This is a genomic window from Streptomyces sp. NPDC054813 (assembly GCF_053611365.1).
The window spans coordinates 1-47,297 of sequence record NZ_JBSHAF010000029.1; the positions used below are offsets into that span (position 1 = coordinate 1).

The window sequence follows — 47,297 nt, forward strand, 5'->3', positions numbered from 1 at the left end:
CGGCACCGCAGTAGACGTCGTGTACTACGGCACGTCGTGCGGCGCTATCGCGCTGAGCTGGACGCAGGGCAAAGTGACCGACACCGCGCGCGCCGAGAGCGTCCTGCCGTGCCAGCAGCAGGTCGTGCATCTCCCAGAAGCGCCCCTGGCGGGCGGCGGCCTCCGACGCCTCCGCCGCCAGTTGCGCGTTGGGGTGGACGTCGGTCAGTGGCAGGTGCCTCCACACGTAGCGGACGTCCGCGTCACAGCCCAGCAACTCCCTTACCACCGCCTCGGCCTGGCCGCAGTACGGGCACTCGAAGTCGCCGTACTCCACCAGGGTGACCGCTGCCCGGTCGGTTCCGCGGACACGGTCGTGGCGCGCGTCGACGGCGACCGCGAGATCGGTCAGCGGATCGGCGTTGCCCAGCAGCGCCCGGGCCCGGCGGGCGGCCGGCAGCAGGTTCATCGCCCCGGTGACCGCCCAGCTCACCGCGAAGGCGCCGACCAGCGTGGCGAGGATGCCGATACGCGCCTGGTCCAGTTCCTCGCCCTCGAAGGCCAGCGAGGCGATCAGCAGCGACACCGTGAAGGCCGCCCCGGCGATCGCCCCGCCGGCGGTGACCGAGCCCCAGCCGACACCGGGCCGTAGCCTTCCGCCCGACACCAGCCGGGCGGCTGCCATGGACCCGACGAGCCCGATCACCTTGCCCACCACACAGCCGCACACGATGCCCAGCGTGATCGGCGAGGTGAACGCCTCGGCGAGTTTCCCGCCGCTGAGTTCGATGCCGGCGTTGGCCAGCGCGAACAGCGGCACGATGCCGAAGCTCACCCACGGCAGAAACCTCTGTTCCAGCCGCTCGTTGGGGGAGATCGCCGCGGTCAGGCCCTGTACGGCCGAGCGTTGCAACTCGGGTGTCGGCTGTTCCCGGAACAGCCGGAAGAGACGACTGGCCTGCTCCAGATCCTCGCGCGGCGCCGGGTAGGCGACGATCAGGGCGCCGACGGCCAGTCCGGTCACGACCGGGTCCACCCCGGCCTGGTGCAGCGCCACCCAGACGACCACCGACAGGACGGCGCAGTACCGTCCCTTGCGGACGCGTGCCAGCCGCAACAGCATGATGACCAGCAGCGTGCCCACGGCCACCAGCAGCGCGGGCAGGTGGATGTCGTCGCTGTAGAAGACCGCGATCACCAGGAGCGCGACCAGGTCGTCGACGACCGACACGGACAGGATGAACGCCCGCAGGGAAGCCGGCAGCCGCGACCCCAGGACGGCCAGGATGCCCAGCGCGAAAGCGGTGTCCGTCGACATCGCCGTACCCCAGCCGTGCAGGGAGTCCCGGCCCGCGTTGAACGCGCAGTAGATCAGCGCCGGAACGACCATGCTGCCCAGTCCGGCCACCGCGCTCAGCAGCACCCAGCGCCGGTCACGCAGTTCCCCCATGTCGAACTCGTGCCGGGCCTCCAGGCCGACGACGAAGAAGAACAGGCTCATCAGCCCGGCGTTGATCCACTCGTGCAGGGTCAGCGACAGGTGCTTCGTGTCGAAGCCGATCGTGAAGTGCGCCTGCCACACGGCCTCGTACGAGTGCATGTCGATGTTGGCCCACAGCAGCGCGACGCACACCGCGCCGAGGAGCAGGACGGCACTGCCGGTTTCCGTCTGCACGAAGGAACGCCAACGCGTCTTGCTCTGCGTTGCCAGTCCCTGGGACGCCTCGGTGGACTCGTAGCCGCTCACATGCCGATTATCACCGTCGGCCAGGTGATGGGTGGCCGGGACTCGACACCGGCGACAGTGACCTGGGGTGTCCTTGCTGACGGCGCGTCATGTAAGGCGCCTGCGAGCCCTGGTCCGAGAGGTGTGTGCGTTGTCACGCCCATCGAGGGTGGCCTGAGTTGTTTGCATCACAGCGGAATTGTCCATTTAGCGTCCATGCTCGAAGCGGCGACCGGCTCCCGAACTGGAGCCTGCCGTCGATGTCTTGGGCGTGCGGTCCTGAAGTGACCCATGGCACAGTGCCCGCGGCAGACCTCCCTAATCCTCCCGGAAGGACACGTTATGTCCGCTTTCCTTTGCCCTCCTGCCGTGATCCACGGAGAGTACGCCGTGGAAACCAGCCAGATCGTGGCGGAGGTGCGCGACCGGCATCCGCATGCGGCGTGGACGCCGCGGATCGACGGGATCGCGGCCAGCACGGGCATAGAGACCCGCGGGTGGATGCTGCCGCTGGAGGCCGCCGTAGCGCCCGGCAAGGGCGGTGGCCTGCAGGCCGTCGGCAGCGCGTCGGCCCAAGAGGCACTGGCACGTGAAGGGTTCACCCAGCAGGACGTGGACCGCGCGATCGCCGCGCTCGAGGCGATTCCCGCGCCGCAGACCGTGCAGGAGCGCACCGCGCCGGCCTGGGAGGCGGTGCAGTCCTACGGGGAGCGTGCGGCGCGCGGGGCCCTGCAGATCGCCGGTCTGGACGCCGCGGACGTCGACTGCCTGATCACCAGTCACTCCACCACCCCGGCGCTGCCCGGGCTGGACGTCGCCCTGGCCAACAAGCTTTCGCTGCGCAACGACGTGATGCTGCTGCCGGCCACACAGTGGGCCTGCATAGCGGGAACCCGTTCCCTGGCGCTCGCGGCGGATCTCGTGGCCGCGGACCCCGACCGGGTGGTCCTGGTCGTGATCGCGGAGGCGCTGAGCACGACCTACCAGCCGGCGGACGACACTCTCGAGTCCCTGATCGTCCGGCTGCTGTTCGCGGACACCGCGGTCGCCACGGTGGTCACGGGCCGTCGGCGCAGCGAGTCGGCGCTGCGGCTGGACGCCGCCTGGCACCACACCCTGCCGGGCACCCAGGACCTGCACCGCCTCGACACGCGGGCGGACGGCACCCACTTCGTGATGGACCGGCGCGGACCGCGCGCCGTGCAGGAGACGGTCACCGCGATGTGGGAGTGGCTGCGCGTCCGCTACCAGGACGACCCCGACTCCTGGCACCCCGACGTGCTGCTCGCTCACCCCGGCGGGACCCGGGTGCTGGAGTACATGGAGCAGACGATGCCCGACGCATGGCCGTCGGGACTGCTGGAGTACAGCCGGGACAGCTACACCAGCGGCAACCGTGGAGGCGCCGCCGTGTTCGACATCATGCGGCGGGCGTACGACGCCGGGCAGAAGTCGGGCAGCCGCGCCGTCCTGTACGCGGCGGCACCGGGCCTCAGTGCGACCGCCCTGGAAGGGGAGTGGCTTTAGCCGGAAGAGAGGTGGCGGTCCGAGCCCGCGCCGTCCGCGCGGCGCACGGCCGTCCCCGCGTCACCTCGCGACTTCCGCCCAGACCACCTTGCCGGTGTCGGTCCACCGCACGCCCCACCGAGTGGTGAGCCTGTGCACGACGTACAGGCCGCGACCCCCGTCGTCGTAGAGGCCGGCCCGCCTCAGACGCGGCCTGCCGTTGCCGGTGTCGCCCACCTCGCACAGCAGGCTGTGGCCGGCCCTGATCAGCCGTACCGTGACGGGGCCGGTGGCGAAGCGCACCGCGTTGGTGACCAGTTCGCTGGCCAGGAGCAGCACGTTGTCCCGGGTGTCGTCCCGGGCGTGCCACTGCCGCAACAGCGCGGAGAGCAGCGCGCGGGCCCGGGCGGGCGCGTCATTGCGGGCGGGCAGCCGCCAGGTCGCGGTGTCCCCCTTGCGGTAGCCGATCATCCGCGCCAGCAACAGGGTCACGTCGTCGCGCTGGTGCGGGGGTGCCAACGCGGAGACCACATGCCGTGCGGCCTGCTGGAGGGCGTCCCAGGGGTGCACCGTGGACACGACGTCCGCCAGCCTGCCGATGCCGTCGTCTATCGCCACGGTCGGATCCTCCACCAGGCCGTCCGTGTAGAGGGCGAGCAGAGAACCGGAGGGAACGTCGAACGTGTGTACGTCGAACGGCTCTCGCAGTGCGAACTCGGCGCCCAGACCGGGATGCGGGCGGATCGCGAGTGGGCCCGCGCGCCCGTCCGGGGACACGAGGACCGGGGGGAGGTGGCCGGCGCTGGACAGCGCCATGCTGTGGCTGACCGGGTCGTAGAGGGCGATGCAGCAGGTCGAACCGAGGGCGCTGTAGCCGGCGGCCAGCCCGGACTCCGTGTCGTCGAGCAGCGTCACGGTCTCGTCCAGGTGCTCCAGCACCTCGTCGGGCGCGAGCCCCGCGGACAGCAGTGCGCGGGCCTCCATGCTCAGCTGGCCCATGGTCGCCGCGGCCCCCAGGCCATGTCCGACGACGTCACCCACCACCAGCGCGGTACGACCGTCCGGCAGCGGAAAGCTGTTCACCCAGTCACCGCCGACCCCCGCACTGTCGGGCGTGGCGGGCTGGTAGACGCTGGCGATCTCGATGGTGTTCCCGCCCATGCGGGGCAGCAGCCGGCGCTGCAACGCCAGCACCTGCTTGTGCTCGCGCTGGTGCTGACGGGCCAGGTCGACGTGATGGACGGTCCGGGCGACCAGTTCCTGCAGGTCGAACAGCTCGCTGTCGCGGAATGGGCTGTCGGCCCGCCGCCAGATCTCGGCCAGGCCCAGCACGACCGGCGGCGCGCCGTCCAGGACCAGTGGTATGCACGCCACACCCGCCGACCGGTCGCCGGGCACCAGGGCACGTATCAGTCGCGGACTGCCGAGGACCCGCTCGACCGCTTTCCGGTCGGGGATGACGATGGCCTGCGGGGCGTCGTCCCGCCGCACCGCCTGCGCCAGCAGGCGACTCGCGTCGCTGGGAAGATCGTCGCCGGGAGTGACATAGCCCTCGGGCCACGCGCGGTTCGGCACCAGGGCCGCCCGCCGCAGCCGGATGCGCCCCTGCGTCTGCCCGGTGACTCCCTCGCCCGTCCACACGGTGAAGTCGAGGTCGACGGCGGCCACGTCTCCCCAGGCCAGCAGGGACTCCGCCAGTGACTGCGCGGTCTCGCCGATGTCCAGCGAGGTGCCGATCGCGGTCTCGGCGGCGTACAGGTGCAGCCTCTTGGCCATGGCGATCACGGAGACGGTCAGGCCTTCCTGAGGCACCGCGGCGGGCAGGATGCTCAGCGACACCACCAGTTCCGACCCGTCGCGGCGCCGCAGGCGCTGGATCCGCGCGACATGCGCCTCACCGGTCTCCAGGACCTGCCGCAACCGACGAGTGACCGTCGGTACGTCGCCGGGGGGCAGGAGATCGACGAAAGGACTCCCGGCCACGGCGTCCAGACCGGCGAACACCGGGGCGTCCAGATTGGAGCGGATCACCGTCAGATCCTTGCCCAGGTTGATCACGCCGAGTATCTGATCCTGACGGCCGGCTGCCGGTCCGTCGGGTGCGTGCAGACGTGTTCCTCCACGGGGGACGTAACGCCCCAGAGCGCTGCTGACCATGTCGAACGGCGAAGACGACGAGGAGGAGGGTGTGGCGTCCATGTGGCTCTCTCAGACGGGGCCCCGAGATCCCTGACCGCACACCTCATTGAATATCACCGCGGCTCGCTTCGCCCACACCGTCAAGGGGAGTCGGTCAGCAACGGCAGGCCCAGGCGATCGGCGAGTTCGGGTACGTCGATGCCGAAGGTCTGCCGCACGCGGACCCCGCTCGGGGTGAGGTCGAAGACGGCCAGATCCGTGTAGACGCGGTCCACGCAGGCCAGGCCGGTGAGCGGATAGCCGCACTCGGGGACCAGCTTGGGTGCTCCGTCCCGGGTGAAGAGGTTCATCATCACGAAGACCTGCTTCGCCCCGATGGCCAGGTCCATGGCTCCGCCGACCGCGGGAATGGCATCGGGTGCGCCGGTGTGCCAGTTGGCCAGGTCGCCGCGTGCGGAGACCTGGAAGGCGCCGAGGACGCAGATGTCCAGATGACCGCCGCGCATCATCGCGAAGGAGTCCGCGTGGTGGAAGTAGGCGGCGCCCGGCAGTTCGGTGACGGGAACCTTGCCCGCGTTGGTCAGGTCCGGATCGATCTGGTCCTCCGAAGCGGCGGGCCCCATGTTGAGCATGCCGTTCTCGGTGTGCAGAACGACGCCGGAACCGGGGGAGAGGTGGTCGGCCACGAGGGTCGGCTGGCCGATCCCCAGGTTGACGAAGGATCCGTGCGGGATGTCACGGGCGATCAGGGCGGCGATGTCGTGCTTGCCCAGCGGGCCCTGACCGCCGGTGGTCGAGGATGTCCGGGTCATGAGTGATCAGCCACCTGTACTACACGGTCGACGAAAATACTGGGCGTCACGACGGTCTCGGGATCGATCTCGCCGGTCTCGACGACCTCGCGGACCTGGGCCACCACGGTGGTGGCCGCGGTGGCCATGACGGGACCGAAGTTCCGCGCGGTCTTGCGGTAGACGAGATTGCCCATCCGGTCCGCACGATGAGCGCCGATCAGCGCGACGTCTCCGCCGATGGGGTACTCCAGCACATGGAGGCGGCCGTCGATCTCGCGGACCTCCTTGCCTTCCGCGAGCAGCGTGCCGACACCGGTGGGGCAGAAGAAGGCACCGATACCGGCTCCCGCCGCCCGTAGCCGTTCCGCGAGGGTGCCCTGGGGGACCACTTCGAGTTCGATCCGGCCCGCCCGGTAGAGGCCGTCGAACACCCAGGAGTCCGCCTGGCGGGGGAAGGAACAGATCACCTTGCGGACCCGTCCCTTTGCCAGCAGCGCGGCAAGGCCGGTGTCGCCGTTGCCGGCGTTGTTGGAGACGACCGTGAGGTCGGTGGCCCCCTGCCGGATCAGCGCGTCGATCAGCGCCACCGGCATGCCCGCCATGCCGAAGCCTCCGACGAGCACCGTGGAGCCGTCCTGGACGCCGGCGACCGCCTCGTCCGCATGAGCACACAGCCGCGTGGTCACTTGCTGCCCCCGGCGACGTTCTCCAGGACCACGGCGAGGGCCTGGCCGACACCGATACAGATCGCCGCGACGCCCCACCGCTTGCCGGACTCCTGCAGACGGCGGCAGAGGGTGCCCAGCAGGCGGCCGCCGGACGCACCGAGGGGATGGCCGAGCGCGATGGCCCCACCTTTGGTGTTGACGATCGCCGGATCGACGTCCCACGCGTCCACGCACGCCAGCGCCTGTACGGCGAACGCCTCGTTGAGTTCGACGGCGTCGACGTCGGCCCAGGAGATGCCCGCGCGCTTGAGCGCCCTGTTCACGGCCTCGACGGGGGCGTACCCGAACATCTGCGGATCCACCGCGGCGCGGCCGCGGCCCGCGACCCGGGCGAGGGGATCCACGCCGATGCGGTCGGCGGCCGCGGCCGAACCGAGCAGCACCGCGGAGGCGCCGTCGTTCAGCGGCGAGGCGTTTCCGGCTGTGATGAGGCCGTCGGCGCGGTAGGCGGGCTTGAGCGTGGCGAGCTTCTCCATGGTGGACCCGGGGCGGATGCCCTCGTCGCGTTCCAGAACGGTGCGCTCGCCGTCCGAGACGGGGACGACCAGGTCGTCGTAGAAGCCCGCGTTCCAGGCGTCGTCGGCGAGACGGTGGGAGCGGAGGGCGAACGCGTCCTGGCGCTCGCGGGAGATGGCGAAGCGGTCCACGAGCTGTTCGTTCGCCTCGCCCAGGGAGACCGTCCACTCCTTGGGCATGCGCTCGTTGACCAGGCGCCAGCCGAGCGTGGTGGACACGGCGGTGACGTCCCCGGCGGGGAAGCCGCGCCCGGGCTTGGGCAGAACCCACGGGGCGCGGGTCATCGACTCGACTCCGCCGGTCAGGACGATGTCCGCGTCGCCGCTCTCGATGTCGCGCGAGGCGATCAGGGCGGCGTCGAGGGACGACCCGCACAGGCGGTTCACGGTGGTCGCGGGGACCGAGGTGGGCAGCCCCGCCAGCAGGACGGCCATCCTGCCGACGTTGCGGTTGTCCTCGCCGGCACCGTTGGCGTTGCCCCAGACGACGTCGTCGATGCGCCCGGGATCCAGTGCGGGGGTCTTGGCGAGGACCCCGCCGATGGCCTGTGCCGCGAGGTCGTCGGGCCGGACCTCGGAGAGGGCGCCCCTGAAGCGGCCGAAAGGGGTTCGCACTGCCGAGTAGAGATAACTGTCGGTCATACCGTCACGGTAGGAGCGCGGACTGCAGTGCGTCCAAGACCCAATCTGCATAGATTAATAAGCTGATCTTATAGAATCGGGGTATGGAACTGCGACAGATCCGGTACTTTCTGGCGCTGGCCGAGGAGTGCCACTTCGGGCGGGCGGCCACTCGCCTGCACGTGGCTCAACCGGCCCTCTCCCAGCAGATCAAACAGCTGGAGAAGGAGCTCAGGACCACCCTGTTCACCCGCTCCACCCGACACGTCGCCCTGACCGAGGCCGGACACCACCTGCTGGAACACGCCCGCACCCTGGTCGCGGAGGAGGAACGCGCCCGCCGGCACATGACAGAGCTGGCCGGCGGCCACGCCGGACGGGTCTCGACCGGCTTCATCGGCACCGCCACCTACGACCTGCTGCCACAGGTCGCACGCACCGTACGAGCCAGGCTGCCCAGGATCACCATGGACCTGCGCGGCGAACTCCTCACCCCCGACCTGGTCGACGGACTGCTCGCCGGCACCTACGACCTGGCGGTCCTGCGCGGCCCCGCCGACCACGAGGACATCCGCACCACACCCCTGCGCTCCGAGTCCCTGGTGGCCGTCCTCCCCTCGCACCATCCCCTCGCGGCCCGGCCACGCATCTCGCTCAAGGCACTGGCCGACGAGCCCTTCGTCGTCCACTCCTCGCGCTCCTCCATGTACGGCCGGGTCCTGGCCGCGTGCCGGCGCGCCGGATTCCAGCCCACCTCACTGATGGAGGTCGGAGAGACGGCCACACTGGTCGTCTTCGTGGCCGCCGGGCACGGCGTCGCCCTCGTTCCCGCACCGGTACAGAGCCTCCGCCTGGCCAGCGTCGCCTACGTGCCCCTCACCCAGACGGAATCCGTCGATCTGGTCCTCGCGAGCCATGCCCGGCGCACCACCCCCGCCACCGAACAGGTCGCCTCGGTGATCAGAGAATGTGTGGACGGTCCCGAACACCGGCAGTCCCCGCCCTCTACGCTGGAGGGATGACGAGCGGCACAACAAGTGCGCCGGTGCGCTTCAGTACGACCGGTCTTCCCGAGGCGGAACGCATCGCCCTGTGGGAAGAGCACAACGCCGAGGCCCTGATCGGGCTGCGCTGCCGTTCCCTGCACGACACCGCCCTCGACGCGACGGAGATCAACCTCCAGCTGCCCAGGGCACACCTCGCCCGGGTCCTGGGCAGCCCCCATGTCGTCGAACGACCCGACGCGGAGATCCGCCGCGTGCCCTCGGACGCCGTGGCCTGCTATCTGACCCTGGCCGGTGACGCCTTCTTCTACTACGACGACGGCGTACGGCTGCTGCGTCCGGGACAGCTGCTGGTCTGCGACGCCGACCAGCCCTTCATCCGGGGCTTCTCGCACGGCCTGGAGGAGCTCGCGGTCAAGATCCCCCACCGGGTGTGGCGTGACCTCGGCGGGCCGTCCTCCCTGTCCCAGCCGCTGGTCATCGACGCCGGCGCCGTCCACACCCGGACTCTCGCCACCCTCGTCGCCCGAGCACTGCCACCGGAGTCCTCCGTCGCCGCGAACGTGGACGAGGACGCCGTGCTGGACCTGCTCGTATCCGCCGCGAGCGGCCGCGCCCCCTCCCTCTCCACCGTCCACCTGACCGTCGCGAAGACCTACATCGACGACCACCTGGCCGACCCGGGGCTCTCCGCGGCGCGCATCGCCCGCGGCATCGGGATCAGCGAGCGCCATCTGTCCCGGGTGTTCGCCGCGGGCGACACGAGCGTGCCGCGGTATCTGCTGCACCGCCGCCTCGAGCGAGCCCGCACGCTGCTGAGCACCGGGGGAGAGGCGACCGTGGCCGAGGTGGCCGCGCGCTGCGGGTTCGTGTCGGCCGCCCACTTCTCCCACCGGTTCAAGGAACGCTACGGCCTGCGCGCCACCGACGTCCTGCGTGAGGCGCGCGCCCGGTCGTAGCGGGCTGCGGATCACGTGCCGTCGGGTGCCAGCACGATGTCGAAGCGGACCCGGGACCAGGACCGCTCGCCGAGGTCCCGCCCGTCCGGCGTGGGCGTACCCGCCGGCTGCGGCACGAAGTCCTTGACCAGCGACTGCTTCACCCCGAACACGGAGTCCCGGTCCAGCAGTTCGTCACCGCGGACGAAGATGTGCGTGACCAGCGTGCGCAGCGCGGGAGCGCTCACCATGAAGTGCAGGTGGGAGGCGCGCATCGGCGAACGGCCGGTCGCCGCCAGCAGTGCTCCCACCGGCCCGTCGTGCGGAATGGGATACGGCGTCGGCGTGAGCCCCCAGAACCGGTAGCGGCCGTCGGCGTCGCTGAACAAATGCGCCCGCGCCGCCATCCGGTCGTCCCCGTACTGCGTGTCGTAGAAGCCGTCCTCGTCGGCCTCCCACACCTCGATCCGCGCCCCGGCCACGGGTTTTCCGGCGGAGTCGGTGACGGTGCCCTCCACCCAGCAGGGTTCTCCGGCGGCCCCGAAGGAGAGATCGCCGCCCTGGGCGATCTCGGGGCTGTTGTCGACGAAGAACGGGCCGAAGACGGTGGCCTCGGTGGCGTCGCCGTACGCCTCGTTGTTCACGGCGACCGTCTGCATGGAGGCTCCGAGCACGTCCGACAGCAGGATGAACTCCTGGCGGCGCTCGTCGGTGAGGTGACCGGTGCGGGTGAGGAACTCGATGCCCTTGGTCCACTCGCCCTCGGTGAGCCGGACCTCTCGGACGAACGCGTGCAGGTGACGGACCAGCGACTGCATGATCTCGCGCAGCCGAGGGTCGGTGCAGTCGCCGAAGGACGCCAGCACCTGGCGGGTGATCTGCTCCTCACGCTCCTGCTGCTCGGCCGGGACGGGCTTACCGGGGGTGCGGGTGTCGTTCATCGGTCCTCCCAGGCGTTCCGGACGAGATCGGTGATCGCGTCGAGGGTGACGGGCCGCGGATTGCCCGCGGGCGCGGCGGCCACGACGGCCTCGGCCACGGCCGCCACACCGTCCCGGGGCATACCGAGGTCGCGCAGCGAGCGCGGCGCGCCGAGCCGGTCACGGAGGCCGACGAGCCCCTCGACAGCGGTTGGGGAACCGAAGGCCGCGGCCAGGCGTCGCTCGGCGTCCGGGGCGAAGGGCACGTTGAAGGCGAGGACATGGGGGAGGACCACGGCGTGGGTCTGGGCGTGCGGAAGGTTGAACATGCCGCCCAGCACATGGCACACCTTGTGGTGCAGTCCGGACCCGGCGGAGGCGAACGCCACGGCGGCCAGGTAGGCGCCGTACAAGGTCTGTTCCCGGCCGTCCAGCGCCTGCGGGTCCTTCACGACCAGCGGCAGCCCCGTCCGCAGCGCCCGCACGCCTTCGGCGGCGAGGGCCTGGTTGATCGGATCGGTCCGCGGTGCCCACATGGAGTCCACACAGTGGGCGAGCGCGTTGAGACCCGAGGCGACACTCAGCCCGACCGGGAGGGAGAGCGTGAGCGAGGCGTCGTAGACGATGGCACGCGGCAGGACCTTCACGTCCGTACCGGTGGTCTTCACGGAGTCCTCGGTCAGCCCCCATACGGCGGTGGCCTCCGAGCCGGCGTACGTGGTCGGGACGGCGACGATCGGCAGCCCGGTGGTCAGCGCGACCGCCTTGGCCAGACCCGTGGTGGAGCCGCCGCCGACACTGACCAGGGCGTCGACGTCCCGTTCGGCGGCCGCCGCGCGGGCCCGCGCGGCGACCTCGACGGGAACGTGCATGACGACGTCGTCGTGCCGGTGGACCACGGGCAGGCCGGCGGTGACGCGATCGGCGAACTCCCGCTCGGCCGCTCCCGCGATGACCATCACCCGCCGGGCGCCGAGCGCGGCGACCTCCGCGGCCAGGCCCTCCTCGGCCGCGCCGGAGGCGAACCGTACCCGCTGGGGCAGCGTGTCGTGGACGAACCGCACGGTCTAGTCCCTTCCCAGGACGGAGAGCAGAGCAGCACGCAGCTGGTCCTCGGGGTTCTCGGGCAGGTCCATGGCCCGCCACGCGATGTGCTTGTCGGGCCGCACCAGCAGCACACCGCTCTCGTCGATCTCGCGCAGCTTGGCCCAGTCGTAGTAGAGGTCGGTCACTTCGCGGCCCGGGCCGATGACGACGGTCTTGAGCGGGACGCCCAACTCCTCGCCGACCTTCACGGCCGCCTGCTCCCACGCCTCGCCCGCGATGCCGGTCAGCAGCGTCCAACGGTCGTACGGCGCCAGGTCCATCAGCGCGTGACGCTGTGCGCTGTCCCCGACCCAGGCGTGCGGAAGATGCGCGCCGGGGACGGTCGACATCTCGTAGTACAGATCGGCATCGCGTGCGGGCACGGGCAGTTCGCTGCCGTCGGAGACGACGGCCGTCGAGGTGTAGTGCTGGCCCAGCTCCACACCGTGCGCGTTGAACTCGTAGTTCTTCAGCTCCATCGCGCGCACCAGTGCGGCCCGCTTGGCGGCCCCGGCAGGGGTGTTGGCCTTGCGTTCCTCGATGGCGGCCGACATCGCGTCCTCGTCCGGCGCGCCGAGAACGCCCAGTGCCTCGAAGATGTCGACGAACTCGCGGCTGGACTTGTTCGCGCGCTTGACGATGCGCTCGGCGACGGGAGCCCGCTCTGCCGTGTACGTCTCCAACAGGCCCGCTCCCGCATGCCCCTTGAGTACGGCCGCGATCTTCCAGGCGAGGTTGTACGCGTCCTGGACGGAGGTGTTGGAGCCCAGGCCGTTGCTCGGCGGGTGCCGGTGCACGGCGTCGCCCGCACAGAACACGCGGCCCTGCTGGAGCCGGGTCGCGTACATCTCGTTGTTGCCCCACAGACTGGTGCCGGTGATCTCCACCTCCAGGTCGGGTGCGCCGAGGAGGTTGCGGACGATCTGCACGGCAGCGGCCTCGTCGACGACCGGGGGTGCCCCGGCGATGTCGTAGCCCCACACGATCAGCCACTCGTTCCACGGCCGCACCATGCGCACGAGCCCGGCGCCGATGCCGCCGACGTTCGAGCCGGGCTGGAGGACCCAGTACAGGACGGACGGCCGGTGGGCCACGTAGCGGCTGATGTCGGCCTTGAACGTGATGTTCATCGAGCCCGCGATGTCCATCGCGCCCTCGAAGGGCAGACCGATGTCCGCCGCGACCTTGGAGCGGGCACCGTCCGCGCCGATCAGGTACTTCGCGCGGATGCTGTACTCGTGCCCGGTGAGCCGGTCCAGCACCCGCACGGTGACTCCGTCGGCGTCCTGGGTGTGGGACAGGTACTCGCTGGAGAACCGCGTCTGCGCGCCACGCTGCGCCGCGTTGCGGACCAGGATCGGCTCGAGATACGTCTGCGGGATGTCCACGGTGAGGCAGGGGGACGCCAGCCGGTAGTCCGCCTCACGGTCCGGCCGGGTCCCCCAGGTGTGGATACGGCCGATCTCCTCACCGGTGATGCTGGTACAGAACACCGTGTCGCCGACGAGGGAGTGGTCCGTGGCGTCGGCCAGCACCTGCCCTTCGATGCCGAGATCGCGGAAGACCTCCATCGAGCGCTGGTTGGTGATGTGCGCGCGGGGGGTGTTCGCCGTCCACCGGTACTTCGTGATCATGATGGTGTCGACGCCCAGCGTCGCCAGCAGCAGCGCCGCGGAGGCGCCCGCGGGACCGGAACCGACGACCACGACGTCGGTCGTGACGGCCGAGTCGGCCGGCAGCTCGGTCTCGGACATCCCGTCGTTGAACATCGGCATCGTGCTGACCTTTCATCGATCCGGCGGCGTTGCCGGCTCCGTCAGTCTGAGACGGACTCGGACGGCGCGGAACAGCACGGCGGCGAGGTCGGCGGATCCACCAAGACATGGCGGATCCACGAAAGATCCGGTCACACCGCGAGGTCTGGACGCGCGGCTGTCGCTGAGCATCGGGCGGTACGGCGGGACTCGCCGTAGGAGGTAGTCCGGCACGAGGCTGCAGAGCCGGATTCGCCGGGCATGCCGTGCGAGGGAGGCGTCCACCGCCTTGGTACCCCCGGCCGCAGCACCGCTGCGCAGATCGAGCGGGTGGCGACATCGACCGCGATCCTGGGGGATCGGTGAGCAGCAGGCGGCCGGCATGACGCGGGGTGGTCACGGGGCGGTCGCCTTCGGCGCGGCCCCAACGAGGCGACGCACGGGTGCCACGCCGACACGACGCCGACGGACCGGCTCCAGAGGAGGGCCCGGGCCCCCACCGCTCGTCCGCGCCCCGGTCCTCTACGCGCGTACCCCTGCACAACTCCTCTGTGCCATCAGGTGATTGACGTGGCGGTCGGGCGGCTGCTTCACTGAAGCAGTGGCTGAGCCACTAGACCAAGAAGTCGCTGAACCAGTGGGCCACTAGACCAGTGAGCCGCTGAACCATGGACCGAAGCCTGGGAGATCCTCCGTGGCCGTCGAAAGCATTCCGCGCCGAACCGTGGTCGACCTGCTGGAAGCACGGCTGCGTGACGACATCCTGAGCGGCACGCACGAACCCGGATCCCTGCTGCCCCCCGAGAGGGAGCTGGCCGCCGGGTACGGGGTCACCCGTACGACCCTGAAGCACGCGCTGACCCGGTTGGAGCAGGCGGGGCTGCTGAGCACCCGGCACGGCATCGGCACGCGCATCCTGGACTACCTGCGGGTCGGCGGCGCCGACCTGCTTCCGATGCTGGCCGCACAGGACCCCACTTGGCTGCGGGAGGTCTTCGAGGTACGGCGGCAGATCGGCACCCTGATCGCCGGCCGCGCGGCCGACCGGCGCACGGAACGACAGGCCCGGCGGCTCGAACAGCTGCTGCGTCAGGTCGCGGACGGCCCGGACGCCGACGCCGTCCAGCTCGCCGACGCGGAAGTGCATCGCGAACTGGCGCGGGCCACGGGGAACCGGGTCTATCTGCTCCTCACGAACACACTGTTCAACGCCTACCTTCCGGTACGGGCCGCGCTGCGGGCGCCGTTCGAGGACGCGGCGCGGGCGACGGGCCGGCTCGCGCCGGTGGTGAGGGCCGTGGTCGACCGGGACGGCGAAGGCGCGCGGCGCGCCGCGGAGACGTATCTGGCCGGCACCGAGAAGATCATGCTCGGTTCGCTCGGCAGTCCTCGCGGCCGGCCGGCCGCCGACAGCCCCCGGTAGCCGCGCTCCCCGGCCGCGACCGCGGGCCCGCCGGCTGCCGTCGAGGCGAGGTGTGCGGCGAAGCGGTCCGGCCTCGGCGTGCCCCGATCACGCGCGGATGTCCGTTCGTCCCGCGTTTCTCTATCTGTCATGTACGGGTCATGTCGACGCGTCCCGGTGAACGCCCGGCGGGGCGGGACCGGGCGCGCGGCTGCGACCCCTCAGGAGCCCGAGGCAATCCGGGCCCATCACCCCCAGGACGGCCGCCCGTTCACCGTGGGCGCGGCGGCGACCAACAACACAAGGAGCATGGTGAGCAGATCAAGCAAGAGACGCAGGGTCCTCATCGGCGTGATGCTGTCCGCGGTCATCGGCGGCACCGTCCAGCCCGCGATCGCCGCGCCGGGGCGGGACACCGGGGACCAGGCCACACCGTTGCGGCAGTCTCCGGTGCGGTCGACCGAGCAGGAGATCGCGCGGGCGCTGTCCGCCTCGCTGCGCGACCCGCAGTGGCGCGAGCAGGTCCGTGCGGCCGCGCTCGGCACCGAGGACGTGGACCTCCAGGCGCTGGCGGGCAGGACCGCCGCTGCGGACGGCAGGAACCTGTTCGCTTCCGTCTCTGCAGCGGACCGTCGCATCGCGAGCCTGAAGGGCCTGCCCGCGTCGACCGGGTCGCTGCTGCGCGTACGGCTGGGCGCGCCGTCCATGCGGTCGCACCTGAACGCCGATGTCACTCCCTGGATCGCCGTCGCCGCGGCCGACGACGACGCCAAGAGCATCACGGCGTACGACAGCCAGGGCCACGCCCACGCCGTCGACACCGCGCGGGTCCCCGACCGCCCGCTGTACGTCCTGGACATCGACGTCAGCAAGGCTCACCGGGCCGGCCTGAAGGTGCTGCAGAAGGCCTTCGTCGACAAGGGGCTGACCTCCCTCCCGTCCAAGGCCGCGAACAGAGCCGACGCCGCCACGGCGGGCTGGTGGGCGACCAAGGTCACGGCCGTCGAGGTGAACGACGACCAGGAGCCGTGGTTCAAGGGCGCCGCCGAGATGTTCTCGCTGGTGACCGGCTTCGGTCAGGACGGCACGGCGCGCGTCGACTCGGTGGACATGCCGTACCTGGACTACGACGGCACCGTGTACTACCCGAACCAGATCCTGGTCAACTGGTCGAACTACAAGTACAACCTGGCCGACGTCGTCATGATGGAGGACGACGACGGCACCAACTACCGTGCCCTGGCACAGGCGATCACCACGGCGCTGCTCACCGTGACCGACCAGGGCACCTACATCCCGTTGGTGAACGCGGTCCTGAGTGCGATCCCCGACGGCTGGTTCACCGACGACCCCGACTATGTGGAGTCCTGGTACACCCTTGCCCAGAATTCCTCGGGCCGGCTGAACGGCGCCTCGGGCAACGGCTGGATGACCGTCGAGCCCTACTTCGTCGAGGAGTTCTAGACCTCGCAGGCAAGCGCGGACCGGCCGCCGCACGCCGATGAACGCGCCGGTCCGTGCAGTCGATGAACGAGCCGGTCCGCGCCGCGGACGCGGCCGTCGTGCCGGAGGCCGCATGCCCCCGACACCACGGCGCAGCCGTACTCGGCACTGACCAAGAGGGGCGCCTGCCGGACGTTTAACCTGCTCAGGCGCCCTTTCCCGGCGACTGGAAGAAGCCCAGCCGCGACGCCGTCATCGATCCACGGCTTTGTCGGCCGCGGCGTCCGCCGGTCCCGCAGGTCGCCACCGGCCGCGAGGTGGCCGCCGTCCGGCTTCAGAACCGGACGCGGAACGGGGCGGACGGCACGGGGCGGGCAGCGTGCAGGGCGACGTGGCGGGGCGCATCCTTCACGCGGTGTTCTGGTCGTGGGCCAGGGCGTGGGTGACCGCGGTGGTGTTCTCGTACAGGACCCGGTACTGGGTGAACCGGCGGTCGTAGACAGCCGCGGTGGCGGGATCGGGCCGAACCACCGATTCCGCCGGATTCCAGGCCGTGATGTCCGGTCGGCCGATCAGCCCGGCGGCGAGGAAGGCGGCACCGTAGCAGGCACCGATGGTCGTGCGGGCGACGATCTGTTCGAGACCGGTGACATCGCTGACGATCCGAGGCCACAGTCCGCCCCGGGTGCCGCCGCCGACCGCGACGATCCGCCGGATGTCGGCGCCGGCCGCGAGCATCGTCTCGACGTTGTGCCGGACACCGTAGGCAGTGGCCTCCAGCGCCGCCCGCATCAGGTCGCCCCGGGTGTGACCCAGCGACAGGCCCGCGATCACGCCCCGGGCGTCGGGGTCCATGAGGGGTGTGCGTTCCCCGGCGAAGTAGGGCAGCATCACCAGGCCGTTCGCCCCCGGGGGCGAGGCGGCCGCCTCGTCGAACAGCACGCCGAGGTCGACGTCGCCGAAGAGGTGCCCGAGCCAGTCGGTGACTGCTCCGGAGGTGGCCATACCGCCGGCCAGGCAACGGGTGCCGGGCAGGGCGCCGGCCGTGGACCACATCGACGGGCTGGTCACGAGCCGGTCGACGGTGTTCACCAGGAACATCGTGGTGCCGTACATCAGCATCAGGTCGCCGACGCCGTGGCCGCCGACGCTGATGGCCTCGCTCCACGCGTCGATCGTCCCCACGATGACCGGCGTCCCGGCCGGGACGCCCGCGACGGGCGTGCTCACCCGTCCGGCCTCCTCGCCCGGCCAGCGCAGCGGGGGGAGTTCGATGCCGGGTGCGATGTGCTCGGCCCATTCGGGGATCCAGCGCTGCTCGTGGATGTCGAACAGCGGGGTGCACTGGCTGGCGGAATGCAGGTCCAGTACGTAGGCGCCGGTCAGCCGGTGGGCGAGCCACGAGGCGGGCATGAGGAGGCGGCGGGCGCGTGCCCACACCTCGGGCTCCCGCTCGCGGATCCAGGCGAGTTTCGGCCCGACGGCCTGGGACGACAGCGCCGAACCGCACCTGCGAAAGACGGTGTCCGATCCCAACTCCCGGTTCAGCCGGGTGATCTGTTCCTCGGCGCGGGTGTCCACCCCGTACAGGACCGCCGGACGCACCGGCTCTCCCGCGTCGTCGACCAGGAGGGTGCATGGGCCCATGCCGCTGACTCCGACGGCTCGGACGGCGACGTCGTCGCGATCGAGCAACTCGGCCGCGAGCGAGACGAACTCGTCCCACCACACATGTGCGTCCATCTCGACGTGCCCCGGCCGGGGACGGTCGACCACGTGAGTGCGTACGGCCTCGCCCAGGATGCGGCCGGCGGTGTCGACCACCACGCCCTTGGTGCTGGAGGTGCCAACGTCCACTCCGAAGACGACGTCGATCATGTACTTCCTCCCTTGACGCCGGGTCTGCCACCGTAGATTGTCGCTCGGTCCGGTGGGCGGCAGCGGTTCAGCCGGACCGCTGCCGGAGACGTCGTCACAGCTGTACCCGGCGACCTTGCAGCAGTCGTTGACATGCCCCTGCCTTGTGGCTAGCTTCGCGAGAGTTCCCGCTGTGCTTCCTGGGCGCCCACAGCCCAGGGTCCCATCGAAGCGTTCACATCTCAGGCACCTCATCTCCACGGTTGGACAACGTTGTCAGTCTCTGACGATCAAGAAATCTCGGCGCGTCACCATCACCCGGGGTCGCGTTCTCGACGCGGGAGACAACGTTGTCGGACCTCCACTCCCGAGTAGAGGAGCAAACCCCGTGATCACACGACTGTCGAGACCTCCCGGAACCGCGGCGATCGGTCTCCTCGCCGCTGCGGCGCTTGCCGCGGCCGGGCTGTGCACGCCTGCGTGGGCGGCCGGGAAGGCTGCGCTCGTCACCTCGCCGGCGACTCTCGTCAATCCGTTCATCGGAACGTCGAACCAGGCCGACGACTTCCCGGGGGCCGACGTCCCGTTCGGCATGGTGCAGTGGAGCCCGGACACGCCGTCGCGCCCCGACGGCGGGGGCTACGAGTACAACGACTCGTCGATCACCGGTTTCAGCCTGACCCACATCGCCGGCCCCGGCTGCGGCGCGGCCGGTGACATACCGGTGCTGCCCACGGTGGGGGCCGTGAACACCGGTGCGACGGACGCGTTCTCGCACGCCAACGAGTCGGCGTCCGCCGGATCGTACAAGGTCGCGCTCAACAACCAGGTGACCACAGAGCTGACCACCACGACGCGCAGCGGTATGGCGCGCTTCACCTTCCCCTCGACCGGCCAGGCCAACCTGATCTTCAAGTTGACGGGCAGTCAGAACGGTGCCACCTCGACACAGTTCACCAAGGTGTCGAGCACCGAGGTGAGCGGACAGGTGACCAGCGGCCACTTCTGCGGTGCGGGAAACACGTACAACGTGTACTTCGACATGGTCTTCGACCAGCCGTTCGCATCACAGGGCAGCTCGCTCGCCAAGGCCACGACCGCCACTTCCGCTGCGCCGGCCAGGGCGTCGAAGAACGCCGCCGAGAAGCCCAACAGGCCTGTGCTGCACGGAAAAAACCCGGGCGCTTCGGAGTCGAAGTCCGCGAACTCCCCGCGGTCCGCCAAGGACGGTGCCGCCGCCCCCGCTGCCGCCGCCTCGAACGGCTACGTCACCTTCAACACCACGTCCAACCCGGTGGTGCAGGCCAAGGTCGGCATCTCCTACGTGTCGGTCGCCAACGCGGTCGCCAACCGGACCGCGGAGAACACCGGTTGGGATTTCGACGCGACCCGCACCGCGGCACAGAACGCGTGGAACAGCACGCTAGGCAAGGTGCAGATCTCCGGCGGAACGGCCGCGCAGCAGCAGAGCTTCTACACCGCGCTCTACCACTCGCTGCTGCACCCGAACGTGATCAGTGACGCCAACGGCCAGTACTACGGCTTCGACGGGAAGACACACACCGTGGACGCCGGCCACAGCGCGGTGTACGCGAACTACTCCGGCTGGGACATCTACCGCTCGCAGGCCCAGCTCGAAGCCCTGGTCGCTCCCCAGGCCGCCTCGGACACCGCGCAGTCGATGGTCGACGACTACACGCAGACCGGGATCTTCCCCAAGTGGTCGGAGAACAACGGCGAGTCGTACGTCATGGTCGGTGACCCGGCGGACGCCATCCTCGCCGACTACTACGCCTTCGGCGCCCGGAACTTCGACGCCACGACCGCCCTGGCCGACATGGTGAGGCAGGCGAGCACGACCAACAACGACCGGCCCGGTCTCGCCTACCTGAACTCACCGGGATACATGCCGCACGACGGCAGCTACGGCTGCTGCAACTTCTACGGTCCGGTGGCCACCACCCTGGAGTACGACACCGCCGACTTCGCGATCTCCGCGATGGCCGGGGCGCTCGGCGACACGGCCAACCAGAGGACCTACGCCAACCGCGCGCAGGACTGGCGCAACGTGCTCAACCCCGCCTCCGGCTTCGTGGAACCCCGAAACGCGGGCGGCTCGTGGACCGGTGGCTTCGACCCCACCAGCGGCACCGACATGGTCGAGGCCGACTCGTGGATCTACACCGGTATGGTCCCGTTCAACGTCGGCGGCCTGGCGCACGCCAAGGGCGGCAACACGGCGATGAACCACTACCTGGACACCGTGCTGCGCAGCTACACCGGCGCCGACGGCTACGCCTGGGTCGGCAACGAGCCGAGCATCGAGCTGCCGTGGGAGTACGACTACACGGGGCAGCCCTACAAGACGCAGGGCACGGTTCGGGCGATCCAGGACCAGATCTGGTCGAACACCCCGGGCGGCCTGGCCGACGGCAACGACGATCTCGGCGCGATGAGCGCCTGGTACGTGTGGTCGGCGCTCGGCATGTTCCCCGAGACGCCCGGAACCTCCGACCTCGCCCTCGGCTCACCGCTGTTCACACAGGCCGTGGTCACCCTTCCCTCGGGCAGGACGCTGACGGTCAACGGCAACGGCGCCGCCGACAACGCCCCCTACGTCCAGTCCGCGGCGTGGAACGGCACGGCGTGGAACAACGCCTACGCCCCCACCACGGCGATCACGGCCGGCGGCACGCTCGACTTCACGCTCGGGACCAGCGCCAACACGTCCTGGGCGACGGCGGCCACCGCGGCTCCGCCCTCGTACGCGGGGGACACCACGGCGCCGGCTACGCCGCGGATCGGTCCGCTCACCTCGGCGGTGGCCTCCGGCCTGTGCGTGGACGACGCGTCTTCCGGCACCTCCGACGGCACCCACGTGCAGATCTGGGGCTGCAACAGCACGTACGCCCAGGACTGGATCGTCGCCGGCGACGGCACGATCCGGGCTCTCGGCAAGTGTCTGGACGCCGATCACAGCGGGACCACCAACGGCACGCTGATCCAGCTGTGGACCTGCAACGGCAGCGGCGCCCAGCAGTGGACCGCCGGCACCAGCGGATCGCTGGTCAACCCCGAGTCGAAGCTGTGCCTGGACGACCCCAACTCCTCGACGACGAACGGCACCCAGCTCCAGCTCTACACCTGTAACGGTACGGCGGCCCAGAACTGGAAACTGCCGAGCTGAGCCGTCGGCGGGGGAGCTGACAGCCCCGCTCGTATGCCTCGGTGTGGCGCGTTCCCATGGGTCCAGGGCGATCGGCCGGGACCCACGGGAACGCGTTCGGCAAGAACCGAGGACTGCGCTGGTCAGGCCCTGCCCGTCGCGAGCGTCGCTCGCTGGGAGAGAAGCCGACGCCGGGGCTCCTGGGGCGAGACGCCACCGAACTGGACGTCCCAGTAGCCGTTCTGCCAGGTGAGGAAGACCGCGCACAGGGGTGGCACCGCGAGATGCCAGAACGCTCTTGCCGGTACGGCCAGAGCATCGATGAGCACGGCCCGCATGACGGCTGCTTCCGTGATGGCCACCGTGTGGCTCGTGTGCGGCGCCACGCTGCTCAGCCAGTCCGCCGACCGGCGGCAGAGCTGTCGTACGGACTCGCCGTCGTGCGGCGTGGCATCCGGATCCGTGAGCCAGGCGGTGAACCCGGCGGGGTCGGTTGCGGCGATGTCCCGGACAGTGCGACCGCACCACCCGCCCACGTTGAGATCGCGCAGCATGGGCTCGGACGATGCCAGGAGACCGATGGCGTCAGCAGTCTCCGAGCAACGGATCGAAGGTGCCCGGACGGCCGACTCGCAGGGAGAGAGCACTGCTCTCGCGGCGCCTGCCATGTGCATGCCTTCGTCGCTGAGATGGGCGTCGCCGAGGAGCGGATCCACAGTGGGGTCACCGCCGGGCGCACACAGAAGCGTCAGGTGGATCGACATGGGACCTACCTCTTTCCTGGCCGGGCGTGGCTTCAGACGGTGTGGCGGCTGCCGGCACCTCGTGCCTCACCTGCTCCACAGTCGGTGCAGGCCCCCCACCAGCACCATCCGCCAGGTGTCCGAAGCCACCCCGCCGACCGGCCGACCCACCCTTGCGGAGGGCGGAAAGCACGCAAGGACGAGGCAGGGGCGGACCCCGGCGCGCGGCCTGCGAACGCGCGGGCGGTCGCCTCGGCGGCGTTCACCGGTCGGGGTCATGGGGCAGTTCGAGCCGGAGCTCGTAGCCACCCTGGTCCGTGGGGCCGGATGTGACGGTACCGCCGAGCAGCTCCGCCCGCTGGGCCAGACCCGCCAGGCCGTGATGGGCGCTGGGCAGGGCGAGTGCGCTTCGGGTGGGGGCCGTGTTGGTGACCGTGGCGCAGAGAACACCCTCCCTGAGCCCGATACGGACGGTCACGGCGGCGCCGGGGGCATGTTTGCGGACGTTGGTCAGCGCTTCCTGCACGGTCCGGTAGACGGCCCGCTGAACCGTGGGCGGAAGCTCCTCGGGCACGTCGATCTCCAGCTTCGCTTCGATGCCGCCGGCCTCCAGCAGGTGCTCAAGGTCGGCGAGCGAAGGCTGCGGGGTGAGCTCCGTGGGCCTGCTGCCGGAGGCCCGCAGCACGCCCACCATGTGCCGCAGCTCGTCCAGGGTCTGCACGCTCAGGCGGCGGATCGTGGCCGCGGCCTGTCTCGTCTCGGCGTCCCGGCCGCCCACCTGGAGCGCTCCGGCCTGTACGGCGATGAGACTGACCTGGTGGGAGACCACGTCGTGCATCTCCCGGGCCAGCTGGGCGCGCTCCTTGGCCAGCACGCTCTGAGCGGTCAGCAGCCGTTCCTGCCTGCGGGCCTCCGAGATGTCGGCGAGCCGCAGCGACAGCTCGCGTCGGGCCTGGACGAGCTGGCCCAGGAAAACGGGAGCGGCAGCGGTGGCCAGCGTGTAGCTGAGGTGGAACACGCTGTTCGTCTGGGACAGCTCGGTGGCGTCGAGGGACGACCAAGGCCAGGGCAGGAAGTCGATGATCGCGTAGAGCAGCGCGCAGCCGCCCAGCAGGAAACGGTGACGGTTGACGGAGGACAGGGTGTACAGCGCGGCCGTGGGGGCGACCACCGCGTCGGTGACCAGGCCGGTGGGGAGCGTGAGGACGAAGGTCGTCAGGGGCAGCCGGTGGCGCAGTACCAGGGCGAGGGCGCCGAGCACCGCGCAGGCAGTGGTCGGCCGGTCCTGGATGTCGACGTGAGCCCAGGCGTCCGCCAGCGCGGTCCCGACGAGAGTGATGTCGATGAGCGCGGCACGCGGCTGCCGGCGGCTCACCGTGCGCCCTCGTCCTGCGCGTGCGTGAGCAGTCCCGCGCGCTCGGCGATCAGAGCCGCCTGGACGCGACTGCTCACCCGCAGTTTGCCGAGCACGTTGGTCACGTGGCCCTTGATGGTGCCGGTACTCAGGTGCAGCCGCTCGCCGATCTCGTTGTTGGCGAGTCCTTCCGCCATGAGGACGAGCACGGCACGCTCACGCTCGGTGAGCCGAGCGGTGAGCCGGACGGCGGTGGGCTCACGAACGTTGTTGTCGAGGTAGCCGCCCACCACCAGTCGGGTGACCTTGGACGACAGCACGGTCCCTTCCTCGGCCAGCGTACGCACCAGGTAGGGAAGCTGCTCGGGATCGGTGTCCTTGAGCAGGAATCCGGCGGCGCCCGAACGCAGGGCGGTCGCCACGTACTCGTCGGTGTCGAACGTGGTGAGCATGGCGACCACCGGCGGCTGCGGCATGCGGCGGAGGTCGGCCAGGATCGTGAGCCCGTCCACGTCCGGCATCCGGATGTCGAGCAGGACGACGTCGGGGCACAGCTCCCGTACCGCCTGTACGGCCTGGCCACCGGGTACCGCCGCGACGACTTCGATGTCGTCCGCCGTTTGGAGGATGTGCGTGAAACCCGTACGGATCAAAGCCTCGTCATCGACCACCAGTACCCGGATCATGTGCGCTCCGCTCCTCGCGTGCCCCGGTCGATGCGTACCCCCGCAAAGGCTGCCCGCCGGCGGCCGGCCCACAGAACCCGCCGGTTGGCGGCGCGACCTCAGCCGGTCGGCGGGCGGTGCCCGCTCACCGCCCCGGCGGCGGACGCGCAACCTCGGCGAACAGCGCGCCCGGCTCGCCGTGGCGCAGCCAGGACCGCCCCGCTCGTCTCACTACGCTGAGCGACGGGAGACCGCACGGACCAGGACAGATCGGGAGACCATATGGCCCTCGAGCTCGACATCGACCGCATCCGCCAGTTCCTCGGCGAAGGTGTCCGCGACAAGGTCTACCCGGGTGCCGTCTGGGCCGTCGGTGACCGCTCCGGAAGCATGGCCCTCGGTACCCCGGGGGTCCTGGATCCCGACCAGCCCGACGAACCGATGCGGCACGACACCGTCTTCGACGTCGAAGGCCTGACGGAGGTCCTCGCGGTGTGGTCGTCCATCGGATCCCTCGTCGAAGCCGGCAAGCTGCACCTCGACGAGCAACTGGGTGACTTCTGGTCCGAGGTGCGCGGTCATCCGCTGGGCCGGGTGAGCACTCGCCACCTGCTCACCCATACGGCAGGCATCCCGCTCCGGACCGACCTGTCGAACCTGTACGGCGCCGACCTCCAGGTCATTCGCGACGGCGTCCTCCACGAGGCCGTGCGTCGCCCGCCCGGGGAGGCCGTGGAGTACACCGACCGCGCCGCCCTCGTCCTCGGCTATCTCGCCGAAGAACTCTCCGGCCAGAGCCTCGACGACCTCGCCGCCACCGAAGTCTGGCAGCCCCTCGGCATGACCCGCACCCGCTACGGCCCCTTGCCCGGCGCGTCAGCCGCCCGCTGCGCGCCGACCGAGGTCGACGACCTCACGGGGTCCCGCCTGAGGGGTACCGCCCACGCCTCGTCAGCGCGCCTGCTCGGCGGAGTCTGCGGTGTCTCAGGAGTGTTCTCCGTCCTCCCCGACCTCGCGACCTTCCTCCGCCACCTGCTCCAGCCGGGACAGGACGCCGACCGACCGGGCTTCGGCACCGCCTGGATCAACGAGTCACTGCGCACCCAGACCGGTGCACTTGCCCCCGCCGGCGGACTGTTCTGGCACCCGGCCCCGGGAGCGGTCCCCGGGGCCGACGACATCTGGGAGCACTACGGCTCCGGCGCGGCAGGCGCATGGCTGTCCCCCAGACAGGGTCGCTGGGCGGTCCTGCTGACCAACACGCGTTACTACACCAGGCATCACGGATCCCTCGTCCCGGTCCGCAACACGTTCCGGTCGCTCGCCTTCGCCTGACCGTGCGTCGGCGGGGCCCAGCACCGGCACGGGGAGACCGTTCGGCACGGCCGCCGCCGGCCGACGCAGGTACGGCCTCAGTTCATCTTTCCGGTCCGCGCGTCGTGCCACAGGTCGACGCCGCCGTCGACGGCGTACGTGTCGATGTCGGCCAGCTCCTCCGCGGTGAACTCCAGGTTCTCCAGAGCGGCGACGTTCTGCTCGAGCTGTTCGGTACGCGACGCGCCGATGACCAGCGAGGTGACCCGCTTGTCACGCAGTGCCCAGGCGAGTGCCATCTGCGCGAGGGTCTGCCCCCGGCGCTGGGCGATGGCGTTGAGCGCGCGGAGCCTGTCCACCATGTCGTCCGACAGCCAGTCCGTGTCGAACGACGTGCCGGCCGCGGCCCGCGAGTCCTCCGGGATGCCGTCGAGGTAGCGCCCCGTGAGCAGGCCCTGCGCGAGCGCCGTGAACCCGATGACGCCGAAGCCCTCCTCCTGCGCCGCGTCGAGCAGCCCGTCCGTCTCGATCCAGCGGTTCACCATGCTGTACGAGGGCTGGTGGATGAGCAGGGGCGTCCCCAGTTCCCGCAGGATCGCGGCGGCCTGCCGGGTGCGCTCGGCGTCGTAGGAGGAAATCCCGACGTACAGGGCCTTGCCTTGGCGGACGGCGGTGTCGAGCGCGCCCATCGTCTCCTCCAGGGGCGTGCTCGCGTCGAGGCGGTGGGAGTAGAAGATGTCGACGTAGTCGAGGCCCGTGCGCCGCAGGGACTGGTCGAGGGAGGCCAGCAGATACTTGCGGGAGCCCCCACCCTGGCCGTAGGGGCCGGGCCACATGTCCCAGCCGGCCTTCGTGGAGACGACCAGCTCGTCCCGGTACGGCGCGAGGTCCTGCTTCAGCAGTCGCCCGAAGTTGAGTTCGGCGGAGCCGTAGGGCGGGCCGTAGTTGTTGGCCAGGTCGTGGTGGGTGATTCCGAGGTCGAAGGCGCGCAGTGCGATGTCCCGCTGGCTCTCGAACGACCGGTCGTCACCGAAGTTGTGCCAGTAGCCGAGCGACAGGACGGGCAGGTCGAGGCCCGAGCGCCCGGTGCGCCGGTAGCGCATCGTGCCGTTGTACCGCTCGGGGTCCGCGACGTGGTTCATGGGGGTCTCCGCAGGTGACAGGGGGTTTCATGCCGTTCGGGGAGCGAACGTGCCTACTGTGCCCTGGCGCGATTGCCGAGTCCAACAGCTCACGCACATCGGATTTATCGTTGTCACTTCTCAAAGCGAGCCGCGTGGCCCGGTGGATGGTCCCTCAGCCGTGGGAGCTGGTCAGGGTTCGATGACGAGGTTCTCGATGAGGCCGTCGCCGAGGGTGAAGCGGTAGTGCAGGTCCACCACGCCGCCCGGGAAGTCGCCTTCGAGGTGGTGGGTGGCGACGTAGTGGTCGGTGCCGACCTTCTGCACGCCGGTGAGTTCGGTCGTGTACGTGTACTCGCCGGCGGTACGGGTCAGCCAGGTCTCGATCGCGGCGGCTCCTCGGTGGGTTTTGCCGTCGTCGGTCACGCCGGCGCCTGGATGGAAGGCGCTGCGCGCGGTGGCGGTGTCGCGGACGCGGTGGGCGTCGAGGTAGCGGGTGATCACTTCGGGGAGGGCGTCGGGGTCGAGGTTCTGGGGCTGGTCGGTGTGCATGGTGGCTTCCTGGGGGGAGGGGTCACACGGTGGGGATGGTGCCGCCGTCGATGACGTGCTCGGCGCCGACGATGGCGGAGGCGCGGTCGGAGGCGAGGAAGGCGACGAGTTCGGCGACTTCCTCGGGGCGGTTGGGGCGGCCCAGGGGGATACCTCCGAGGGAGTTCATGAGCTGTTTCAGGGCCGCCTCCTGGGTGGTGCCCGCGTTCTGGGCGATACGGGCGACCAGGTGGTCGGCGGCGGTGGTCCGGACGAAGCCGGGGGCGACCGTGTTGACGCGGACACCGTGCGGGGCGACCTCGTTGGCCAGCCCCTTGCTGTAGGTGGTCAGGGCGGCCTTGGCGGCCGCGTAGGCGAGGGTGCCGTTCCACAGCGGCATGCGGCGCTGGATCGAGGAGACGTGGATGATGACGCCACGCCCGGACTCGATCATGCGGGGCAGCAGGCCGCGATCCAGGCGGACGGCGGCCAGGAGGTTCACGTTCAGTTCCCTGGCCCAGTCGTCCTCGTCGAGCGCCGCGTATCCGCCCGAGGGCGCGTCCGAGCCGCCCAGGTTGTTGATCAGGATGTCGATGCCGCCGAGGCGGCGGAGGGCTTCCTCGACCACGGTGGCGGCCCCCTCGGGGGTGGCCAGGTCTGCGGCGATCATGTCCGGGGCCGCGATGTCGTCCGGTCGGCTGCGTGCGGTCACCAGCACGGTGGCGCCGGCCTGGACCAGGCGTCGGGCGACGGCTGCGCCGACTCCTTTCGTGCCGCCGGTGACCAGGGCGCGTCGGCCCTGCAGTGATTCGCTGACTGCTGTGGTGGGGGTGGCCATGGTGGGTCCCGTTCTCGGGCGCGGTCAGGCAGGCACCACACCCGTCGTTACTGCTAAAATAGAAGCTAGTAACTTCGACTTTAGCAGTAACTCTCTGGGGATGGTCAACCTTGACAAGCCGCATCAGGGCAGAAGACCTCGAATGCCCGCTGTCCACGACCGCGCAGCACGTCGGCGAATGGTGGACGCTCCTGCTCCTCCACGACGCCTTCGACGGGTACACCCGTTTCGACCAGTTCCAGGAGAACCTCGGCATCTCCACCAGCATGCTCACCGCACGCCTGAAGAGGCTCGTCGCCGACGGCCTGCTGGAACGCCGCCCGTACCAGACCAACCCGGTCCGCCACGAGTACGTCCTGACCGACCTGGGCCGCTCCCTGCGCCCGGTGATCATCACGCTCGCCGCATGGGGAAACTCCCGCCTCGCCCCCGAGCAGCGCAGCATGGTCCTGGTCGATGCCGACAGCGGCGAAGAAGTCGAACCCGTGGTCGTCGACGCCAGGACCGGCCGCCGCCTCGACGACAGCCAGACCTACGTGTTCACGGCCGGCCCCGCCGCCGGCCACGCCATGCGGGCCCGCTACACGCCCGGCACGCCGGACGGCGCAGCCACTGCCTGACGACCGTCGCCGACAGGCGCAGGGCCGTGCCCTCGCGGTCGGGCCGGGCGGTCCGACCGCGACGAGACTGACAGCGTGCCCGAACTCTGCGACGGCCGCGGCGGCGGTGCGGGGACGGCGCGTGCGCCCCGTCCCCGCGAACTCTCCTGGTGGTCAGACGACCGCCGTGAAGGTGTAGTGCCCGGCCGGCAGATGGTAGGTCGCCGGGCCCGTCGGGACGGCCTGGGCTGGGGCGACGACCGACTCCGGCCGTGAGGTGGGCACGGTGACGGCTGCGGAGGTGTTGACGGGCACGGTGACGTGAAGCCTCAACCGGCCGCCGGAGATGGCCCAGTTGCTCGCCGCGCTGCCGTACGGGGTGTCGTAGGTGCTGACGGCGGAGGTCAGGCCGCCGCCGGGCCGCGGCGCGATGCGCAGGGAGGCGTAACCGGGGCTCGCGGGGCCGAGGCCGCCGACCTGGCGGTAGAGGAAGTCGCCGACCGAGCCGAGACCGTAGTGGTTGAAGGAGTTCATGCCCGGGTCGTTGAACGAGCCGTCGGTGCGGATGCCGTCCCAGCGCTCCCAGATCGTGGTGGCCCCGTGGTCGATCATGTAGCCCCAGCCCGGGAAGCCGCGTTGCAGCAGAATCCGGTACGCCGTCTCGACATGACCGTGGTCCGCCAGCACGGGCAGGAGGTTCTCCACGCCCAGGAAGCCGACGCTGAGGTGTCCGTCCGTGGCCGCGACCTTGGCGGCGAGCTTGTCCGCGGCGGCCCGGACCACGGACGCGGGCAGCAACTCGAAGGCCAGGGCCAGCACATAGCCGGTCTGGGTGTTGCCGCGGACCGTGCCGTCGTCCGAGACGAAGCGGGCGCGGAAGGCGGCCGCGACCTGGTCGGCGAGCTGCCCGTAGGCGGTGGCCTCGGTGCTGCGGCCGGTGGCGGCCGCCATGCGCGACACCAGGCGGGCCGACCATGCGAAGTAGGCCGTGCAGATGAGGTCCTGGGCCGTGTTGTCGTTGACGTTGAGCCAGTCGCCGTAGGTCTGCTGATCGCGTATCAGGTCGCTGCCGGAGGTGGCGCGCAGATAGTCGACCCACTGGGCCATCGCCGTGAAGTGCCGGTCCGCGACGGTGAGGTCGCCGAAGCGCTGCCACAACGTGTAGGGAATGACCACTCCCGCGTCTCCCCAGCCGGCCGTGCCGGAGCCGCCGATCACCGCGGGCGCGACATCCGTGAAGGCGCCGTTCGCCTGCTGGGCGTCCGCCAGGTCGTCGACGAACTTGGTGAGGAGGGCGTGCGTGTCCAGATTGAAGGTGGAGGTCGCGCAGAAGGCGGCGATGTCGCCCGTCCAGCCCAGACGCTCGTCCCGTTGGGGGCAGTCGGTCGGGATCGAGAGCATGTTGCTGCGCTCACCCCACACGATGTTGTGCTGGAGCTTGTCGAGCAGCGCGTCGGACGCGCTGAACGTGCCCGGCTGCCGGGCGTCCGTCCACACCGCGCGACCGGTGACGGCGGTGGGGTCGGGCCGGAAACCGGACGGCAGGCCGGTGAGTTCGACGTAGCGGTAGCCGTGGACGGTGAACCGGGGCTCGTACGTCTCCACCCTCCCGGTGCCGGCGAGGGTGAAGGAGTCGGTGGCCTGGGCGGCGCGCAGGTTGGTGGTGTAGAGCGTGCCGTCGGGGTTGAGGACCTCGCCGTGCCGGACGGTGACCGTGGTGCCGGCGTCGCCGCGGACCGCGATCCGGTTCCAGCCGGCGAAGTTCTGCCCCATGTCGAAGATCCACACCCCCGGCTGCGGCTCGGCCACCGACAGCGGACGGAATTCCTGCTGCACGGTGACACCATGGTCGACCTGCGCCACCAGTCGCGGGACGGGCCCGTCGTGGACGGCGACGGCCGTCCAGCCGCTGTCGTCGAAGCCCGGCGCGTCCCAGCCCTCGACGTGCAGGCGCGCGTCGTAGCTCTCGCCCTGGTACAGATCGTCCGCCGTGATCGCGCCGGTTGCCGTCTTCCAGCTGCGGTCCGTCGTCACCAACTGGGTGGATCCGTCGGTGTAGGTGATGAGCAGCTGTGCGCCGTAGTACGGCTGGGTGCCGTAGTGCCGGCTGCCGGCGAAGCCCAGGTTGCCCGAGTACCAGCCGTTGCCGAGCCAGGCGCCGAGCACGTTGGCGCCCCGCCGGATGTGCGCGGTGACGTCGAACACCTTGTACTGAAGGCGCTTCGCGTAGTCGGTCCACCCGGGGGCCAGCACGTCGTCGCCGACCTTCGCGCCGTTGAGCCGGGTCTCGTGAAGACCGAGCGCGGTGGTCAGCAGCCGTGCCGAGGCGACTCGCCCCTGCACGCTGAAGCTCTTGCGCAGCATCGGCGCCGGCCCCACGACCTGGACGTTCGATCCCCACGGACCGCTGCCGTACGGGGCGAGCGCGCGTGCGGCGGGCCAGGCGCTGTCGTCGTATCCAGGGCTCTGCCAGTCCGCGGGCGGGTCCTGGTGCGACCTCCACGCATCATCCGTGACCACGGTCGGGCCGCCCGTCACCGTGAGCTTGGCGATGAGTCCCGCCGGGGAGAGGGTCGTGTTCCGGCTCGCGACCGCGAGGGTGTTGTCGCCGGTCTTGAGATACGCGGTGACATCGACCGTCGAGGCGCTCTTCCACGAGTCGGTCACGCGTCGTGAGGTGCTCACCTGGGTTCCGTTGACCCAGACGTCCGCGGTGTCGTCCCCGGTGACGATCAGGCTCGCCGCGGCGGGGGCGTCCGCCAGAGTGAAGGTGCGCCGGAAAAAACGGGTCGCCACAGGCGCCTCGGACGCGGGATCGCCTTCCGGGTACCAGATCCAGGTGGCCCCCGAAAGGTCCGGTCCCGGCGGCCGCCCGATGAACGCGGCGGACCACTCCTGCGCGGGCGCCAGCAGACCGGTCTCGAACCACTTCGGCTTGCTCCACGCGGCAGCCCGGCCCTGCGTGTCCCAGACACGCACCCGCCAGAAGTAGCGGGTCAGGCTCTTCAGGGGGCCGCCGGCGTAGGCGATGTCGATCTGCCGGTCGGACGCGACACGCCCGCTGTCCCACAGCTCACCGGAGCCGTCGGCCGTGGCCGAGACCTGGATCCGATAGCCGCCCTGACGCTGCTGCCGCTCCGCCGAGTCGAGGACCCAGCCGAAGCGCGGCTGTGCCGCGTCCACGCCGAGAGGGAGGGCGCGATGCTCCACCGTGCACGCGGCCACGCTCAACGGGGACGGGGACGAGAGGTCGGGAGCGGCCACCCGGGAGTACCAGGGGGCCGCTCCGTAGGCGCCGAGATCCCGGGCGGCCGGCCAGCCGTCGTCGGCGAAGCCGGGCTGTTCCCATCCGGCGGGCACCGCCTTGCCCGCCGACCAGCGGCCGTCGGTGACGACATCGGTCGTACCGCCGGCGGTCCGCACGCGGATCCGCCCTATGACGCCGGCCGAGCCGCCCTCGGTCCGGCTCGCCAGCGCGATGGTGTTGGTCCCCGCGGTCACGGCGGGTCGCAGGTCCACGTACAGGGCGTCCTGCCAGGACCGGGCGACTCTGGGGGAGCCGGCGAGGGGTGTCCCGTTGAGCCATACGTCGACGGAGTCGTCGCCGGTGACGACGAGCTGCGCGTCGGTCACCTCGCCCTCGGCGACGGTGAAGCTCGTGCGGAAGTAGCGGTGTCCGGCGGGGGCGTCGGAGCCCGGATCGCCTTCCGGGTACCAGATCCAGTGGGCCGGGGACAGCCCGACGGGCCCGACCGGGGGTGTTCCGGTGGCCGCCTGTGCGCGGCCGGCGAACGTGCCGACGGCTCCCGCGGCGAGAGCACCCGCCGCCAGCGCCGACGCCGTGCCGAGGAAGCCGCGTCTGCTGACCGGGGATTCCTCGTGAGGCGTGTGCGAGCCGGAGTCGGGCGAACCGGGTGAGCCGGGGGTGGGGGGTGTGGTCTGACTGGCCAACGGAGTACTCCTTCACACGCGTCGGGCGAAGCAGGACGGCTCGGTGAGCGGCGGACGCGGACGGGAGCTCCCGTCCGGTCGCGGTCTGCGGCGGGTCGGACGATCGTCGGTGTTCGTGGCAGGCGACCGGCATAGCGTGATGGCGGCCGTGTGATTGAATCGTTTCAAACTGTTAATGCGGTGGCAATGTATGAAAGTTGATGAGCGGCGTCAATAGCGTGGCGCATCGTTTCATCGACACGGGCGCACCGCTGTGCGAGGTGACCGCGCGCGCCGAGACGCCGGTAGGTTCTTCGCGGTGACTTCGATGGAGACGCAGGGCCTTGTGTCGATGACCGACGGGGCACAGCTGCGATGGATGGCGCTGGGCGACACGACTCGGCAGCCGGCCGTGATCCTGCTTCATGGCGGTCCGGGTCTGCCCGACTATCTGGGCGATGTCGCCCCTATGATCGCGGACCTCGCGCCTGTGTACCGGTACGACCAGCGCGGCACAGGCCGATCCCCGTGGCGGGGCCGCCATTCCATCGGCCGGCATGTCGACGATCTCGCCGAGCTGCTCGAGGCATGGGACGTGCCCAGGGCCGTGCTGATCGGCCATTCCTACGGCACCGATCTGGCGAGCCGGTTCTGCCTGAGGCACTCTGACCGGGTTGCCGCAATGCTGCTGATGTGCGGGCCGTTCACCGGGGATTGGTGTTCCGGGTACCGAGCGGAACGCAGCCGCCGCATGTCCGCCGCACAGCAGGCGCGGCTCCGCGCATTGGAGGAGCTGCCGCAGCGCACGGAGGAGCAGGAAGTCGAGCTGCTCACGCTGGCCTGGTTCACCGACCACGCCGATTCCGACCGCGGGTGGCACCGGGCAGCGCAGGGGGCCCGGCAGCGGCGCCCGGTCAACTGGTCCATGAACGGCGAACTTGGCAGGGAAGGACGTGCGGATCCGCTCGACGAGCACGTTGCCGATCTGCGTGCGTGCCTGCCCGAGAGGACGGAGCTCCTTGGCGGGGCCGACGATCCCCGTCCTGTGTCGGCGCTTGAATCACTCGCGCTCCGGCTCGCTCGTCCGCTGACCCGGGTAGCGGATGCAGGGCATGAACCCTGGTTGGAGCAGCCCGACACTGTGCGTGCGCACCTTCGGCGATTCGTAAAAGGTGCCGTGGACGCATAGGGCTTCGACGGGTTCACCGGCCGGCCTGGTCCCCGGCTGTCGACACCGACCGCGGCACCGGATGTCGAATGGTGCCTCGAACTGGGTCGCCGACCTTGGCATTCCCCGGACCGCTGCAGGGCCGAGCCAAGCCGCTCCCGGCGCCGCAGCAGCGGAACTGCGGTGGCGCCGGGGCTACCGAGGAGGCGCGGCCGTCGACATGGCGTTGTCGCCGTCGGCGTCATCGCGCCCGCCTGCCCCGTGCTGGCCGGACACCGGCCGTCCTGCGGCGGGTACCAGCTGCGGTCGCCCACCGGAAGAACCGGCCGCGGGAGCATCGGCGGACCGGTGGGGGATTCCACCGGTCCGCCGTGCGGGGAGGCTCGGACGTGGTCAGCAGTACAGGTTGCTGCCGGGGGTGACCCCGAGGATGGAGGTGATGCGGTTGTAGGCGTCGACGCGGCTCTGGACCTGGGCCGGGTTGCGGCCGTCGCACTCGAGGGAGCCGTTGATGGAGCGGATGGTCTGGCCGAAGCCGGCGCCGTTGATCATGGCGTTGTGCGGGGTCATCGTGCCCGGGCCGGACTGGGTGTTCCAGTACCACAGGCCGGTCTTCCAGGCCACGGCCGAGTCGTTCTGCACCAGCCAGGGGTTGTTGAGGAGGTCGATGCCCAGGGCGTCGCCGGCGGCCTTGTAGTTGAAGTTCCAGGACAGCTGGATGGGGCCGCGCCCGTAGTAGGCGGCCTGTCCGGCCGGGCAGCCGTAGGACTGGCTCCAGTCGCAGTACGTCGGGTAGTTGGCGGTGTTCTGCTCGACCACGTACACCAGCCCGCCGGTCTCATGACTGACGTTGGCGAGGAAGGCGGCGGCCTCCTGCTTCTTGACGGTGTCGGAGCCGGTGTTCGCGAAGCCCGGGTAGGCCGACAGAGCAGCGGTCAGGCCGCTGTAGCTGTAGAACGAGTTCCGGCTCGGGAAGATCTGGTTGAACTGGGCCTCACTCACCACGAAGCCCGAGGGATTGCCGCCGCCACCGCCGCTCGCGGGGGCGTTCCACTTCTGGTTCGCGCCGCCCGAGCAGGTCCAGATCTGCAGCCGGGTGGCGTTGGCCGAGTTGTTGCCGGTCACGTCCAGGCACTTGTTGGCCTGTGGGTTGACGATGTCGTTGGCCGAGCTGACGGCCCACTGCTGGGCGGCGGAGCCGTTGCAGTCGTAGAGCTGGACCTTCGTGCCGTCCGCGGTGCCGCCACTGGTCACGTCCAGACACTTGCCGAGGGCGCGCAGAGTGCCGTCGCCGTTGTTGGACCAGCTCTGGGCACCGGTGCCGTTGCAGTCGTAGAGCTGGACGGCGGTGCCGTTGGCGCTGTTCGCGCCGGCCACGTCGACGCACTTGCCGGCCAGCCCGGTGATCTGGCCGGTTGCCGCCTGGGCCGGGGCGACGGTGAACAGGGCGGACAGGACGGCGGCGAGGACGACGCCCAGCGTCAACCGGCCGAGGACGCTGCGCCCGCGGAGGCGGGACATGAGGAGAGGAAGGCGCATGGAGAGCTGCTCCTGACGTGAAACGAGGGGGAGAGTGCGTGACCGGCCTGCGGAGGCAGACGTCTCAGCCGAGGACCTGCTGGGTCACGACGATGTGTCCGGCATCGGGGTCGAGGACGCCGCCGAGCCGGCTGAACGCGCCGTCGGTCAGATCAAGGCACTTGGGCTCCTGCGGAGTCTGGACGAACGTGCCGCGGTCGTTGACCCGAACGGTCAGGGACCGGCCGTTGGCGACGTTGGTGACCTGGACGCGCGTACCGAAGGGCAGTTGGGGCTGGCGGGAGAGGGAGGTGGCGACCGTGTCGGCGTTGTTGTCGAAGACCTCGCCGCTGGCGGTCAGGGCGCCGGGCGGCTGGGGGCCGTAGTGCGTGGCCCAGCACTGTTCGCCGCCCTGTTCCGCGGGAGCGTTCCACTTCTGGTTGTCGGCGCCGGTGCAGGTCCAGATCTGAATCCGCGCACCGTTCGCGGAGGACCGGTCGGTGACGTCGAGGCACTTGTTCGCGGCGGGGTTGACGATGTCGTGGGCGGCGGTGACGGTCCACTGCTGGTTGGCGGCGCCGGTGCAGGACCACAGCTGGACCTTGGCGCCGTCAGCGGTGGAGTTGGCGGTGACGTCGAGGCATTTGCCCAGGGCGCGCAGGGTGTTGTCGGCGCCTGGCGTCCACTGCTGGGCACTGGTGCCGTTGCAGTCGTAGAGCTGCACCGGGGTGCCGTCGGCAGAGTTGGCGCCGGCGACGTCGAGGCACTTGCCGGCGAGGCCCGTGACCGTGCCGGTCGCCGCGGCCGCCGGTGTCGCGGTCGACGGACTGATCAACAAGGCCAGCAGGGCTATGAGAGGAGTACCGCGTAACGCGGTGGTGAGGAAGGAGGAGCGAGCAGCCATGGGGGGTGAGGAAGCCTTTCCGAGGTGGCACGTTGGTGTGGCGGACACCGACAGGACGCACGTCAGGAAGACCTGACACCGGGAAAGCTAAAGGTCTATACCAAGTCCGTCAAGATGTGAACATGACATGCACGATGCCGCGCAACCACGGCATCGGCGGTCTCGTCGGTTCTGCCTTTGGCGAGGGCTAAACCGGCGCTCGTAGCGTCGGCCCGGCTGGCGGAATCGTCGGCCTGTGCGTCAGTGATCGCGTGCGCCGTTGGGGGAGTGGTACCCGCGGACAGCATCTCCTCAGTGCTGTGTGAGGAGGCGTGTGATGGCCAGTGAGTTCCAGCGGAACAAGCTTCGGGCGATGTTCGACGCGTTCGACGCGGACGGCAACGGCTACCTGGAGGAGGAGGACTTCGCGGCGCTCGCGGTCCGTTGGGGCCGGCTGCCGCGGGTGAGAGCGGAGTCGGAGCTGGCGGTGCGGGTGGAGAGCGTGATGAGAGGGTGGTGGCGGCAGCTGGCGGCTGCTGTCGACGCGGACGGGGACGGCCGGATCGACATGGATGATCTCCTTGCCATGGTCGACCTGTTGCCTTCCATCCCGGAGGCTGTCACCGCCACGGCCGACACCGTCTTCGACGCGGTGGACGAGAACGGCGACGGGCGGATCAGCCGCGGCGAGCACAAGCGCTTGATCGACACATGGCACGGGCGGCCCATCGAGACCGGGGAGGTGTTCGACCGCCTCGACCAGGACGGCGACGGCCACCTCAGCCGCCCGGAGTTCGCCGTCCTGTGGACCGTTTTCTGGACCAGCGACGACCCCCGCGAACCCGGCAACCTGATGTGCGGTGAACTGCCCCAGGTTTGGTAGACGCCCCTTCAGGAGTTGTTCGGGGCCGGCGACGAAGCCCTCTCCGGTACGTGACACCGTCCACCCCGTCGTGGCGGCCCTCTTCAAACATCCAGGTATGGACCTCCGGTTGCGGGGCAGACGGAGGTTCACTCGGCGCGGTCCCGCGCCGAAGAGTGGCGCGCGACGCCACCTGTGCAACCTGTGCCTCGCGGTGGCGCCGACGCGCCCGCGAGCCGAGCTTGGGGGAGTGGGAATCGTCATGATTCTTCCGGCGGAGAAGGAACTGCGCGCCGCACTGGCCCGGTTCGCCGACGCGCGCATCGAGCACGACGTACGTCCCACCGGCCGCACCAGTCGCCTGCTGGAGGACGCCACGTACACGCTGTGCGTGATGACCGGAGCGACCGACGCGGCGCAGGCCCTGCATGCGGCGGACACCCTGTTGGAGGGCTACCGCTCCGGCCACGGGGGCAGCGGTCGCGAGGACGAGATCCTGGCCGCGTAGGCGCGACCCCGCCGGCTCCGCCGCCCCGCCGAAGGCCTACCGCTTCGGGCGGGAAGGCTGTAGGAGCGTGGCGATGACCGTGCCGGCCAGCCACGCCTCGTATATGTCGGCCGACCAGCCGCGCCCCGCGGTGAGCTGCGTGTACAGCTGCGGCCCGGCCAGCGCCCACAGGCCGTCCGCCAGGTGCGCCGGATCCGCTTCCGGATCCAGCGCACCGGTCTCGGTGAGGTGGGTGACGAACGAGGTGACGCCGGTGAGCCGTTCCCGTTCGGCTATGTCCAGCACCTCCTCGACGTCCGGCCCCGCCTGGGTCAGCAGGGTGAACAGCGCGGCGATCCGCTCATGGATTCCGCGCACGAACGCGGCATAGAGCCGGAGCTTGGCGTTCGGCTCGCTCGTCCGCAGGATCGCCCGCGTCTCGGGACGGTCCGCCATGGGCACCGGCTCGTCGTCGCCGGCCAGCGTGCTGTCCCACAGGGCCTTCACCAGGCCCGGCTTGCCGCCGAACGTCTTGTACACGGTCTCGGGTGAGACACCCGCCCCCTCGGCCACGGCACGCACGGTCGTGGCGTGGTAGCCGTCCCGGAAGAGCAGCTCACCGCAGGCCGCCAACATCGCGGCGCGATTGCGGCGGCCCGCACTCCGCACTCCGCACTCCGCATCCGGCGGCCCGCACTCCGCACTCCGCACCCCGCATCCGGCGGGCCGCACACCGCACTCCGCGGGCCGGTCGATGACCGCCCGCCCCGCCGCAGGCATTCCGGTTCAGGCCTTCCGTGCGACGTCCCGGCCCGCGCCGGATCGGGTCGGCCCCTCCCGGACCGCGGCCTCCTCCAGCGGCGTTGCCCCTCGGACCGCCAGGAGCGCGGCCGGCACCCAGACACCCGCAGCCAGGGCTCCGATACGCATGATGTCGTCGAGGTCAGAGGCGGTGGTGGCCACGCGCGCCGCTTCACCCCGGCCCGGCCCCACTCGGCGCTAGGCTGACCCCGGAGGTGCCAAGTGGCCCAGTCGGAGCGGAAGTTGGACGAGGTCCCGGAATCCACGACCGTTGTGGTGATCGGCGCGGGCCCGGCCGGGCTGACCGTCGCCAGTCTGCTGCGCAGATGCGGCGTCGACAGCATCGTCCTGGAGCGCCGCAGCCGCCAGTACGTGGCACAGCGGCAGCGGGCCGGCATCGTGGAGAGCCGGGCGGTGCGGATGTTCGCGTCCTGGGGGCTGGCCGACCTGGTGCTGGGCGGCCCACCCCACGACGGCATCCTGGAGTTCCGGGTGGACGGCAAGAGCCACCTCGTCGACGACAGCGACGGATCCGAGGGCCCCGGGGCGCGTCTGTGCCCCCAGCAGGTCCTGGTCCAAAAGCTCACCGCCACCCACCTCGCCGACGGCGGCGAGGTGCGCTACGAGACGGCCGACATCACCCTGCACGACCTGACCGGTGACCGCCCCACCGTCCGCTACCGCTCCGCCGACGGGACCGTGCACACGATCACCTGCGCCTTCGTCGCGGGCTGCGACGGCGAGCACGGCGTCACCCGCACCGCGGTCCCCGACGGCCACCTCACTGCCCACACCTTCGACCACGGCATCGGCTGGCTCACCGTCCTGGCCGACGCCCCGCCCCCGGCCCACCCCCTGCTCGCCGTCAGCCCGCAGGGCTTCGCCGCGCACTTCCCCCGAGGACCGCACAGCAGCCGCTACTACCTCCAGTGCCCGCCCGACGACCACCCCGGCGCCTGGCCCGAGACCCGTGTCTGGGACGCGCTGCGCACCCGGCTCGCCGACCCCGCCCTGACCGCGGGCCCGATCACCGACCGCGAGACCTTCCGGCTGCGCAGCCTCGTCCACGACCCCATGCAGTACGGCCGCCTGTACCTCGTCGGGGACGCCGCCCACATCGTGTCCCCCATGGGCGGAAAAGGCATGAACCTCGCCCTGTACGACGCCGATCTCTTCGCCCGCGCCGTCCGCGACCACGTCGACCACCACGACGACACCGGCCTGCGCACCTACTCCGAGCGCTGCCTGCGGCGCGTGTGGAGCGACCAGGAGTTCTCCCACTGGCTGACCCGCACGGTCCACGACGCCGGCGACGACACCCACTGCGGCCCCTTCCTGCGCAACCTGGCCCGTGCCCGCCTCGACCGCCTCTTCACCTCCCCGACCGCCGCACAGGCCTTCGCGGAACTCATGACCGGCCTCGACCCGGCCCAGGACCACAACGCCTCCACGGGCTGCTGACCACGACGGGAACGCACGGACCGGGGAAGCGCCCACGAGGCGGGAGGTCCTCGCCTCCCCCTGTCGCAACCATGTGTGCCGTGAGCCCCGCGAGGGAGTCACGAAAGCGATCCGTAATGACGGCATCGGCACCTGCGCTCAGTGCTCACACCGAAGACGGATGTCCGGCAAGGGAACATAAAACCCCTGGTCGCAGGGGCTTGCACGCCCATAGCGCGACTTCCTGGTGACGGCTCAAGGCGAGTCGGTGCAGATCGAGGTCAAGGTGAGGACCTGGGGCGGTGAAGGCCTCGACGTCTTCCTCATGGCTCAAGGGCAGGCGGTCCCCAAAGACCCAAGGATGCCGTCCGGCACGTAGCGCTGACGCCACGGAAGGTGAAGGGGGCCATGGCGAACTGGCCGCCCCGGCAGGGCGGGTGTCCGGCGCCGCACCGGACGGCCGTCACCGGCGGGCCGGCGCACAGCTCAAGGCGCACCTCGACCGCATCACTTGGCACAGCGCAACCGGTCTCGGTCCCGGTCACACCTGGGGGACACCGCACGACCTGCCTGGGGCGGCGTCGTAAAAGGTCCGTACCGGTTGCGTCAAGGGTTGCAGAAACGGGCCGACTTGGAGGCGCCTAAGCCGTCGGAAGCTGAATGCGGTGGGCGCGTTGTGCGCGAGAACGGCGCCGAGACCAGCACCGTGTCGTCCGCGAGCCCGCACCCCGATTGCTTTCAGCTTCAGTTGTTGACGGCGGACACCGATGGGTCTACAACCCGAGGGAGCGCTCTCATATCTGCTGTTGCTCCATCCCCACGCACGCCGAACCGGCTTGAGGAGACTCCGCATGCAGAGTTCCGCCAGCGCACCCACCCGTAGACCACCGGCCGGCGCCGCAGGCCCACGCCTGGCTCTCGGACTGGTCGTCGTCCTGGTCGCCGCCTTCTTCGCGGTCGTCGCACCGTCGCCCGCGCACGCCGCCGACCAGTTGCTGTCCCAGGGCAAGCCGGCCACCGCCTCCTCGAGCGAGAACGGGTCCTTCCCTGCGAGCGCGGCGGTCGACGGCAACACCGGCACCCGCTGGTCCTCGGCCTTCGCCGACCCGCAATGGCTACGGGTCGACCTCGGGTCCGTCCAGCAGCTCAGCCGCGTCACCCTGAACTGGGAGGCCGCCTACGCGACCGCCTTCCAGATCCAGACCTCCACCGACGCCACCACCTGGACCACGGTCTACTCCACCACCACCGCCACCGGCGGTACCCAGAACCTCACCGTCACCGGCAGCGGCCGCTACGTCCGCGTCTACGGCACCGCGCGGGGCACCCCCTACGGATACTCCCTGTGGGAGTTCCAGGTCTACGGCCCCGGCAGCACCACCCCGCCGGACGACTTCTGGGGCAGCACCAGTGACATACCCGCGGCGAACAACGCCGTCGAGGTGAAGATCCTCAACCGCACCAACGGCAAGTACCCCGACAGCCAGGTGTACTGGAGCTTCAACGGCCAGGTGCACTCCATCGCCGAACAGCCCTACCTCGACATGCCGGCCAACTCCGCGGGCCGCATGTACTTCTACCTGGGCTCGCCCAACAGCTCGTACTACGACTTCATCGAGTTCACGGTCGGCAGCAACGTCTTCAACGGCAACACCACCCGGGTCGACGCCTTCGGCCTGAAGCTGGCCATGCGCCTGCACACCAAGGACGGTTACGACACCGAGGTCGGCGAGAACCGGCAGACCTTCGCCGAGGACCGCGCCACCACCTTCCAGCGCTTCACCGACGCGGTGCCCAGCCAGTTCAAGGTGCTGGCCCAGACCCAGGCCCCGTACCGGATCATCGCGCCCGGCAGCGACCCGAGCTTCCGCGCGGGCGGCGCCAACGCGAACTACTTCACCTCGTACGCCCAGTCGGTGGGCGTGAACGCGGCCACCTCCGACATCTTCGGCTGCGCGGCCTCCCTGGCGGGCGACCCGAACATGTGCGCCGCCCTCAACCGCCACGTCGCCACCCTGCCGGCCTCCCAGCAGTCCGACCCGGCCCAGTTCTACACGGCGGCACCGGCGAACTACTACGCCAAGTTCTGGCACGACAACGCCATCAACCACCTCGCCTACGGCTTCCCCTACGACGACGTGGCGGGCCAGTCCTCCTTCATCTCCCACGCCAACCCGCAATGGCTCCTGGTCGCCGTCGGCTGGTAGCCGGTCCGGTGGCGCGGACACCGAACCCACACTGATCCCCCGACCGGCAGGCCCTGCCGGGTCACACCGACCCGGCAGGACCCGCCGGCTGCAAACTTCGAGACCCCGGTGACCGCCGACGGGGTGATGAGTGGGGAGCCGGCCAGGGACGGCTGCCGAAGCGTGCCGGCCGCCCACCGGCAGGCTTCCACGGCCGGCCAGGACGTGTGGGCTCATCCGTTGCGCAGCCTCGTCCACGTGTTCGGGCCGATGATGCCGTCGGCGGCCAGGCGGCGACTGGTCTGGCAAGCCACGTTCACGGTCCTCTCTGAGACCGACGCACCTAGCGGGATCGAGGCTGTGAAGGGCGACCAGAAGGGCGGCAATGTGGGCGCTGCAGACCGGTACAGCCTCGGCGGCCATCTCATGTGGCTGGTACGACCGCTGTCACGCGGAAGCCACCACCTCGCCGGCCATGACCTGGGGAGGGTTGGGGAGCAGTGACGCAAGGTTGTCCCGCACGAAGTCCGCAGCTCTCGAGATCGATTCGTCGGCACCGGCCTGGTCCTGGAAGACGCTGGTCGAGACCATCACTCCGTCCCCGATATCGATCCAGTAGTAGGCCACGAAGCCGGAGACCTGGCGCATGAGCGGCACGAACCCCTCGTTCACGAGACGTGCGGCCTCGGCCGAATCGGTCACCCCTTCGTACCGGCGGACTGCTGCGTACATCGCCAAGCTCCTCACGGCGTTCTGGGTTCGTCCTCTGCCGGTACGTCGTACCCCCTGCGACGGCTGCCCGGCTCATGAGGTGCCTGGCAATCACCCGAAGGGCCGCCTTGGGTGATCCGAACGGCGGCCGCCGACCCGGACACACGGCCCAGCGCACGCCTGCCTCCTGAGAAGGCGCCGACGTGGCGTAGAGCAGCCTGAGCTGGTGACTGCCCGCAACACGGAAGAGGCTGTGAACGCGGCTTGATGACCACAGGCAAGCCCCGCCCGCAGACCTTTTGACGCATGGTCGGCTGTGGGCCGCGCGACTCGAAGTCCACTGTGCGGCCGCGCGCTTCACGATTGGACTCGGTCCATGTCCCTGTTCGCCGAGTGGACGACTCAGTCGGTACCGTCACCCCGCGTGCGGCTCTCGACGCCGAGGGCCTGGCGCATCTGCTCCTGCATGACGGCCAGTTGGCTCCACGACTCTTCGACTCCTGCCGCGAAGGCGCTTGTGGCTGCGGCGAGCACGTCGTCAGGCACCACCATCTCGGCCTCTGCATAGCCGTCCCGTTGGGCGATGCGACCGGCTTCGAGCAGCTCCGGGCACAGGTCGATCCCCGAGCCCCTCCGCCTTCTGCTCTGCGCGCTCTGCTGGCCGAAGGCCCTCGGCGTGCTCGCGCTTCCCGCGTCTCTGAGCGTGGGCCGCTTCCAGCTCCATCCGTTTCGCACGGTCGGCTCGACTCTGCGTCAGAAGTGCTGCGCGCTGCTACGCGGGCTGCCGCACGAGCGGGCGCGGTCCCGGTCGTGTCGCCGGCCGGCTCTCGGGTCGTACCCGGCGTCGAAGACGATCAGGATGTCGCGGTCGCCGAGGTGCCGGCGGCCCATCTCGATCAGATCGACGACCACCCGGCGGACCTGGGCGGCGTTGACCTCGGCAGCGTCGTCGGCGGGGCGGGGAGCCCGGCGTCCTGCAGTTGACACCGAGACGTCCGGCCTTTGTGGGTGAAGGCGGAGAGCGCCGGGTGAGGGGGTGTCCGGTCGGTGCCGGACACCCCCTTGTCGGGTCAGTGGGTCACCGTACGACGACCTGGGCACTGCCCGTGACGCCGCCGGAGGTCACCGAGACGGTGACCGTGCCGGAGCGGTGGGCGGTCAGGGCTCCGGTGGACGGGTTCACCGAGGCGATCCTCGGGTCGGCCGAGGACCACACGTGTGAGGCGGGGTCCGCGATGGGAATCGTGAGCGGTGCGATGTTGTCGCCGGCCACCTGGTCGCCGGTCGCGGTCAGGGTGACGCGGTCTCCCTTGGCGATCGGGTCCTTCGGGCCCTGGACGGTGATCGAGGCGAGCGCGGGCTCCACGGTGTACTGGAGGTCGCCGTCGTCACCGATCCGGATCAGCCCGAAGTGGTAGAAGCCGCCCTGGTCCACGGGTGCGTACGCGGGCATGCCGAGGTCCGCGAAGGTGAACTGCGGGATGCCGCCATCCTCCACGGTGGTGCTGTGGCCCTCGGGGTCGAGGATCTGCTCGGCGAAGCCGCGGGCGTGGCCGTACATCATGATCACGTGCTGCTTCGGGTGCGTCTGCTGGTAGCGCTGCACCAGCCGCAGGTACATGCGTGCCTCCCAGCGGTCCGTGAACTGGCTGTTCGCGGCCGGGTGCGGGTCGTACGCGGGCATGTGCGTGACGACCAGCACGTCCTTGGCGGTGGTGTCGGTCAACTGCTGGACCAGCCACGGGTACTGGGCGCCCTCGGGATCCTGGAAGGGGTCCGAGGACTGGAGGCTGCCGTGCGAGTTGTCGGTGACGACGAGCCGCGCCGCGCCCTCGCTGTAGGCGTAGTGGGTGTCGCCGAAGGTGTCGCTGTAGTTGCCGTTCTCGGCGTCGGCGCCCTGGGTGATCTCGTGGTTGCCGACGATGTCCCGCTCGGGAACACCGAGCGCGTCCATCTTGGACTTGGCGAACCGGAGGTCGGCGAGCTTGCCGTCGTCGGACATGTCGCCGAGGAACTGCGCGGCGTCCGGACGGGCCTGCGGGGTGAGCGTGGGCAGCCGCCCGGCGATGGAGTCCATCACGTTGCCGCTGACCGACTTCGGGTCGGAGGCGAGCAGGTGGGCGTCGTCACCGGTGAGGAGGGTGCTGCCGTGCCGGGCGAAGTCCGCCGAGTCCTCCTCGTACGAGAGCCACTTCGGGTTCTTCGGTACGGCGTGGTACTCGGGCACGGTCACCGGCCGCGGGGAGTACAGCGCCTGCAGACCGGCCACGTTGAGCGAGCCGCTGTAGGCGGTGCTCGGGCTGATGGCCAGGAAGTCGACGAAGCTGATGGTCAGCGGGAACTGCATGCCGGCCGGCAACTGCGCGATGGCGAGGTGCCAGTCCTTCCAGGTGACGTACGTCGGATACAGCGTGGTCGCCGAGCCGTTGACGCCGATGTAGCGTTCGGCCAGCTCGATGCCGTTGCCGTCGCCCTTGATCCACATGCCGATGGCGGTCGGGACATGGCCGCCCGCGGTGTCGGTCTTCAGGGTGACGTTCGGGGTGAGCACGAGCTGCTTGACGCCGGAGCCGGCCGGCATCGAGTAGTCGAGCTTCAGCGATCCGGACTCGGTGGAGCCGGGCGGTACGACCCCGGCGTCGGCGGTCAGCGTGGCCGGCTTGCCGGTCGTGTTGTTGCTGAGGCGCCAGTGGTCGAGGCTGTTCATCGGGTCGATGACCTTGCTGACGCTGCCGACCGCGATCGACGTGGTGCCGGTGGCACCCGCGACCGTCGCGCTCACATCGGCGAGTCCGCCGTCGTCGGCGCTCGCGGTGAACAGGCCGTGGGCGTCCACGGCGCCGAGGTCCGCCGGGTCCGCCTTCCAGGTGGCGGCCTCGGCGGGGATCTGCACCTGGTCGCCGTCCGGGTCGGTGGCGGACAGGGTCAGCTGCTGCGTGGCGCCGTTGTCGAGGTCGGTCTGGTCCGGGGAGACGGTGAGGGTCTTCAGCCTGCTGACGACCTCCAGTTTCTCGGACGTGGACGCGCTGCCGTTCCAGGCGACGATCCGGCCGGTACCGGAGCGGTGCGTGGTGAGCTTGCCGTCCTCGTAGGTGGCCAGGCCCGCGGGCTCGACGCGCACGTGGGTCTCGCCGTCCGCCGGGTTGGCGAACCGGTCGACGGAGTGCACCGGGAGCGGGATGGAGCCGCCGGAGACGGTGGTAACCGTCTTCCCGTCGTTCACGACCACCTTGGTGGCGGCACCCGGCTTCTTGGCCGTCGAGTAGAAGAAGATGCCGTTGGCGACCGGGCGTTCGGTGTTGCCGGGCAGGTCGGAGGGCGTGTTGACGACCTCGGCGTGGCCGGCGCCGGGGGCGCGGCTGACCATGCCGGTGGAACCGCCGCCGTCGAAGAGCATTCCGGTGTACGCGCCGTGCGCGACCAGGTAGCCCGCGGCCTGCTCCGGGGTCACGCCGAAGGCGGTGTCGGAGCCGCCGTGGCCGTCGATGGCGACGACGATCGCGTGGCTGCCGTCCTTGGTGATGCCGACGGCGGTCTCCGGGTTGGCGCCGCTCGGCGGGGTGCCGGTCGGGTCCTGGTAGACCCTGCCGTCCTTGACGAGGGTGTCGACGCCGCTGATCAGCTGGGTGACATCGTTATCGGGGGACAGCCGGGTGGCGATCTGGACCGTGTCGCCGGTGTGCAGGGTGTCGGTGAGCCACTGCCCGCCGTCGCCCGCGCCCAGCAGGCCGGTCTCGTCCGCGGCCAGGCGAGGCACGGTGGTGAGGCCGGTCTGCACCCGGTCGACGACGAAGCCGCCGTCGGTGCTGTGCCCGGCCACCAGCGTGGACGCCTTGGTCAGGCCCGGGGTCTCGCCGAGGTCGGAGGTGACCTCCGTGATGCCTCCGCCGGCCACGTCGTTGACGGTGTTCACCGAGGTGAGCGCACGGGTCACGGTCCCGGCGGTGATGGTGCCGGAGAAGGTCTCGGGCCCCATGACCAGGGTGCCGTCGGGCTTGACGCCGAGCTGGGAGGCGAAGCCCGCCTTGGGGCTCTTCAGCAGCCGGCCGTCGGTCATCACACCGCCGACGGGACGTCCGCTGCCGTGGATCTCGAAGTAGTCGCCGTTGACTCCCGCCACCGCGTGGGTGCGGTGGGCCATCGACGACGGTGTCTCGTCCGCCGGGTAGGTGAGGGTGTCGCCGGCCTCGACCATGCCCACCCGCAGATTCGGGTCGGTCAGGTCGGCCTGGAGCACCTGGACGTGCTGACGGCCGCCGACGGTGTCGTAGGTCTCGCTGTAGTGCTTCAGGCCGCGGGTGACGGTCTCGGACGGGGTACGGGTCCGGTCCACCACCAGCGGCCAGTTCTCCGGGGTCTCCGGGAGCCAGTCGCGCGGTGCGGAGTGGCCGTGGCCGTCCGTGGCCGTGACGGCGTCGGAACCGGAGGCGATGCCCGCCCCGGTCACGGCGCCGATGAGCGCCAGAGTCGCCGCGGCCACCGCCGTGCGGCGCGCGCCCGCGGTGGCGGGTCTCTTCTCGCGAAGTGTCATGTGGGTTCTGTCCTTGCGGTCGTGCGCGCCGGTGCTC

36 protein-coding genes and 1 pseudogene are annotated in these 47,297 nt (G+C 70.4%); 13 read left to right on the top strand and 24 right to left on the bottom strand.

Annotated elements, in window-relative coordinates:
• Nucleotides 1-1,726: Na+/H+ antiporter NhaA (gene nhaA / locus ACWGJB_RS41085; RefSeq protein WP_453385126.1), on the bottom strand; the 1,726-nt coding region annotated here is incomplete at its 3' end.
• Between the two features lie 321 nt (nt 1,727-2,047).
• Here nhaA and ACWGJB_RS41090 point away from each other — a divergent pair.
• Complete coding sequence (locus ACWGJB_RS41090) at nt 2,048-3,232, top strand: type III polyketide synthase (protein WP_453385127.1); 1,185 nt, start codon at nt 2,048-2,050, stop codon at nt 3,230-3,232.
• Between the two features lie 60 nt (nt 3,233-3,292).
• On the opposite strand, the gene ACWGJB_RS41095 is transcribed toward ACWGJB_RS41090, so the two are convergent.
• The 4 genes from ACWGJB_RS41095 to ACWGJB_RS41110 form a co-directional block, all read right to left on the bottom strand.
• Nucleotides 3,293-5,410 (bottom strand): SpoIIE family protein phosphatase, encoded by a 2,118-nt coding sequence (locus ACWGJB_RS41095; protein WP_453385128.1) that lies wholly within the window; start codon nt 5,408-5,410, stop codon nt 3,293-3,295.
• Between the two features lie 80 nt (nt 5,411-5,490).
• On the bottom strand, nt 5,491-6,162 hold the full coding sequence (locus ACWGJB_RS41100) for a 3-oxoacid CoA-transferase subunit B (RefSeq protein ID WP_453385129.1): 672 nt from the start codon (nt 6,160-6,162) through the stop codon (nt 5,491-5,493).
• Nucleotides 6,159-6,830 (bottom strand): 3-oxoacid CoA-transferase subunit A, encoded by a 672-nt coding sequence (locus ACWGJB_RS41105; protein WP_453385130.1) that lies wholly within the window; start codon nt 6,828-6,830, stop codon nt 6,159-6,161. The genes ACWGJB_RS41100 and ACWGJB_RS41105 overlap by 4 nt, the downstream gene beginning before the upstream one ends.
• On the bottom strand, nt 6,827-8,029 hold the full coding sequence (locus tag ACWGJB_RS41110; RefSeq protein ID WP_453385131.1) for a thiolase family protein: 1,203 nt from the start codon (nt 8,027-8,029) through the stop codon (nt 6,827-6,829). Before ACWGJB_RS41110 ends, ACWGJB_RS41105 begins: the two co-directional genes overlap by 4 nt.
• A gap of 83 nt (nt 8,030-8,112) precedes the next feature.
• On the opposite strand from ACWGJB_RS41110, the gene ACWGJB_RS41115 reads away from it, so the two are divergent.
• The gene (locus ACWGJB_RS41115; protein ID WP_453385132.1) at nt 8,113-9,030 is read left to right on the top strand and encodes a LysR substrate-binding domain-containing protein; all 918 of its coding nucleotides are present in this window, start codon (nt 8,113-8,115) and stop codon (nt 9,028-9,030) included.
• On the top strand, nt 9,027-9,971 hold the full coding sequence (locus ACWGJB_RS41120; RefSeq protein ID WP_453385133.1) for an AraC family transcriptional regulator: 945 nt from the start codon (nt 9,027-9,029) through the stop codon (nt 9,969-9,971). The genes ACWGJB_RS41115 and ACWGJB_RS41120 overlap by 4 nt, the downstream gene beginning before the upstream one ends.
• 11 nt (nt 9,972-9,982) lie before the next feature.
• Here ACWGJB_RS41120 and ACWGJB_RS41125 read toward each other — a convergent pair whose 3' ends face one another.
• The 3 genes from ACWGJB_RS41125 to ACWGJB_RS41135 are packed head-to-tail and all read right to left on the bottom strand — an operon-like array spanning nt 9,983 to nt 13,731.
• Nucleotides 9,983-10,891: an intradiol ring-cleavage dioxygenase gene (locus tag ACWGJB_RS41125; RefSeq protein ID WP_453385134.1), complete on the bottom strand. Its 909-nt coding sequence runs from the start codon at nt 10,889-10,891 to the stop codon at nt 9,983-9,985.
• Nucleotides 10,888-11,934, bottom strand: a complete 1,047-nt coding sequence (locus tag ACWGJB_RS41130) for a maleylacetate reductase (RefSeq protein WP_453385135.1) — start codon at nt 11,932-11,934, stop codon at nt 10,888-10,890. Before ACWGJB_RS41130 ends, ACWGJB_RS41125 begins: the two co-directional genes overlap by 4 nt.
• Before the next feature lie 3 nt (nt 11,935-11,937).
• Nucleotides 11,938-13,731 carry an FAD-dependent oxidoreductase gene (locus ACWGJB_RS41135; protein WP_453385136.1) on the bottom strand — a complete coding sequence of 598 codons (1,794 nt, stop codon included), beginning with the start codon at nt 13,729-13,731 and terminating at the stop codon, nt 11,938-11,940.
• A 673-nt stretch (nt 13,732-14,404) separates the two neighbouring features.
• On the opposite strand from ACWGJB_RS41135, the gene ACWGJB_RS41140 reads away from it, so the two are divergent.
• On the top strand, nt 14,405-15,133 hold the full coding sequence (locus ACWGJB_RS41140; protein WP_453385137.1) for a FadR/GntR family transcriptional regulator: 729 nt from the start codon (nt 14,405-14,407) through the stop codon (nt 15,131-15,133).
• Between the two features lie 288 nt (nt 15,134-15,421).
• Nucleotides 15,422-16,576 carry a DUF3103 family protein gene (locus tag ACWGJB_RS41145; RefSeq protein ID WP_453385138.1) on the top strand — a complete coding sequence of 385 codons (1,155 nt, stop codon included), beginning with the start codon at nt 15,422-15,424 and terminating at the stop codon, nt 16,574-16,576.
• 387 nt (nt 16,577-16,963) lie between these two features.
• On the opposite strand, the gene ACWGJB_RS41150 is transcribed toward ACWGJB_RS41145, so the two are convergent.
• The gene (locus ACWGJB_RS41150) at nt 16,964-18,433 is read right to left on the bottom strand and encodes an FGGY-family carbohydrate kinase (protein WP_453385139.1); all 1,470 of its coding nucleotides are present in this window, start codon (nt 18,431-18,433) and stop codon (nt 16,964-16,966) included.
• A gap of 367 nt (nt 18,434-18,800) precedes the next feature.
• Between ACWGJB_RS41150 and ACWGJB_RS41155 the strand changes: the two genes are divergently transcribed.
• Nucleotides 18,801-21,599 carry a lectin gene (locus ACWGJB_RS41155; RefSeq protein ID WP_453385140.1) on the top strand — a complete coding sequence of 933 codons (2,799 nt, stop codon included), beginning with the start codon at nt 18,801-18,803 and terminating at the stop codon, nt 21,597-21,599.
• 122 nt (nt 21,600-21,721) lie between these two features.
• On the opposite strand, the gene ACWGJB_RS41160 is transcribed toward ACWGJB_RS41155, so the two are convergent.
• The 3 genes from ACWGJB_RS41160 to ACWGJB_RS41170 form a co-directional block, all read right to left on the bottom strand.
• Nucleotides 21,722-22,342, bottom strand: a complete 621-nt coding sequence (locus ACWGJB_RS41160; protein WP_453385141.1) for a histidine phosphatase family protein — start codon at nt 22,340-22,342, stop codon at nt 21,722-21,724.
• Nucleotides 22,343-22,583: 241 nt separating this feature from the next.
• Entirely contained in the window at nt 22,584-23,696 is a 1,113-nt protein-coding gene (locus tag ACWGJB_RS41165; protein ID WP_453385142.1) for a sensor histidine kinase, read from the bottom strand.
• Nucleotides 23,693-24,361, bottom strand: a complete 669-nt coding sequence (locus tag ACWGJB_RS41170) for a response regulator (RefSeq protein ID WP_453385143.1) — start codon at nt 24,359-24,361, stop codon at nt 23,693-23,695. The genes ACWGJB_RS41165 and ACWGJB_RS41170 overlap by 4 nt, the downstream gene beginning before the upstream one ends.
• 261 nt (nt 24,362-24,622) lie before the next feature.
• Here ACWGJB_RS41170 and ACWGJB_RS41175 point away from each other — a divergent pair, with 261 nt between their 5' ends.
• On the top strand, nt 24,623-25,675 hold the full coding sequence (locus ACWGJB_RS41175; protein ID WP_453385144.1) for a serine hydrolase domain-containing protein: 1,053 nt from the start codon (nt 24,623-24,625) through the stop codon (nt 25,673-25,675).
• Between the two features lie 77 nt (nt 25,676-25,752).
• Here ACWGJB_RS41175 and mgrA read toward each other — a convergent pair whose 3' ends face one another.
• From mgrA to ACWGJB_RS41190, 3 genes are all read right to left on the bottom strand, one after another.
• A complete protein-coding gene (gene mgrA, locus ACWGJB_RS41180) occupies nt 25,753-26,796 on the bottom strand; it encodes an L-glyceraldehyde 3-phosphate reductase (RefSeq protein WP_453385145.1) in 1,044 nt (347 codons plus the stop codon).
• 171 nt (nt 26,797-26,967) lie between these two features.
• On the bottom strand, nt 26,968-27,327 hold the full coding sequence (locus ACWGJB_RS41185) for a nuclear transport factor 2 family protein (protein ID WP_453385146.1): 360 nt from the start codon (nt 27,325-27,327) through the stop codon (nt 26,968-26,970).
• 22 nt (nt 27,328-27,349) lie between these two features.
• Nucleotides 27,350-28,144, bottom strand: coding sequence for an SDR family oxidoreductase (locus ACWGJB_RS41190; RefSeq protein ID WP_453385147.1), 795 nt, complete (start codon nt 28,142-28,144; stop codon nt 27,350-27,352).
• A gap of 110 nt (nt 28,145-28,254) precedes the next feature.
• Here ACWGJB_RS41190 and ACWGJB_RS41195 point away from each other — a divergent pair, with 110 nt between their 5' ends.
• A complete protein-coding gene (locus ACWGJB_RS41195; RefSeq protein WP_453385148.1) occupies nt 28,255-28,764 on the top strand; it encodes a winged helix-turn-helix transcriptional regulator in 510 nt (169 codons plus the stop codon).
• Nucleotides 28,765-28,917: 153 nt separating this feature from the next.
• Here the strand turns inward: ACWGJB_RS41195 and ACWGJB_RS41200 are convergent, their stop codons facing one another.
• Nucleotides 28,918-32,694 (bottom strand): family 78 glycoside hydrolase catalytic domain, encoded by a 3,777-nt coding sequence (locus ACWGJB_RS41200; RefSeq protein ID WP_453385149.1) that lies wholly within the window; start codon nt 32,692-32,694, stop codon nt 28,918-28,920.
• Nucleotides 32,695-33,001: 307 nt separating this feature from the next.
• Between ACWGJB_RS41200 and ACWGJB_RS41205 the strand changes: the two genes are divergently transcribed.
• On the top strand, nt 33,002-33,862 hold the full coding sequence (locus ACWGJB_RS41205; protein WP_453385223.1) for an alpha/beta fold hydrolase: 861 nt from the start codon (nt 33,002-33,004) through the stop codon (nt 33,860-33,862).
• Between the two features lie 372 nt (nt 33,863-34,234).
• On the opposite strand, the gene ACWGJB_RS41210 is transcribed toward ACWGJB_RS41205, so the two are convergent.
• Nucleotides 34,235-35,362, bottom strand: a complete 1,128-nt coding sequence (locus tag ACWGJB_RS41210; RefSeq protein WP_453385224.1) for a glycoside hydrolase family 19 protein — start codon at nt 35,360-35,362, stop codon at nt 34,235-34,237.
• A gap of 82 nt (nt 35,363-35,444) precedes the next feature.
• Entirely contained in the window at nt 35,445-36,263 is an 819-nt protein-coding gene (locus tag ACWGJB_RS41215; RefSeq protein WP_453385150.1) for a lectin, read from the bottom strand.
• 316 nt (nt 36,264-36,579) lie between these two features.
• Here ACWGJB_RS41215 and ACWGJB_RS41220 point away from each other — a divergent pair, with 316 nt between their 5' ends.
• Nucleotides 36,580-37,125 (top strand): EF-hand domain-containing protein, encoded by a 546-nt coding sequence (locus ACWGJB_RS41220; protein ID WP_453385151.1) that lies wholly within the window; start codon nt 36,580-36,582, stop codon nt 37,123-37,125.
• 241 nt (nt 37,126-37,366) lie between these two features.
• Nucleotides 37,367-37,612: a DUF5133 domain-containing protein gene (locus ACWGJB_RS41225; protein ID WP_453385152.1), complete on the top strand. Its 246-nt coding sequence runs from the start codon at nt 37,367-37,369 to the stop codon at nt 37,610-37,612.
• Between the two features lie 36 nt (nt 37,613-37,648).
• Here the strand turns inward: ACWGJB_RS41225 and ACWGJB_RS41230 are convergent, their stop codons facing one another.
• Together ACWGJB_RS41230 and ACWGJB_RS41235 are read right to left on the bottom strand one after the other, a co-directional pair.
• Nucleotides 37,649-38,260: a TetR/AcrR family transcriptional regulator gene (locus ACWGJB_RS41230; RefSeq protein ID WP_453385153.1), complete on the bottom strand. Its 612-nt coding sequence runs from the start codon at nt 38,258-38,260 to the stop codon at nt 37,649-37,651.
• Nucleotides 38,261-38,377: 117 nt separating this feature from the next.
• On the bottom strand, nt 38,378-38,554 hold the full coding sequence (locus ACWGJB_RS41235; protein WP_453385154.1) for a hypothetical protein: 177 nt from the start codon (nt 38,552-38,554) through the stop codon (nt 38,378-38,380).
• Between the two features lie 60 nt (nt 38,555-38,614).
• Between ACWGJB_RS41235 and ACWGJB_RS41240 the strand changes: the two genes are divergently transcribed.
• Together ACWGJB_RS41240 and ACWGJB_RS41245 are read left to right on the top strand one after the other, a co-directional pair.
• Entirely contained in the window at nt 38,615-39,853 is a 1,239-nt protein-coding gene (locus ACWGJB_RS41240) for a 4-hydroxybenzoate 3-monooxygenase (protein ID WP_453385155.1), read from the top strand.
• An 830-nt stretch (nt 39,854-40,683) separates the two neighbouring features.
• Complete coding sequence (locus ACWGJB_RS41245; protein ID WP_453385156.1) at nt 40,684-42,039, top strand: beta-1,3-glucanase family protein; 1,356 nt, start codon at nt 40,684-40,686, stop codon at nt 42,037-42,039.
• Between the two features lie 426 nt (nt 42,040-42,465).
• Here the strand turns inward: ACWGJB_RS41245 and ACWGJB_RS41250 are convergent, their stop codons facing one another.
• The 4 genes and pseudogenes from ACWGJB_RS41250 to ACWGJB_RS41265 form a co-directional block, all read right to left on the bottom strand.
• Entirely contained in the window at nt 42,466-42,750 is a 285-nt protein-coding gene (locus ACWGJB_RS41250; protein ID WP_453385157.1) for a hypothetical protein, read from the bottom strand.
• A 381-nt stretch (nt 42,751-43,131) separates the two neighbouring features.
• Nucleotides 43,132-43,464 carry a hypothetical protein gene (locus ACWGJB_RS41255; RefSeq protein ID WP_453385158.1) on the bottom strand — a complete coding sequence of 111 codons (333 nt, stop codon included), beginning with the start codon at nt 43,462-43,464 and terminating at the stop codon, nt 43,132-43,134.
• Between the two features lie 96 nt (nt 43,465-43,560).
• Nucleotides 43,561-43,745 (bottom strand): annotated as a pseudogene (locus ACWGJB_RS41260) (NF041680 family putative transposase); the annotation flags it as partial.
• Nucleotides 43,746-43,807: 62 nt separating this feature from the next.
• On the bottom strand, nt 43,808-47,260 hold the full coding sequence (locus ACWGJB_RS41265; protein WP_453385159.1) for a phosphodiester glycosidase family protein: 3,453 nt from the start codon (nt 47,258-47,260) through the stop codon (nt 43,808-43,810).
• Between the last annotated feature and the right edge of the window lie 37 nt (nt 47,261-47,297).

Excerpts from the sequence above, each read along its gene's own strand:
- ACWGJB_RS41215 (WP_453385150.1), bottom strand. The coding sequence starts at position 36,263 with ATGGCTGCTCGCTCCTCCTTCCTCACCACCGCGTTACGCGGTACTCCT.
- ACWGJB_RS41265 (WP_453385159.1), bottom strand. The coding sequence starts at position 47,260 with ATGACACTTCGCGAGAAGAGACCCGCCACCGCGGGCGCGCGCCGCACG.
- ACWGJB_RS41160 (WP_453385141.1), bottom strand. The coding sequence starts at position 22,342 with ATGTCGATCCACCTGACGCTTCTGTGTGCGCCCGGCGGTGACCCCACT.
- mgrA (WP_453385145.1), bottom strand. The coding sequence starts at position 26,796 with ATGAACCACGTCGCGGACCCCGAGCGGTACAACGGCACGATGCGCTAC.
- ACWGJB_RS41175 (WP_453385144.1), top strand. The coding sequence starts at position 24,623 with ATGGCCCTCGAGCTCGACATCGACCGCATCCGCCAGTTCCTCGGCGAA.
- ACWGJB_RS41115 (WP_453385132.1), top strand. The coding sequence starts at position 8,113 with ATGGAACTGCGACAGATCCGGTACTTTCTGGCGCTGGCCGAGGAGTGC.
- ACWGJB_RS41190 (WP_453385147.1), bottom strand. The coding sequence starts at position 28,144 with ATGGCCACCCCCACCACAGCAGTCAGCGAATCACTGCAGGGCCGACGC.
- ACWGJB_RS41135 (WP_453385136.1), bottom strand. The coding sequence starts at position 13,731 with ATGCCGATGTTCAACGACGGGATGTCCGAGACCGAGCTGCCGGCCGAC.
- ACWGJB_RS41225 (WP_453385152.1), top strand. The coding sequence starts at position 37,367 with ATGATTCTTCCGGCGGAGAAGGAACTGCGCGCCGCACTGGCCCGGTTC.
- ACWGJB_RS41145 (WP_453385138.1), top strand. The coding sequence starts at position 15,422 with ATGGTGAGCAGATCAAGCAAGAGACGCAGGGTCCTCATCGGCGTGATG.
- ACWGJB_RS41100 (WP_453385129.1), bottom strand. The coding sequence starts at position 6,162 with ATGACCCGGACATCCTCGACCACCGGCGGTCAGGGCCCGCTGGGCAAG.
- ACWGJB_RS41205 (WP_453385223.1), top strand. The coding sequence starts at position 33,002 with ATGGAGACGCAGGGCCTTGTGTCGATGACCGACGGGGCACAGCTGCGA.
- ACWGJB_RS41170 (WP_453385143.1), bottom strand. The coding sequence starts at position 24,361 with ATGATCCGGGTACTGGTGGTCGATGACGAGGCTTTGATCCGTACGGGT.
- ACWGJB_RS41090 (WP_453385127.1), top strand. The coding sequence starts at position 2,048 with ATGTCCGCTTTCCTTTGCCCTCCTGCCGTGATCCACGGAGAGTACGCC.
- ACWGJB_RS41120 (WP_453385133.1), top strand. The coding sequence starts at position 9,027 with ATGACGAGCGGCACAACAAGTGCGCCGGTGCGCTTCAGTACGACCGGT.
- ACWGJB_RS41185 (WP_453385146.1), bottom strand. The coding sequence starts at position 27,327 with ATGCACACCGACCAGCCCCAGAACCTCGACCCCGACGCCCTCCCCGAA.
- ACWGJB_RS41095 (WP_453385128.1), bottom strand. The coding sequence starts at position 5,410 with ATGGACGCCACACCCTCCTCCTCGTCGTCTTCGCCGTTCGACATGGTC.
- ACWGJB_RS41210 (WP_453385224.1), bottom strand. The coding sequence starts at position 35,362 with ATGTCCCGCCTCCGCGGGCGCAGCGTCCTCGGCCGGTTGACGCTGGGC.
- ACWGJB_RS41220 (WP_453385151.1), top strand. The coding sequence starts at position 36,580 with ATGGCCAGTGAGTTCCAGCGGAACAAGCTTCGGGCGATGTTCGACGCG.
- ACWGJB_RS41110 (WP_453385131.1), bottom strand. The coding sequence starts at position 8,029 with ATGACCGACAGTTATCTCTACTCGGCAGTGCGAACCCCTTTCGGCCGC.
- ACWGJB_RS41150 (WP_453385139.1), bottom strand. The coding sequence starts at position 18,433 with ATGATCGACGTCGTCTTCGGAGTGGACGTTGGCACCTCCAGCACCAAG.
- ACWGJB_RS41245 (WP_453385156.1), top strand. The coding sequence starts at position 40,684 with ATGCAGAGTTCCGCCAGCGCACCCACCCGTAGACCACCGGCCGGCGCC.
- ACWGJB_RS41125 (WP_453385134.1), bottom strand. The coding sequence starts at position 10,891 with ATGAACGACACCCGCACCCCCGGTAAGCCCGTCCCGGCCGAGCAGCAG.
- ACWGJB_RS41250 (WP_453385157.1), bottom strand. The coding sequence starts at position 42,750 with ATGTACGCAGCAGTCCGCCGGTACGAAGGGGTGACCGATTCGGCCGAG.